The organism is Paraburkholderia sp. BL17N1, from assembly GCF_003634175.1.
GTDB lineage: Bacteria > Pseudomonadota > Gammaproteobacteria > Burkholderiales > Burkholderiaceae > Paraburkholderia.
Genome location: NZ_RBIW01000003.1, coordinates 346029 through 403250, shown reverse-complemented (window position 1 = coordinate 403250; position 57222 = coordinate 346029). Strand labels below are relative to the sequence as shown.

Here is a 57222-nt window from a genome sequence, read left to right as displayed (position 1 = left end):
GATCAGGAAATCCACCGGCTCGGTAAACAGCAGTGAGCGCATGTGCCACAGATCGCGTTTCGGATACACCTTGCAGCCGGCGCCGTAGGGCGACGCGTCGAACACCGCCTGCACCTTCGCAGCCCAGGTTTCGTTGCCGTTGGTCGCCAGAACGTGCGCCGGCTCGGCGCCGAGTTCCAGCAGGAACTGCGTGTAGCCCAGCATCTGGTCCGGGTCGCCGTAGAGCGCAAAACGCTTGCCGTGCAGGTGAGCCTGGCTGTCGGCCATCGCATCGACGAGCTGGCCTCGCTCCTTCTCCAGTTGCACCGGAATCGGCTTGCCGATCACGCGCGAGATTTCCATCAGGAACCGGTCGGTGCCCGCGACGCCAACCGGCGAGTTCAGCACCACCACTTCCTGGCCATGCTCGCCAATGAACTTGCTGGTCCTCTCGCAGCAGTATTCCTGGAACACGAAGGTCGCCTTGGCGTTCAACGCGCGCTCGACCTCCTCCTTGGTCGTGCCGCCTTCGTACATCCGGAACTCGCCGTCGGTCGGCGTATTCCACGTTTCGGATGGGTCGCAGATGATGTTCACCGTCACGCCGAACAGATCGAAGATGCGGCGAATTTCCTTCATGTTGCCGACCACGTAGCCGTCGAAGCCACCGATGAAGTTGACGCTGTCGTCGGGCACGCGCTCAAGCGGCGTCGCTGTGCCGGCCTTGCCGTCCCAGAAGTGCTTGAGGATGCCGAGGAGCGCGTTGTCGTAGCCGGTCACGTGGCTGCCGACGAAGGCCGGCGTGTGCGCGAACGGCACGTCATAGTCTTCCGGCACGCTGCCCTTCTGCTTGCTGTTCTTGATGAGCGCGTCGAGGTCATCGCCGATCACTTCCGCCATGCAGGTAGTGGAGACCGCGATCATGTCGGGCTTGTACAGGTTGTACGCATTTGCGAGGCCGTCGATCATGTTGTTCATGCCGCCGAACACCGCCGCGTCTTCGGTCATCGACGAGCTGACGCACGAGGTTGGCTCCTTGAAGTGACGCGAGAAGTGCGAGCGGTAAAACGCTACACAGCCCTGCGAGCCATGCACAAAACTGAGCGTCTTGTGAAAGCCGATGGCCACGTACACTGCGCCGAGCGGCTGGCAGGCCTTGGCCGGGTTGATGGTGAGCGAGTCGCGTGCAAAGTTCTTTTGCCGGTAGTCTTCGCTCTTGGTCCACTCGACGATCTGCTTGACCTGCTCGTCTGAATGGTTGAACTCGAAATTTTCCTTTTTCGCCTGGAAAATTTTCTGGTACTCGGGCTCACGGAACAGGAATTCCTGGTCGAGAATGTGGTCTGCGGATTGGGGCACGGGATGCTCCTGATATTCAATTCAATGGCCTGCCGGCCGCTGATCAGTCCGGTGATCGGTGCGGTGGCCGGCGCTTAGGGGGTTTTCTTCCAGGGCGCCTTGGCGAGCCCCCACACCGGGCTGGAAATAGCCATGTCCATGTCGCGCGCGAAAATGGCGTAGCCGTCGTAGCCGTGATATGGACCGGAATAGTCCCAGCTGTGCATCTGGCGAAACGGCACGCCCATCTTCTGGAACACGTACTTTTCCTTGATGCCGGAGCCGACCAGATCGGGCTGGACCTGTTCGACGAACCTCTCAAACTCGTAGCCGGTCACGTCGTCGTAAATCAGTGTGCCGTCCTTCACGTAGTGCGTGGTGCGCTGATAGTCGTCGCTGTGGCCGAATTCGTAGCCGGTGCCGACCACGTTCATGCCGAGGTCTTCGTAGGCGCCGATCACGTGGCGCGGACGCAGGCCGCCAACGAACAGCATTACGGTCTTGTCCTGCAGGCGCGCTCTGAACTTCGCGTTCACCGCATCGACCAGGGGACGATACTTGGCGATCACCCTCTCCGCGTTGGCTTTGATGGTGTCGTCGAAGTGGCTGGCGATCTCGCGCAGGCTCTTCTCGATCATCGACGGGCCGAAGAAGTTGTATTCCGTCCATGGAATGCCGTACTTCTCTTCCATGTGCCGGCTGATATAGTTCATCGAGCGGTAGCAATGCAGCAAATTGAGCTTGGCCTTGGGTGTATTCTCGAGCTCGGCGATCGAGCCGTCGCCCGACCATTGTGCGATCACACGCAGGCCGATCTCTTCGAGCAGAATCCGGCTCGACCAGGCATCGCCGCCGATGTTGTAATCGCCGATGATCGCAACATCATAAGGCGTCGAAACAAATTCGGGCCGCTTGTCCGGATCGGCCTTGTCGAATATCCAGTCTCGAATCGCATCGTTAGCCAGATGGTGGCCCAACGACTGGCTGACGCCGCGAAAACCTTCGCAGCGCACCGGCAAAATGGTGTGCCCTTCATACTGTGCACTCTTCTTCTTCGAGACGGCCTCGATGTCGTCGCCGATCAGGCCGATCGGGCATTCACTCTGGATCGAGATGCCCTTGTTCAGCGGAAACAGTTCCTGAATCTCGTCTATGATCTTGTCGAGCTTCTTGTCGCCGCCGAAGACGATGTCCTTTTCCTGGAAGTCCGACGTGAACTGCATCGTCACGAAGGTGTCGATACCGGTAGTGCCGATGTAGTAGTTGCGACGCGCGCCCCACGAGTACTGGCCGCAACCGACCGGACCATGACTGATGTGGATCATGTCCTTGATGGGCCCCCAGACCACGCCCTTCGAGCCGGCGTACGCGCAACCGCGAATCGTCATCACGCCCGGCAATGACTTGATGTTTGATTTCACGCCACAGTCGGGCTTGCCGTCCTCGAAGGTGCCCAAATGCTTGGCGCGCCGTTTGGCCATTTTCTCCGGATAGGCCGTCAGCACTTCATCGATCAAGGCCTTGTTCGCGGCCTTGCGCTCTTCAACTGTGACGCTCATGGGAATGCTCCATAGTGTGGGTATCAAGCCTGGCAGCGGGTAGCCGGCACGGCCCGGTTCATCGCGTGAAGAAGAACACCGTGCCGCGCGCAGCGGCGCTCGCTTAGGCGGTCAGTTCCGCTGCAGGCTTGCCTACTTGCGATTCGTCGATGGACGTCATGATTCCGTGCTCCATTAACAGGTCTTCCAGTTGATCCATTGTGATCGGCGTCGGGATCGTGCCGTTGCCCGCGTTGTTGTGCACCTTGGTGGCGAGCTGCCGATACTCTTCCGCCTGTTTGGATTCGGGCGCGAACTCGATCACCGTCATGCGCCGCAGCTCAGCGTGCTGCACGATGTTATCGCGCGGCACGAAGTGGATCAGCTTCGAGCCGAGCATCTTCGCCAGCGCTTCGGCGAGTTCGAGTTCCTTGTCGGTCTGACGCTCGTTGCACACGAGCCCGCCGATCCGCACACCGCCGCTGTTCGCGTACTTCAGAATGCCCTTTGAAATGTTGTTGGCCGCATACATGGCCATCATTTCGCCGGACATCACAATGTAGATTTCCTGCGCCTTGTTCTCACGAATCGGCATTGCGAAACCGCCGCACACCACGTCGCCGAGCACGTCGTACGACACGTAGTCCACGCCGTCATAGGCGCCGTTTTCTTCGAGGAAGTTGATCGACGTGATGACGCCACGGCCCGCGCAGCCGACGCCCGGTTCCGGGCCGCCGGACTCCACGCAACGGATGTTGCGGTAACCGATCTTCATCACGTCCTCGAGTTCGAGGTCCTCCACCGAGCCGGCTTCGGCCGCTAGCGACAGGATGGTGTCCTGCGCCTTTGCATGCAGGATCAGGCGGGTAGAGTCCGCCTTGGGATCGCAGCCGACGATCAGGATCTTCTGCCCGAGCTCAGTCAGGGCTGCCAGGGTGTTCTGCGAGGTGGTCGACTTGCCGATACCGCCTTTGCCGTAGAACGCGATTTGCCGAAGTTTAGACATTGCATTTCTCCATTCACGAAGAAGGGTTGAAACCAGGGTTGCGTAACCGCGACCATGTCAGCCTGTCGTGCCTGTATGGGTCTTCTTATATCGAGTCACGCATCGGCCGGACCTGTGTCCGCGCTGGACTCCAAATGCAGCTTCTGTGCCACATCACCAGCGGTACTGCGTCGCGTCCGCCCCGCCGCGCTGCGGCGGTTGGTTCGGGACTTTTGCGGACTCCTCCTGTGTCTTGTCGATTTCGCGACAAACCACGTGAACTTCGTCGCCAATGAAACCATTCGGCGCGTTTGTCGTGCGATTTCTGTCGCATTGGCCTGCGTGCAGCCGGACAATCGCCGGGTTGCCGCCTGGTTCGGTTATTGCTTTGATGGCATCATGGACACACCAACCACCCAACCTTCGCGACCCGTGCCGCGCGAGACGCACTTCGACCGTCTAGGCGGCGAGACCGACGTCAACCGCCTGGTCGACGCGTTCTATCGGCACATGGATACGCGGGCCGACGCGCAGCGCATTCGCGCGATGCATCACCCCGACCTGTCTTCGACGAAGGCCGTGCTGGTGCTGTATCTGTGCGAATGGCTCGGTGCCGACAAGCGATACTCGGCACAGCATGGCCAACCACGGCTGCGCACGCGTCATGCCGCATTCGCGATCGGCACCGCCGAACGGGATGCGTGGCTAGCTTGCATGCGCGCCGCGTTCGACGAGACAGGTGTCGATCCGGCGCTGCGCGACGAACTGATGCAGGCTTTTTTCAAAATCGCCGACCGGATGCGCAACACGCAGACGTGCCCCCCCTTCAACTCTGTTCAACCCGAGGATCTGTGATGACCGAAACGCTCGCCCACAAGGATATCGACGACACCGCGTTCGCCCGTCTCGAACATGAAGGCCGTCTGCTCAACCCGGTACTCAAGGGGCTGACGAACAAGTTCGGCCGGGTCGGCTTCCGCGGCGAACTCGCGCTGCGCTTTGCCCCGAAGCTCGCCGACGAAGCGCGGCCGCCGGAGCTGACCTGCGATCAGGTGATGGCATGTGCGACGATCGGCCATAAGCACTTGCCGTTCTTCGTCGGGTATCTGCTGAGCTTCGAGCATCTGAAGGACGTGGCCGAGGTGCTCAGCGACACGCTCTCGGCGGGTGGCAAGTACTTTCTTTTTTGCGACAACGTCGACCTGAGCAAGCGATATCAGGTGCCATACAAGGGCGCGATGTTCTATGTTCTGCCGATTCTCGAGTCCACCGTCTACAACGAGATGCTCGAACTGCTGTACCTCGAAAAGAACGAATTGAAGAAGAAGGACTCAGGCGGCAAGCTGGATGCGGTAGCGGACGCGGCCATCAAGTTCGACGTGACCTTCGACATGATCACCTACAGCGAAGGACTTGAATTGATGGGGCCGGTGCGCAACCCCAACGAGAACCGGCCCGTCTGAAGCGCGGATCCCAACGGCTGCCGCCCGTGCCGCTGCGCCAACCGATGTTCCCTTGCACCCGAAGGCGACCATGATCATGCATACCGACACTGCTTTCGTCGTCCGCGAACGCCTGGCCTCGCGCGTTGTCCGGAACGCCGATGCACAACTCGAAACAAACGTGCCTGCCGCACTTTCCACCTGGCTGGCGTACCACGGCTTCCCTGATCCGCATTCGCGCTGCGTGAACGGCGAAACCCCGTTGATGCGCGCCGCGCAGCATGGCGAGGACGCGGTGGTCGAAGCGTTGCTCGCATTCGGCGCACGCGCCGACGCGCTCGATGACGACGGCAACCATGCGCTCTGGTTCGCGTGCCTGCACGGCGGCCCCGCGACCATCCTGCGGCTGATCGACGCCGGCGCGCCGATCGACCATGTGAACGACGACGACATCACATGCCTGATGCATGCAGCCGCGAGCGGTCGCCTCGACGTCCTGCAGATGCTGCTTGCGCATGGGGCGAACGCAGAACTGTGCGCACCGGATGGCCGCAGCGCGCTCGCCATGGCAGCCGACCTCGGGTTGCAACTGCTGCGCACGGCCCGACAGATGGAAGGAGCGGGCACGCAACGTATCACTACAGCACCGGTCCTCCTCTGAGATGTGAGCCATCGGTCGACGAGCCCATCGGCAGCGAACCCGGTACGGCCGGCATCGTCGACAGGAGATCACAAGATGAATGGCCAACGCGTGTTTCCTCGCGACCGCGCCAGCATCGCCGCATGCAGGCGAGCCCGCACGCCATCGTCCTGCCATTCCCGCAACCTTCGCGAGCAGGTCATACCGCTACCGAAGTCCATCTCCGGCGGCAAGTCTTTCCACGGTATGCCGGTGAACAGCACGAACAGGATGCCATTCAATGCAGCAGCGCGTTCATCAACACGCGGGCGTCCGCCCCGGGGCGATACCCGTCGCTCTGGCAGCAAGGCTTCGAGCGTTGGCCATAACTCTTCGCCGATTCTTTGTCTTGTCATCCAACCTCAAACGTATACCCCTTGCTTTCGGATGATAGGCTTTGTTAGCGAGCCTTAAGAGGGACGTGCGTCGCGCGACCAGCGAAATCGGTCCACAGATCAGTCGAAAAATCGTATAGTTTGCAGCCTCGTGCGGTGTCGAAGTACCAACGTCACGAAAACCGCTGCACGACGATCCGTTCCGGAAGCATCGCTTCGAGCATTCGCTGAGCACCGACGAGCCCGTATAGAGGGAGACTCATGTCGACGTGATGCGCGGTGTGCTCCATGATGTGATGAAACAGCGCGCCAAAACGCCAGCGAAAGGTCAAGTGCACCGTCGTGGATACGAACGGATCCGAACGCCCCCATTTCGCGCGATCATCGTACCAGTGGATTTGCGGATGCGTGTGGTGCGCGTACACGACGAAACCGACCATCGCGCACCAGAACAGGAACGGCACCCCGAACCCGCATGCGATTGACGGGATCACCCCCCGCTGCGTCGCGCGAGCGATCCACGCGAGCGCGCCGATCCATAGCAGTGCGAACACCGATACCAGCGTGCAGTCACAGAAGAATACCGGGCGCCGCGTCGGCATTGCGGCACGCGACGGGAAAAACATCTTCGTCCACCAAATTTCGATCATGTAGTAGAGACCAGGCGCGCCGCCGCTGCGATAGATCCGTTCCAGTGCGCGCCGTGGCCCACTCAAGGCGCGATATTCTTGGATCGTCAGCGGTGCCCACACAAAATCGACGCCTCTCAGGTTCGTGTAGCCATGATGCACCACGTTGTGACCCACTTGCCACAGGCTATACGGCGTGAGCGACGGCAGGAAGGCGACCCGGCCCAGCCAGCGGTGGAGCGTGCGGTGCCGGGTCAGGCTCTCATGACATGCGTCGTGACCGATGACGAAGAGCCGTCCGATGACGAAGCCCGCCATGCATCCGAATACGGTCTTCAGCACGAACCCGTGCGCGAACACGCTCGCGGCGAGCGCACACAATAGTAAAACGTAGTCGAACACGAGCAGCAGAAGCGCGTAGGCGGTGCGGCGTTCGGCGAACGGCGTCAGCCACGAGCGGATGGCCTTGCGATGGGGCAATGGCTCATTGGCGGGAACAGGGTGATTCGGGCTGTTCATGAAGAAAGACCGGTAGAACGGTGCAGCACAACACTACGCATGCGGTCGACGGCTGCATGGCGTGTCCGCGATGATGTGACCAGACCGTTTCGCGCTGGCGGGGAGTCAGCGCGACATCATGTTCATGCTGACATTGTGCATCACCCAGATCGTGCCGAAGATCAGGAACAGCGCGGCGAGCGCGGTGTAGCATAACGCCAGCACGTTCCAGCGCTGGCCGCGCGACAGGTCGAGATGCAGGAACGTCACCAGTTGCACGACGATCTGCACGAACGCCAGCAACGCGAGCGCCATAATCGCGGAGCCGGACGGCAGCAACCGTTGCGCGACGATCGAGAATGAGCCAGCCGTCAGCAGCACGGCGAGCACGAAACCGGTGATATAACCGGCGACGTCACCACGCGAGGCGATCGTGGACGTCGAGTGTGAATGGACCATTTAGAGCATGCTCCCGAGATAGACAAACGAAAACACGCAGATCCACACGATGTCGAGGAAGTGCCAGAAGAGGCTCAAGCATGTCAGACTCGTGAGGTCGCGACCGGACAGTTCAGGCGAGCGGACGACCTGCACGACGAGCACGGCCATCCAGACGAGGCCGGCTGTCACGTGCAGGCCGTGGGTGCCAACCAGCGTGAAGAACGACGACAGGAAGGCGCTGCGACTGGGCCCAGCACCGTTGGCGACCAGGTGCGAGAACTCGCGCAGCTCGAACGCGAGGAACAGCGCGCCAAGCACGAACGTCACGAGGAGCCAGCCGATCACGGCACCACGCCCCTGGCGCTGCGCGCCGAGCACCGCGAAGCCGTAGGTGGTGCTGCTCAGCAGCAGCGCGCCGGTTTCAAGTGCGACACCCGGGATGTCGAACAGGTCCCGTCCGGACGCGCCACCCGCGAACTGGTGCGCCATTACGGCGAACACGGCGAACAGCGACGCGAACAGCATGCAGTCGGTCATCAGGTACAGCCAGAAGCCGAACACGGTGGGCGTTGGGCCGTGGTCAGCGCTCGACCTGCCGTGATGGACGAGTAATGCAGATTGCGTCATGGATCAGGTCTCCGCAGATTCGGGCAATTCAAAGTCGGCCGGGGTGGGTGCGCTGCCGCGTCGTGCTTCGATTTCGCGCACGCGCGAGGCCGGAATCACGTAGCCATGGTCGTCGCGGAAGCTACGCGCGATCAGCGCGGCGACGATCGCGACGAAGGCCAGCACGGCGAGCCACGTGATGTGCCAGACGCCGGCGAAGCCGAGCACGAGGCTGAATGCGCCGATCAGGAACCCGTCCGCGGTGTTCGACGGTAGGTGGATGTCCTCGTAATGCGCCAGTGCGGCATTTGCTGCGCCGCTCTCCTTCATGTGCGCGAACGCGTCGAGCTGGTGGACGACCGGTATGCGCGCGAAGTTGTAGACAGCGGGCGGCGACGCGGTGGCCCATTCGAGCGTGCGGCCGTTCCACGGGTCGCCCGTCAGGTCGCCGTATTCCGGCTCGTTGCGATGGATCACGCTCACGACGACCTGGGCGATCTGGTGCACGACACCGAGTGCGATCAGCACCACGCCGCATGCCGCGACGAACAGCCAGGGATGCCAGGTCGGATTGTCGTAGTGATTCAGGCGCCGGGTCATGCCCATGAAGCCGAGCACGTAGAGCGGCACGAACGACACGTAGAAGCCGACGAACCAGCACCAGAACGCCCGCTTGCCGAGCTTCTCGTTAAGCTTGAAGCCGAACGCCTTCGGGAACCAGTAATGGAAGCCTGCGAGATAGCCGAACACGACGCCGCCTATGATCGCGTTGTGAAAGTGCGCGATCAGGAACAGGCTGTTGTGCAGCACGAAGTCCACGCCCGGGATCGCCATCATCACGCCCGTCATGCCGCCGATCGTGAACGTGACCATGAAGCCGATCGTCCACAGCACGGGTGCGGTGAACTCGATGCGACCGCGGTACATCGTGAACAGCCAGTTGAAGATTTTCACGCCCGTGGGGATCGCGATGACCATCGTCATAATGCCGAAGAACGCGTTAACGTCCGCGCCGGAACCCATCGTGAAGAAGTGGTGCGCCCACACGAGGAATGCGAGCACCGTGATCGCGCACGACGCGTAGACCATCGTTCTGTAGCCAAACAGCGGTTTCTTCGCAAACGTCGCGATCACTTCCGAGTAGATGCCGAACGCGGGCAGCACGAGGATGTACACCTCCGGGTGGCCCCACGCCCAGATCAGGTTCAGGTACACCATCGCGTTGCCGCCGAGCTCATTTGTGAAAAAGTGCATGCCTGCGTAGCGGTCGAGGCCGAGCAGTGCGAGCGTCACGGTTAGGATCGGGAACGTTGCCATGATCAGCACGTTCGAGCACAGCGCGGTCCACGTGAACACCGGCATCTTCATCAGCGTCATGCCGGGCGCGCGCAGCTTGACGATCGTAACGAAGAAGTTGATCGCGGTAATCAGCGTGCCGACGCCGGAGAGCTGCAGACTCCAGATGTAGTAGTCGACCCCGACGCCGGGACTGAACTGCAGCTCCGACAGCGGTGGATACGCGAGCCAGCCTACCTGCGCGAACTCGCCGATCACGAGCGACAGATTGATCAGGATCGCGCTGATCGCCGTCATCCAGAAGCTCAGCGAATTCAGGAACGGGAAGGCGACGTCGCGCGCGCCGATCTGCAGCGGCACGACAAGATTGAAGAGGCCGACCATCAGCGCCATAGCCATGAAGAAAATCATGATGACACCGTGCGCGGTGAATATCTGGTCGTAGTGGTGCGGCGGCAGGTAACCGGGGCCGTGAAACGCGATCGCGAGCTGAAGCCGCATCATTACGGCGTCGACAAAACCGCGCATGAGCATCAGCACCGCGACGATGATGTACATGATGCCGATCTTCTTGTGATCGACGCTTGTCAGCCACTCGGTCCAGAGCCACTTCCAGCGGCAGAGCTTCGTGAGCGTGGCGATGACCGCCAGCACGATGAGCGCCATGAACGCGGCCGCGCCCATGATGATCGGCTGATCGAACGGAATCGCGCCGGGCGTGAGTTTTCCAAACATGGCTTACTCCGTGGTCTGTGTGCGACATGCGGCGTCGCGGAAGGCCGTGACGTTGCCGTTGTTGTATCGGGCAACGATGTTGCGGAACAGGTGCTGGTCGATCGATGAGAAGTAGCGTACCGACTGCTTCTCGCTCGGCTTCGCGACTTCGGCGTATTCGTCCATGCTCAGGCGGTCCGGCGAAGCCTTGACCTTCCGCACCCATGCGTCGAAGTCGGTGGGGCTCGTCGCAAGCGTGCGGAATTTCATGTCGGCGAATCCCTTGCCGCTGAAGTTGGCGGACATGCCTTCGAAATTTCCCGGTGCATCCGCGATCAGGTGCAGACGGGTCTGCATGCCGACCATTGCATACACCTGAGTGCCGAGTTGCGGGATGAAGAATGAGTTCATCACCGAGTCCGACGTGATCCGGAAATTCACCGGCGTATCGACTGGCACGGCGAGCTGGTTCACCGACGCAATGCCGAGGTCCGGGTAGATGAAGAGCCACTTCCAGTCGAGCGCGACCACCTCGACATCGATCGGCTTCACGCTCGACTGCAGCGGCCGGTACGGGTCGAGCTCATGCGTGGTGCGCCACGTCAGGATACCGAGGTACAGGATGATCAGGGTGGGGATCGTCCAGACGGCGATCTCGATCGCCGTCGAGTGCGCCCATTTGGGTGCATAGACCGCGTGACGGTTCGACGCACGGTAGCGCCACGCGAAGAACAACGTCAGCAGGATCACCGGGATCACGACGATCAGCATCGCCCACGTGGCGGTGGCGATCAGCGACTTCTCGGCCGCGCCCACGCTCCCTTTTGGATCAAGCACAGTCAGATCACATCCCGATAGACAGGCGCTCAATGTTGTGACGATGGCTATCGACCGTTTCCTTAAGGCTTTTCTGTCTATCATGGTAGTTAATCTGGGTTGTGGCAGCTTTGACCTGAAGCTCGCTTGACGCATGCGGCATCACACTCGCAGCGTCATGGTCCAACAACCTGCCAGCTTTGTGATTGATGCCGATCAAGGATGAACAAAGCGGCGGGGTGCGGTGCACTGACGCAGTGCGCGGGCTAAATCAGGCGATTGCCCATGTCTTCATGGCTGAACTGAAGCAGAGCCAGGCTGCGAGGGATGGCCTCGATCTGGCAATCGAGGGTCGCAACGGGGCACGTGGCGCGGAACGAAGGACAGACTTTACGGCGTCCGTGTGAACAGGGGAACACCTTGCTGACGGTGCGGTTTGCGGGTAATGCAACGCTCGCAGGATTCTCGATGCGCGGGACAATCTGATCCGGATCAGCGAATACGCACCCTGGCGTTGCTATTTCGGAGTTCGACGAACACGCCCCGTCGCGTTGTTTGCGCCAGCCACCGCCGTCGTGCCGCTAGATCAGTTTTGACCAGGACGCGCTCGAGGGTCGCTCCAGATAACCGTCGAACACCATGGCCACTGCGCGCACGAAGAACCGGCCTTTTGGGGCAATCGAGATGCCGTTTCCATCGATGCTCACCAGTCCCGCCTCCCGGTATGGTTCCAGGGCAGTAAGCTCACTTGAGAAATAGCGGACGAAGTCGATCTGATGCGCTAGCGAGATCGCCGCGAAATTCAGCGGCACGCTGCACATGAGCGTCATGATCACCTCCCGACGCAACGCATCGTCAGGCGATAGGGCAATTCCGCGTTCGACCGGCAGCCGGCTGGGTACCGGTCAATGCGGGTGAAGGCCAATAGTCCGGCCTCAAGGCTCCCGCTATCTCGACATTCCGACGCGTGACCCGATGTCGCATCTTGACTTCGGGCTCGGGACCTGTTGATCCTGCGCAAGGGCCACCCTGATTTGCGCGTCGACAATTCCCCGCATACGTCAACAAGGGCAAAGCGATGAAGCACATGATTAACGCCGTGATGATCGTGGCAAGCCTGTGCGCTACCGGTTTGTTCGAAGTACGGACATACGCGAATGACGTAAGCGCGAACGGAAGCACGATGGCAGGCGCGGTGCCGGCGGACGGGACCCACGCCGGTGACTTACTCGTGCGTTTGCGTGCCATCTCGATCGAGCCGGAAGTACACGCGAGCGGCACGTTGTCGTCGCTCGGCATGGGTGTCAATAACGCACTCGTGCCGGAGTTGAACCTGATCTATATGATCCGCGATGCGAACGGCGTCGAGCTGATTCTCGGTACCTCGCGGCAACACGTGACGTCTGGTCTTTGCGATCTGGGTGGCGTGAACGTGCTACCACCGACACTGCTGCAATATCACCTCAACCATGCTGGCATGATCCGACCGTATGTCGGCGCGGGGGTCAACTACACGTACTTCTACAACGACGGCCTGAGCGCGGGCCCAGAAGGCACCCGAGGTGTCACGCAGCAGCTTCGGTCCGGCGGTGCATGCTGGCGCCGACGTGCAGATCACGAAGACCGTCTTTCTCAACGCGGATATCAAGAAGATCTGAATGCACACGGATGCCCCGGTCGGCGGCAGTTCGTTGGGCCGACTGGACATCGACCCGCTAGTACTGGGGCCAGGCGTTGGGATGAAGTTCTAGCGAGCGCAGTGAGTGTTCCGTTCCGTTGTTAAGTGCGCACGCTGCTCGGACTGGGCGCCGATCCGGCTGTGCATTACCAAGACGACTTCACTGCCATCGACATGGCGGCCAGCCTCGACTGCCTGCAACTGCTGCGTCAAACCTGAGAACCCCGGCAATGGGCCCACATCACCATCTACAAAAACCCGGCTGCTCCGGCAATGCGCGCCAGAAAGCCCTGCTGCGCATGGCCGGCCACACGCTCGACGTGTGCAACCTACTGAGCTGGCCTTGGACCGCCGCACGCTGCAGGGCCTTCATGGCGCCGCGGCCGATCAGCGAGTGGTTCAAACGCGCGGCACCGCGCATCAAGTCGAGCGAAGTGGTGCCGGAAACGATCGACGCCAATGTAGCGCTGACGCTGTTGCTGGCCGAGCCGCTGCTGTTCCGCCGGTCGCTGATGCAATGCGACGAGCGCCGCATGGTCGGCTCCAATGCGGCCCTGGTGTACACCTGGATCGGGCTCGGCGCGCACGCACCGGCCCCGGACATGCTGCTCGAAGACTGCGCCGCAATGACAGACCACAGCTCGCACCAACGCGCGATCCGCTGCGCCCCATCCACCTGAAACGGAGATCGGATCACCATGCCCCTGTACGACTACCGCTGCGCGGCCTGCGGCCACGCATTCGAAACGCTGGTGCGCGCCGGCCACACGCCCGTCTGCCCGCAATGCGGCGGCACCGCGCTGGACAAGCAGGTCAGCGCGCCGGCCTCGCCCGGCAAGAGCCGCGCGATCATCTCCTTCGCGCGGCGTCAGGCGGCCCGCGAAGGGCACCTCAGCAACTATTCGCCGGCCGAGCGCTGCAAGCTGCTGCGCTAAGCCGAACGGGGAATCGCGCTGTCGATGCATGTGAACTTCGAGGGGCGCCTACCCGATGGCACTCAGACTCACCGTCGTCATGTGGCCGGCACGCTGGAACAGGCCACCGCCGACTGCCTGCCGGAACGCGCGAAGGGCATCTGCCGTATCTCGACGCTACCCGGATCCACGCCTTCGGTCAGGATCATCGCGGCCGTGCCGGCCTGCTCGATGATCGCCAGCCGCGCGCTGGTTTCGATAGCGGCGCTGCGGGTCGTGCCGGCACCGCCGCAGGATCGATGTCCGGACAGGCATGCATGAGACGCGAGTTCAATTCGAGCGCGATCGCACGTAGCAGCGCCGCGTCCGGCTGGTGCTCGTCAGGGAAGTTCTGACAACGCGCACGACGTGTTGTTGAACGCCAGCTCCGCGCTCAGCAGGGTCGGTGTGGCCGCGAGCGCGTCAGCAAGCAGCGCGGGCAGCGGCGGATCGAACCTGACATGCTCCGCCCCCAGCCGCTGCAGCAACGCGAGTACCGCCCGGCGGCCACGCAGCACGCGTGTCGCAGCGCTACTTCGTGTTTGCAGTTCAAGCCAGGCGCCGCGGTCACGCAGCATCAGCAACGCGCTGCTGGTCCGCACGCAGGCTGCCGGCAGCGCAGCACGACCAGACGCGCCGTCCCGCCTGCGATGCGGCGCGCCCCGGCATGCGTCTCAAGCGGCCCCTCGCGCCGCTGCGGTTCGCGGTTCGGGTCGGTGAGCCAAAGTGCATCGCCGGGGTCGTGCTGCCGCACGCTCGGCATACCCAGTTCGAGTTCGTCGAGCAGCGCGCCGATGCGCGGCTCGGCATCAGGCCAGAACCAGGCCGGACCTAGACCCAGCGTCTGACCGGTGGCTTAGCAATGTTGCGTCAGCACGGCCGCCCACGCGCTCGCGCGCTTCGATGACAACGACGGAAACGTCCTGAGCGTGCAGTGCGCGCGCCAGCGCGACGCCGCATAGACCCGCGCCGACGATGGCCACGTCGACCACCAGCGATTCGACCGCGGTCATCTCGCCGCTCAGACGAAGTCAGCAGTTCGATGGTCACCGGCTCTTCGGCCAGCACGACTTGACAGGCGAGGCGCGACTTGGAGCCGATGCCGACGAGCGTATCGAGCTTGTCGTTTTCGAGCCGCTGGATCTTCGGCAGGCTCTTGCGCCCTTCCTGTACGAACAGGCGGCACGATCCGCAGTCGGCCTTGCCGTTGCACTTGTGCTCGATGCTCTCGCCTGCGGCGAGCAGTGCCTGCAGCAGGGTCGCGCCGACGGCAACGTCGTAGGTCTTGCCCGAAGGCAGTACGGTCAATGTGGTCATGATGGCGATCTTGATAGAAGGCTACGGATAAAGAACGCTGGCTAGCGGCCACGCTTCACGCGGCCAGTGTGGGTTGCAAGGCATCCACCAACGCTTCGGCGAACCCGCCCAGCGGCATCGCGATGCACGTGATGCCCTGCTCTTCGAGAAAGCGCGCCTCCATACGCGTCGGTTCGTCGGGCAGCACGGCCCAGTGCATGTCGGAGGAGCGCTTCATGATCTGGCGCGCGAAGCTGCGTGTGAGCTGGTCGTCAAAACGGCAGCCCAGAAACAAAAAACTTCGACCGCGGCGCCACGCCTGCACGGCGGGCGGAATGGGCGTCTGGATATCGATCTCGGTCATGACTTCGACGAAGTCGCTGTCAGAGACCAGGTAGTTAGAGGCCGGCGCATGGCCGCCAATCGGCTTGTAGAGCAGCGCGCCCGAGGCCGGCACGGCATCCAGCAACGCGCCGTCTGCGCTATAGGCCGCGAACCAATGGCCGAAATGCTCGGCCTGCGACAGCCCCTGCAACTGCGCCCAGCCGCCCTGCGGCCGCGCCTGCGCCAGCGCGCAGGCGAAGGTGTCGTCGTACCAGCTGTCGACAACCAGCCCGGCGCCCATCGCCGCCAGCGCGCAATGCAGTGCCGACGGCGTCGACGTCATGGCGAAGGCCTCATTCATGACGCTCACCAGCGACTTGCGATGCTTGAAGTTTTCGATGAACTGCGCCGCCTGGGTCAGCCGGGTGCGGATCTTGTACAGCACGCTGACCTTGGCCGTGATGATTTCGGCGAGCGCGAGCGGCGTGGCAGGGGCGGCCGTATCGGGGCACAGCGCGAGCAGCGCCGGTCCCAGGTACGGAATGACGCCGCCCGCACACAGGCGTTCGGCGATGGTCTGGACTGAAACGGTCATGGAGTGCGGCTCACAGATAAATGGCAGCGCCGGCGCCCACGTTGGTCGCGGTGTCTTTCAGCGTCTTGACGATGTACTTGACCTGGTCGGTGTCGAGTAGCGTGTGCAGCGGCAGCGCCAGCGCGCGATCGCCGATGCGCTCGGTGTCGGGCAACAGGCCGCTCTTGCGGCCGATCGCATCGCCCGCGTTCAAGTAGTGGAACTGCTGATGCAGCGGATGGCTGTAGGCCACCGTCTCAATGCCGCAAGATTTCATGTCGTCGATCATCTGGGCGCGCGCGCTCTGCGTAAAACGTTTGCCCAAATGCACAACATAGAGCATCCTGTGCACTTCTTCGACGTCCTCTGCCAGGTAGGCCGGCTTGATCCCTTCGAAGCTTTGCATCTCTTCGTGATACCAGGTCTCGACCTGCTTTCGCTGCGCGAGGCGCGTGTCGAGTTCGGCCAGTTGCGCGAGACCGAGCGCGGCGGTCAGATCACTGATGCCCGCCTGCAGCGGCACCCACGAGCCGACCGAGACGGACGCGCGGTCCGTGACGCGCCGCTCGCGCAGATAGCGCAGTTCATGGACGAGTTCGTCATCGTCGGTGACGAGCATGCCGCCCGCTCCTGTGCACAGCGCGGACGGGCTGGAGAAGTCGAACACTGATACGTCGCCGAAACAGCCGACGTTGCGGCCCCGGTAGCGCGAGCCCAACGCCTCGGTACTGTCTTCGATCAGCCGCAAGCGCTGCGCGTCGGCCAGTTCGCGCAGCAGCGCCCACGCGGCCGGGTGGCCGTTGGTATTGCCGGCGAGGATCGCGCGCGTGCGAGGGCCGATCTTCTGCGCGGCTTTTTCGGCGCTCAGACAACCGCTCCAGTAGTCGATGTCGGCGAACACCGGCATGGCTCCCGCCAGCGTGATCGCCTGCGCCACCTGATGCCAGGTGTGCGACGCGCAGACCACCTCGTCTCCCGGGCCGATCCCCATCGCGCGCAACGCAATCCAGGTCGCGAGCGTGCCGCTCGCGACCGCGACCGCATACTCCCGGCCAACCCAGCCCGCAAACGCGCGCTCGAACGAATCAAGCATCGGCCCGTCGCTCCAACGCGAAGATTGCAGCACAGCGTTGACGAAATCGATCTCGCGCGCCGCGCAAGCCGGTTCGCTCAGCGCGATCTCATCGATTTCCATGCGCCCCGTCCTCGGTCAGGATCAACGCATCGGCCTCTTCAGGCCGCTGCGTGATGGACCTGCAATGCCCGGCCGACATCGCGAAATAGATACTGCGCACACCGAACCGAAGCGCTGCTATATCGTCGCGCATCACCGCTGCGCTGACATGCATTGTGAGCACCTCGGGATAACGTTCGTGCCATTGCGTGGCGGCGTCGCGTAGCGTCGGTGCCGTGCGGAGCAGGTCCGCCGCGAAGTCCAATTGCTCGGCGTTCAGGGTCATCTCACTCCTCCACGCCCGCAATGCGCCGCGCTTCGACCGTGATGGGCAGCGGCGTATCGTCGGCCATCGCGGGCAATTCGAGTTGCCAGCCGTTCGCGAGCGTGACGAGACCGCCCCACATCCCGGGCTGCGCCATCGCGACAATGGGCTCCTCCAGGTCCTTCTTTGGCACGTAGGCGCTCAGCGCGCCCTTGCTGTCCTTGCGGATCATGACTTTCATGGTTTCGGACTCCGGAGATTGATGACAGGTTCAAACCACGTTCAAGCGGGATGCGCTGCTTCCTCCAGCAGTGGACGAAGCAACGGCGGCAGATAGGCGAGCACGTACTCAATGTCCTGCGCCGTAGTGGTTTCGCGAGCGACAGACGCACCGCCGCCAGCGTCTCATCGCGCGGCACATCCATCGCGGCAAGCACGTGCGACGGCTCGCTGCCGCCAGACGAGCATGCCGAGCCTGACGACGCGGCAACGCCCGGCAGCTCGATGCGCTGCAACACGACCTCGGCAGGAACCTCGCCGAAACGCAGGTAGCTGGTGCCGGGCAGACGCGATGCCTGCGCCGAAAACACGTGGACGGCCGGCAGTGCGCACCGCAGCCCCTGCTCCAGTGCGTCACGCAGCGCGGCCACGCGCGCCGCTTCGCTCGCTACGTCGCTGATACGCTCGAGCGCCGCTGCAAAGCCGGCGATGGCCGGCAGGTTCTCGGTGCCGCCGCGTCGATGCCGTTCCTGGCTGCCCTGCACCTGCGGCACCAGCGTCACGCCGTGGCGCACGAGGAGCGTACCGATGCCCTTCGGCCCGCGCAGCTTGTGCGCCGACAGCGACACCGCATCGACCCCGCTCTGCGCGAAATGGAACGGCAGCCTGCCGGTGAACTGCGTCGCATCGACATGGAGGCGCGCGCCGGCCGAATGCACGAGATCGCGTACTTCGGCGACCGGCATCAATACGCCCGTCTCGTTGTTGGCCGCCATCAGCGATTCCACCCCGACGTCAGGTCCAATCAGCGCGGCGACACTGTCGAGGTCCAGCGTCCCGTCGGGCCGCACGGCGATGTAGTCGACCGCAACGCCGCGTGCAGCCAGCGCTCGCGCCAGCTTCAGGTGCGCTGCATGTTCGATCGCGCTGAATACGCCACAGTGCCGCCCCCCCGGCGGCGCCGCGTGCAGCCAGCACACGGCCAGGTGATTGGCTTCGGTGGCGCCGCTGGTGAAGATCAACTCTGCGGGCTTGCAACCGAGCGCTCGCGCGATCGTCGCGCGGGCCGCAGCGAGCGCGCCCTTCGCCTGCTGCCCGACGGCATGCTGCGACGACGCGTTGCCCCACGCATCCGTCAGGATGGACAGCATCGCCTGCGCCACGGCGGAGGCTGGCGGCATGGTCGCGTTGTGGTCGAGATAGATCATCGCCGGGCTCCGTTAGTTTGCTTCACGGCCAGAACACGCATTCGCGATCGATGCACAGCGTGTCCAGCAGCTCGGCCAGACCGGTGCTCTCATGCTGGGGCATCCATCGGTGCGACGCATGATCGCGCGCGCTCAGGTGCCACATACCGTCTTCATCGCGCGTGAGCCAGGCTATGTCGATCAGCCCGCCATTCGCGTCGACATTGCGGGAGCAGCACGGGCTCTCGACACGGAACCCCTGCCCATCGCGCAGCACGCGCGGCAGCACATAGTGGTAGCGGGTACGCTCGCGCAACGCTTGCTCGATCTGGCGCTGGGTCAGGTCGAACGGGCGGCTCGCGCGCAAACCGTCGCGCGCCGCCGCCGCTTCTGGCGCACTCGCCTGAACCGTCATGACATGGCTCCTTCTTCAGGTAGCAGGCCGGCGGGCGCGGGCGCAATTTCATTCCCCTTGCATCCGACGACACAGTTGCCGAAATCCACCAGATAGACTGGCTCGCCGCTCTCAACCACCTGGCCGACGTTGACGATTTCGCCGACCGTACCCGCCTCGGCCAGACAATTGTCCTGGCCGCGCTCCGGAAAGCTGCCGTCGTTGCACAGGTCATCCAGCGCGATCACGCGCATGCCCCACTGATAAGCAGGCTGAACCGGTTCGATACTCATGCTGACGGCTCCTGCGGTTGCGACGTTTCCGGCTGGACCCGCGTGCCGATCTTGTGCAGCGCTTCGGCCCGCTCGCCCAAGCCTTGCAGCACGTCGTCCGGCAGGTTGTCGAGCGTACATAGCTCTTTCGCGCGCATGCCGACACGGTGGCCGCTCTCGACGAAATCCACCGCGTAGATATAGAACTGCTGAAGGAAGGTGTCGATGCTGGTGACGTAGCCGATCTCGCCCTTGTTCACCAGCACTTCGCCGATGTCCTTGCCGTTGTACGTACCGTCGTTGCGGATAACCGAGCGTGCGATCACGCGCTCGTCGTAGTTGAAGCGCGGGGGAAACGCGACCTCAATCAGGTCGTCGTCGCGGTTGATGTCAGCCATGCTTCGCTCCTGCTGATCGTTGCGTTTGTCCGGTGGTCATCAGGTTCGCGACCTCGCCCGACTGCCGGCGCCGCCGCGCGAGCGCGCGCACCTCTTCGTCCGCGTCATTCACCAGCGACGCCACGATTTCGCCAGCGGCGCGCCGCGCGACTTCCCAGCGCACTCGCCAATCGGGATCGAACGCGAGGCGCGATAGCAGCGTCGCGGGCAGACGCTCAGCGACGATGCGGCGTACCTCGGCCTCGCTGTCGTCGGCAATACGCAGCAGCGCGGGCATCTCAAGACGCTCGGCCAGTCGCATCCGGACTACGCGATCAGGGTCGCCGATCATCTGCGGCAGCAGCGCGAGCGGCAGACGCTGCGCCACCCACTCGCGCACGCCGTAGTCGGAATCGCCCCGCATGCCGACCAATGCAGCAGGCGACACGCGCTGCGCCACGCGAATCCGCACCTCGCGATGCGGATCGTGGATCAGGCGCGCCAGTTGCGCCTGCGGCAATCGCAACGCGAGCTGCAGCCGGACCATCTCGTCCGGATCGCCGAGCAATGCAGGCAGACAAAACACATCGGCGTGACTCGCGGCGATTGCGCGCACCTCGAAGTACGGATGCGCAAGCTGCTCGTTGGCCAGTTCAGGATGCCAGTGAAAGAAGCGCTCGACGCGGCGCGCGTACGCATCCTGCATGCACGCGTGCCCTGGCCCGCAACCGTGCTCCGCCGGCAACTCGCGGAACCGCACGTAGCCGCAGCCGGTGCAGTCGAGCGGGCCGCCCTGCCAGTGGCGCGGTACAATGTCGCCGACTGGTACGCGCACGTTCTGTACGCTCATGGTTGCGTCCCCGTCCAGCCGCGCGTCGGATACGCACTCAGCGCATCCATTGCATCGTCGGACCCGGCGCCGGTCTCATGACGATCCAAGACATGCGAAAGCAGCGCGCCCCCCACCCGGTCTTCGGGATCGAGCCGGCGCAATTCGCGCAGTAGCATGCGCGCTTCTTCAAAGTCGCCGAGACGCGTGTTGAGGTACACGAGGCCCTTCAGTGTGAACAGATAAAAACGCGCGGCCGCGTCATAACGCGTGGTCACGTTCGCGGCCGCAAGCGGTTCCTCGCCGAAATCTGAGCCCAGCGCGGTGCGGGCGACCGCCAGCGCGTCTTCGCCGATCGCACGCGCCTGCGCCAATTTATGGCCGTAGAAGTAAAAGCGGTACAGCGCGATCAACGGCACCGGATGGCGCGGCGCGGCGGCGCGGGCGCGTTGCAACAGCGCGAGCGCCTCATCGGGGCGCTCGCGCAACCGACCCGCCTCGGCGATCAATGCATTGACGCCTGACGGCAAGCCGCCGCCAATCGCGCTCTGCGCAAACGCGGTCATTGCGTCGTCGAGGGCACGGTCGCCGGACTCCATCGCCATCGCTCCTCTTCAGGAAGTCTGACGCGGCAGCGGCGGCCGTCCGCGGCCAATCGCGCTGACATCGATGGTCGCCACGCCTGGCGGCGCCGAATCCGCACTGCTGCTGCAACCACAAGCGGCCTGGTTCGGATTGAAGAAGATCAAGCCGGACTGGGTTGGCGTGTCGGCGAAATCTATCGTTATGCCTTCGAGCATCAGCCGGCTCTCAGCCGGCAGGAATACGCGCAAGCCGTTGATGTCGAGTTCCTGTTCGCCTGGTTGTAGCGCCGGCTCGGCGGTGAATTCCGCGGTATGGCCGGAACAGCCGCCGGCGCTCACCACCAGACGAAAGCCGGCGCCAGCCGGCAGGCCCGAAAAGCCCACGATACGACGCATAAACTTCTCGGCGGCGCTCGTAACAGTTACGTTGGACAGCATGATGCGTAGTCTCCTGTTGGATGAATGGCCGGCCCGGCCACGAGCCAGACTCAAACCTGAACGATGCAGCCGTCCACGGGACACACCGCGACGCACTGCGGGTCGTCGAAGTGGCCTTCGCATTCGGTGCATTTCTTGGGGTCGATCGCGAACACGCCGCCTTTCTCGCTGATCGCGACATTGGGGCATTCCGGTTCGCAGGCCGAGCATCCCGTACAGGTGGACGCAATAATCTTCAGAGGCATGGAGGCTCTCCTGTTGTCCTGTCTGGAAGGGTGTGGGATATCACGCCGCTGAGGCTGACGAGGTGTAAGCGCCCTGGCGGATTGAAGCATCGCCGCGGTCCCGATGCACGATGGCGCCGCTGGCGATGCGACTGCGGTAGTCGTTGAACCAAGCAAGCAGCGCTTTTTCGATGAATTCGCCGACGTACTGATCGACCGGCTCGATGCCCGCTTGCGCCAGTTCGTCTTTCGGGCAGGCGCCGATCTTCGCGACCAGCACCGCGTGGCAGTCGTGGAGCGCGCGCACGACCGACGGTAGTTGCTCGTCGTCGCCATAACCGCCCCGGCAATACAGGTCCACCCGGCGATGGCCGCCGAACAGCGCTTCGGCTGCCGAGACCTCGAAGATCTGAAACTCCGCGACGTGGCCGAAGTGCTCGTTGACCCGGCCGCCGCCCTTCGTTGCGACCGCGACCAGCACCTTCATGTCGTCGGCGACGTCGATCTCGCGAGAGACAGCCAGCGCTTCTTGCTTCGCGTCGTGCTGCGCCTGACGCTCGGCTTCGACGCGCTGCTGGTATTCACGGCGGCGGTCGAGGTCGTAGACCACTTCCATCTGCTCGATCTTGTCGAGCGTGAATTCCTCGCTGCGGTCCTCGCCGAGCAGGCCAACCGCATCCGCGCGGCACTGGCGGCAATGACGCATCAGGTTGGCGCCGCCCATGCAGGCGTCCTGCACGGCCTTGAGTTCCTGCGCAGTCGGCCCGCGCTGGCCGCTCAGGCCAAAGTGAGTGCCGTGTTCGGGCTCCGAGATCAGCGGCATGATGTTATGCAGGAACGCGCCGCGTTTCTTCACCTCGCGGTTGACCTCGATCAGGTGCTCGTCGTTGATGCCGGGAATCAGCACCGAGTTGATCTTGGTCAGCACGCCGCGTGCGGTGAGCATCTCGAGACCCTTCATCTGCCGGTCATAAAGGATGCGGGCTGCTTCGTAACCGGTCACGCGCTTGTGCTCCCAGAAAATCCACGGATAGATTTTCTCGCCCACCGCCGGGTCGACCATGTTGATGGTAATTGTCACGTGGTCGATGTTGTACTTGCAGATTTCGTCCACAAGGTCGGGCAACGCCAAGCCATTGGTCGACAGGCACAGCTTGATGTCCGGCGCCTGTTCCTGCAGCATCCGGACCGTCTCGAAGGTCTTCTTCGGGCTCGCCAGCGAATCACCAGGACCGGCAATGCCAAGTACCGTCATCTGCGGAATCTCGCTTGCGATGGCCACGACCTTCTTCACTGCCTGTTGCGGCGTTAGCTTCTGAGAGACCACGCCGGGACGCGACTCGTTCGAGCAGTCGTATTTGCGGTTGCAGTAGTTGCACTGGACGTTGCAAGCCGGCGCCACCGCCACATGCATGCGCGCATAGTGATGATGGGCTTCTTCCGAGTAGCACGGGTGATTCTTGACCTTCTCCCAGATGTCCGGCGGCAAGTCGTCGAGACTGCCCGACGCGCCGCAACTGGCCTTACCCTCGCCACCGTGCGTGCCGCAGCCGCCACCGGTGGACGGGTCTTCGATCTTCACGCCGAGAGGTTTAATCTGCCCGATGCCGATATAAGCCGCTGCGGGCAAGTCGCTCGCATTTGAACTCGCTTGCATGGATATCTCCTCGCAACCGACGGCGGCCGCGCGCAAGCCATAAAGCCAGATCCATGCCACTCGACAAGCAAGCCAAGGATCAACGTGTTAGGGGATATTTCGCAGTTATGTATGATCCCGGCGCGCGACGTATCCCTCCAATTTCGTTGCGTCGTGTCGGTGTTGCGACAAATCTCACACGACCTGGAACGCATGTGCCGAACCAGCGAGATGGACCCGCACAAGCTGGGTAGGCGAAGCATTCTCTATCCTGGTCAGAACCGGTGAACCTCAATAGAGGATGTATGCAGCGCATAGCCTATCTGCCGGGGCGTGATCCCCAGGAAGCGCGCCGCCTTCGCCTGGGCCGAGCCGCTGCGCTCCGTCGACCAGATCAATCGTTCGCGTTAACCCTCCGGCTTCCCCGGCTTGCGATGTCGTGAACGTTCAGTCGTCCGCCGCCGGATCCAGATCAGTGGCAGCCTCAGTGGCCGGGCTGCCCACCAGACAGCCGGTGGCGACGCCATATCCGGATCATGATGCCCGTACGGCGGCTGCGACGACGGCACTTCAGCGATCGGCATTTCGCCCAGAGGCGCGGAACGAACCGCATCCTCGCGCTCGATGTAGTGCAGCACCTTCGTCAGATAATGGTCCTCCTGACACAGGAACTTGAAACGGTCGATCACGCCGTCACGCGTCATGGTCGCCTTGCATTCGACACAGTTCTCCAGTTCACGAACTTTGCCCGGCCAGTAGCATCTCATCAGCACCCGCATCGCTTCCGCGTCGAGGCGAATGGACTGCGCGTTTTCACGGTTGAAACGGGCACGAAGCTGTGCCTTGGCCGGAATATCTTCTCGCCGCTCACGCAGGGGCGGCAACTCGATACTGACCACGTTGATACAGTAGTAGAGATCCGAGCGCAACTCGCCGGCCGTCGCCATCCGTTCAAGGTTGCGATTGGTCGCGAGAATCAGACGCACATCCACCTTCACCGGCGTCATGCCGCCGACACGCTCGAACTCGCGCTCCTGCAGCACGCGCAACAGCTAGGCCGGAAACGACGGCGCGATATCGCCGATCTCGTCAAGGCACAGCGTACCGCCGCCAGTTCGAAGCGGCCCTTACTTGTGGCCCCTGCGCGCCGGTGAAGGCGCCTTTCCCGTCGCCGAACAGCTCGCTTTCCCGCAAGGACTCCATCAACGCCGCGCAATTGCCCGGACGAACGACTCGCTGCCACGCGGCGACAAGTCGTGGATCGCACGCGCGATGAATTCCTTGCCAGTGCCACTCTCGCCGTGCAGCAGCACGATGGTACGCGCGGGGGCGAGCTGGTGAATCTGTGCGAACACTGCCTGGATCGCCGCCGAGACACCGACTACCTGGTCGATCTGTTAAGCGGGCTTGATCACCTTCCGCATGCGCCTGACGTCATCCTGCATGCTATCGTGCGCCGCGCATACGCTGCGCTGGAGCGGCAACGTCTACCCCCATCAGGGTCGCGACAATCATCACCAGATGCAGGTCATCGACAAACAGCCGGCTTGCACCGGGGTTCACGCAATCGACAGCGAGCACGCCGAGAGTGCGCCGGTCGGTGTGGATCGGCGTCGCTAGCATGGCGATGCACGCCCCCGGTATCTGGTCCGCGCCACCCATGCGAACAGGAGCGACGGTTCATCATTCACGTTGGACACGATCACCCCGATGCCGCTCTTTCACGCGCGGCCGACGGTGCCTTCGCCGGGACGGAACTGAAGACGCTGCTGCTCGTCACGCGAAAGACCCGTAGCGCTCAGGCCGCCCAGTTGCCGGTCCGGTTCGGCCAGCACCACAAAGGCGCGCCGCCACTCCATGGTGCGCACAAGATAGTTCAGGGACTCGGGAAGGCTTTTGCCACATCGAGCGACGAAACCAGCGTCTTGCTCGCCTCGTAGACACCGTCCAGCGCTTGCCGGGCAACGGCCGCCTGCATGTTCACATTGACTTCCTCTTCGTGCGCTGCGCGCTTTCGATGTACCAGCGCAAAGCGCAAGATCAACGCAAAGACACGGCGTCTAAGGTAAGCCCATTTCTACGCCTGATGATTGAGCCATCGCGCATGTCAATCCCGCGTGCGCAACGACAAATCCGACAAAAAGGACGACGAAAATCCGGGCTCGTCGCGCGCATCGACACAAAAACAACAGCGAAACAACACCGGACCGGCTGAACGAGGCCACTAGAGCGTGAAAATCCACTGGCATGGAAGTTGCGCTGAAGGTCGCACTACCCCCGCTTTCAGGAGCCTGCAATGTCGGATTTCCAACGCGTCAGCACCGGCCTTCATCCACGCGGCGCCGACCCCGTGTATCGGGATCATGCCACCACCACGGCGGTCGATCCGCGCGTGATCAGACGCATGCTCCTTACCTGATCGAGATGTACGGCAATCCTGCCAGCCGTTCGCATGCCTATGGCTGGGTCGCCGAAGAAGCGGTTGAACTGGCCCTCGAACAGGCCAGTTCGCTCGTGAACGCGGACCCGCGCGAGATTGTCTGGACCTCCGAAGCGACGGAATCGAACAACCTCGCGACAAAGGTGCCGCGCACTTTCATCGCGCCAAAGGCAATCCCCTGGTGACGCTCACGACCGAGCACCAGTCGGTGCTTGGCGCGATGCCCGAACTTGATCGCGAAGGCTTCGAGGTCACAGTGTTGCCGGTGCAGGAAAGCGGCCACGTGGACATCGCTGCAAACGGCGCGCTCTGCCGCGCCCGGGGCATCCTGCTGCACGTGGATGCCCCGGGCGCCGGCAAGTGCCGGTCGATCTGATGTCTTTCCCGGCTCACAAGATCTACGGCCCCAACGGCATCGGCGCGCTATATGTGGGGCTCCGGCCGCGCGTGCGGATCGCGTGCCAAATGCACAGCGGCGTCCACGAGCGCGGCATGCGCTCCGGGACGTTGTGCACGCATCAGTTCGTCGAGGAACTGGCATCGCCGCCGATCGCGATCCACTGCTCGATTCTCGCCGAGGACGCGATCAAGGCGGCCGTGTCCGACTTTCGCCCGCGCCAGACGCTTCGAGGCGCAGTAGCCAACGACCTGCAACTCGCCGAGCAACCGACCTGCTCATCCAACCCGAAGTGAGTCCATTCAAGCCTGAGAGGAACCTCCATGGAAACGCTCGCCCAACCGGCTTCCGCCACACCCGGCGTCATGCCGGGCCTGCTCGAATTCACGCCTCAGGCCGCTGCGAAAGTGGCCTCGCTGATCGAGGAAGAAGGCAATCCCAACCTGAAGCTGCGGTTGTACGTGTCCGGCAGCGGCTGCTCGGGCTTCCAGTACGGCTTCGCGTTCGACGACCAGGTGGTGGACGACGACATGCAGACCGTCACGGACGGCGTCACGCTGCTGGTCGATTCGATGAGCCAGCAATACCTGTTCGGCGCGCGCGTCGACTACGAAGACGGCCTGGAAGGTTCGCGCTTCGTCATTCACAACCCCAATGCGCAGAGCAACTGTGGCTGCGGCAGTTCGTTTTCCGTGTAAGACAATCATGACAATCTCACTGACTGGCGCCTCCTGACGACGAGGAGAACAACCAGTTCGACAGTGCATGGGGTCTTGACGTGCAATCGCGTCTCGCGTGCTGCGTGAAGCTGCGCGACGCCGACCTGACGATCGAACCGCCGTGACATACGCGCGACCTCGCGCGTGAGCACTGGGGGCAAGCGTCCTTAGCGCTGTGCGGCCTCTTCAAGCGCCATGGCGGTCATCGCCGCGAGCGCATAGCCGCGCTCATAGCCGCTGCCTCTGTTTATCTTCCGGCATCGTCGTTCCTATGGATAGCCAATCCCTACAGCGTTTGCATCGCACCCATGGCGTCCGCACGTCCTGGCTGACCACGCACATCGCGTCGTCCATCGCTTTTTGCAGCGCCGTGTTCCTCGCTACACCTAGCTGTTCGAAACAGGACATTCGCGACAGGTCTTCGTTGGGACCGCTTCATCACAGCGCCAGCGAACGCCGGGAAGCCCCGCGGCAAGCGGCTATTCGCAGTAACCGTGCATGGCACAGTACTTGCGATGGGTATGATCAAATGCCTAAAGGACCACTTCCCGTGTCGAATCCGATCATCAACGACACCACACTGCGCGACGGCGAACAGACCGCTGGCGTCGCATTCACGGTTGCCGAAAAATGCGCGATTGCCGAGGCGCTGTCAAGCGCCGGGGTACCCGAACTGGAAATCGGTATCCCCGCAACGGGTGCCGAGGAAATCGATTGCATCCGGACCATCGTCGCGCTGAATCTCGACGCCGATCTGATGGTCTGGGGCCGTCTCACCGACGCGGACCTGGCGTCGGCCTTGTGCTGCAATCCCGACATCATTCACCTGTCGATTCCCGTCTCCGATATCCACCTTCAACACAAGTTGCGCCAGCCGCGCTCATGGGTGCTCGCGCAGGTGAATCGCGTGATCAGCGCCGCCGTCAAAAGCGGCCGCAAGGTTTCGCTGGGCGCGGAGGATGCCTCGCGCGCGGACCCCTCGTTCCTCGACGACGTGGCGCGGCACGCGCAACAGTGCGGTGCGCAACGCATCCGCTTTGCGGACACGCTCGGCGTCCTCGATCCTTTTTCGACCTATGAAGCGATTGCGCGATTGCACGACGCGGTCGATCTGGAAATCGAAATCCACGCGCACAACGACCTCGGGCTCGCGACCGCGAACACCCTTGCCGCACTGCGCGCCGGCGCAACCCACTCCAACACCACCGTCAATGGTCTCGGCGAACGCGCCGGAAATGCCGCGCTGGAGGAGATCGTGATGGGCGTGCGCCATATCATGGGTCGCAACACCGGCGTCGACACGACCGCGCTATTGAGCATCTCTCGGCTTGTCGAACGGGCTTCAGGACGCCCGGTCGCGCTGAACAAAAGCATTGTCGGCGCCGGCGTATTCACGCACGAGTCCGGCATCCACACAGACGGGCTCGCGAAGAATGCATCGACCTACGAGAGCTTCGATCCCGCCGAACTCGGTCGCGAACGCTCGGTCGTGCTCGGCAAGCATTCGGGTTCGCAAAGCGTGCGCCAGGCTTATGACGCGCTCGGCCTGCCCGTCAGTGAAAAGCTGCTCGTGCTGCTGCTGCCCCGTATCCGGCACCATGCCACCCAGCACAAGCAAGCGCCCAGCGCCGCCGACCTGTATCGCTTCCTGATCGAGTTGCGCTACACCGTCGGAGAATTGTCATGAACGGCGCTGTGGTCCGCTTCACGAAGTGCGTCGCGCAACCCGATCAGTCTGGCACGACGCCGCCGTGCGCCACCAGCGACGCCTGCGACAAGTACTTCGCCGAGCCGACGTTCTGTCCGCATCTATCCTCATCCGCTTGCAAGGAGTAAACGCTATGAAAAGCTTTGTCCAGCAACTCAAGGCGCTGTCCTCAGCCGAGGACTTCCTGCAGTTCTTCGGCATTCCGTTCGACCAGAAGATCGTCAACGTGAGTCGGCTACACATCCTCAAGCGCTTCTTTCAGTACATCCAGCAACAGGACGCGCTGCCGGAAAGCGACGAAGGCGCGCTGTTCGCGTCATATCACGCGCTGCTGCTCAAGGCTTACGGCGACTTCGTCACCTCCACGCCGGCGCAGGAAAAAGTGTTCAAGGTGTTCCGGGACACAAACGGGCGGCAGCACGTTTCACTCGACAGTCTGCGCGCGTCGCTGCCCGCGCGCACCCTTGCCTGACAGGTGGAGCAAGACCATGCACATCGTTAAGACCATGCACATTGTCGTCTGCATCAAGCAGGTCCCGGACTCCACGCAGATCCGCGTTCATCCGGTCACCAACACGATCATGCGCCAAGGTGTTCCGGCGATCGTCAACCCGTATGACCTGTTTTCACTCGAAGAGGCGCTGCGGCTGAAGGACCGCTTCGGCGGCAAGGTCACGTTACTTTGCATGGGCCCGCCGCAGGCCGAGGAAGCGCTGCGCAAGTGCATCAGCTTCGGCGCGGACGACGCCGTGCTGCTCACCGACCGCGCATTCGCTGGCGCGGATACGCTCGCTACGTCGTACGCGCTGGCAGCGGGTATCCAGCAGATCGCGAAGGAGCAGGCGGTGGACATCGTGTTCACTGGCAAGCAGACGATCGACGGCGACACCGCGCAAGTCGGCCCCGGTATCGCCAAACGCCTCGGGCTGCAATTGCTGACCTACGTGTCGCGCATCGTCGAGACCGCTCTCGATGCGCGCACGATCACCGTCGAGCGCCGCGCCGAGGGCGGCGTGCACGTGCTCAGGACCGCGCTGCCGTGCCTGATCACAATGCTGGAGAACACCAACGAACTGCGTTTTGCGACGCTGCCCGCGATGATTCATGCGGCCGGCTATCCGGTGCACAAATGGAACTGCGAACAGGCCGGCATCGAAGACCTCAGCAAGATCGGTCTGAAGGGCTCGCCGACAGTGGTCAGCAAAGTCTTTGGACCGACGCCGCGCAGCGAGAAAGCGGAGATGCTCGACCTCGACGCATCGAGTCTTTGCGACGTGTTGGTGAACCTGCTGCAAAAGATCTTCACGCGCCATCCTACTTTGGAAGCTGACCTGCTGATGAAGGAGGGGTCATGAACGCACCCGCCGCCCCCGCGAAGAAACCCGCCGGCCGCGCAGGACGCATCCTCGAACTGCCGGAACACCTGAAGGCCTACAAAGGCGTCTGGGTCTTTATCGAGCACGACCGTGGACACGTGCACAGCGTCTCGTGGGAACTGCTCGGTGAAGCGCGCAAACTGGCCGACACGCTCGGCAGCCGAGTGGGCATCGCGGTGCTCGGCGGCGCGAATGAACCGCTCGAACAGTTTGCCGCAGAAGCCTTCACTTACGGCGCGGACGATGCGTACATCGTCCACGACCCGGTCTTGCAAGGCTATCGCAACGAGCCGTTCACGAAAGGGCTCACCGACCTCGTCCACCAGCATCAGCCCGAGATCCTGCTGCTGGGCGCGACGTCGATGGGCCGTGACCTTGCCGGCTCCGTAGCAACGACCCTGCTGACCGGGCTGACCGCCGATTGCACTGAACTCAACATCGATCCTGCGTCGCGGGCGCTGGCGGCGACGCGCCCCACCTTCGGCGGCTCGCTGCTGTGCACGATCATGACGCTCGCGTACCGTCCACAGATGGCGACGGTGCGCCCGCGCGTGATGCCGATGCCGCTGCGCGACGCCGAACGCACCGGCAACATCGTCCCGGGAACGCTGGGGATGATCGAGACGGATATCGTCACGAGGCTGCTCGACTTTATCCCGGATGCGAGCAGCAACCGGATCAACCTGCCCTATGCCGATGTGATTGTGAGCGGCGGCAAGGGGTTGAAGAGCCCGGAGAACTTCCAGCTGGCGTTCGAACTGGCGAACGTGCTCGGCGGCGAAGTGGGTGCGACCCGGCCATGTGTGCAGGCCGGCTGGGTCGAGGGGGAGCGCCAGGTGGGACAGACCGGCAAGACGGTACGGCCCAAGCTCTACATTGCCGCCGGCATATCCGGCGCGATCCAGCACCGCGTGGGCATGGAAAGCGCAGACGTGATCGTGGCGATCAACACCGACCCGAACGCACCCATCTTCGATTTCGCACACTACGGGATTGTCGGCAATGCGTTGCAAGTGTTGCCCGCGCTGAAGCAGGCTTTTGTGGAGCATTTGACCCGGCGCCGCAAGCAGGCTGCCTGAGGAGAATCACGATGAGAAAACCATCACAGTTCGATGTGATCGTGGTCGGCGCCGGTCCGTCCGGCAACGCTGCCGCTTACACGATGGCCAAGGCAGGTCTGGAAGTGCTGCAGATCGAGCGCGGCGAATATCCGGGCAGCAAGAATGTTCAGGGCGCGATCCTGTACGCCAAAGCGCTCGAAGAGATCATCCCGGACTTCCGCGACGATGCGCCGCTGGAGCGCCACATCATCGAGCAGCGAATGTGGATGCTCGACGACACGTCGTTTGTCGGTACACATGTGCGCAGCGAGGATTACAACAAGCCGCCCTATAACCGCTACACGATCATCCGCGCGCAGTTCGACAAGTGGTTTTCATCGAAAGTGCGCGAAGCCGGCGCACTGCTGCTCTGCGAGACCACGGTGAAGGAACTGATCATTGACGGCGACCTGGTGGTCGGCGTGCAGTGCGACCGCGAGCACGGCGATGTCTATGCCGACGTGGTGGTGCTCGCCGACGGCGTGAATTCGACGCTCGCGCGCAAGGCGGGCTTTCATGGAGAGATCGGGGCCGGCAACGTTGCGCTCGCCGTCAAGGAGATTCTCTTCATGCCCGAGGAGACGATCCGCCAGCGCTTCAACGTCGGCGAGGACGACGGCGTCGTGATCGAGATGGTCGGCAGGATCACCGACGGCATGATGGGCACTGGCTTCCTCTATACCAACAAGGAATCGCTCACCATAGGCGTGGGCTGTATGCTGAGCGACTTCAAGAAAAACCCCAACCGCACGAGCCCCTATGTGCTCCTCGAAAAGATGAAGCGGCACCCGTCGATCGCACCGCTGATTGCGGGCGGCGAGATGAAGGAGTATTGCGCGCATCTGATTCCCGAAGGCGGTTTTCACGCAATCCCGCAGGTCTACGGCCACGGCTGGATGATCGTTGGCGATTCAGGCGGTTTCGTGAACGCCGCGCACCGAGAAGGATCGAATCTTGCCATGACCTCAGGACGCCTCGCCGCCGAAACGGTGATCCACGCGAAAGCCGCGGGCCAAGGCTACCGCGCCGGCACGCTCAAGGCCTACAAGGCCGCGCTCGATCAGAGCTTCGTGATGAAAGACCTGCACAAGTACCGCGACATGCCGGCCGTGCTGCACCAGAATCCGCAGTTCTTCACGACCTACCCCGACCTCATGGCGCGCGCCGCGCGCACGATGCTCACGGTCGACGGTAAGGACAAGAAAAGCAAGGAGCGCGAGATTTTTTCGAGCTTCCGCAAAGCCCGTTCGCTTTCCGGCATCGTGGGTGACGCCTACAAACTCCTGAGGGCCTTCCGATGAGCACCCTACCCGTCAACGTAGAGGAAAAGCTGTTCCAGAACCGTTACCGCGTCGATGCAGGACGGCCGCACGTCCACATCAAGGATGCCGACGTCTGCCGGAGCGAATGCAGCGAGAAGAGTTGCACCTTCGTCTGCCCGGCCTCGTGCTACAAGGCCGAAGGCAACGGCGCGGTGACGCTGATCACCGACGGCTGCCTCGAATGCGGCAGTTGCCGCATCCTCTGTACCGACCACCAGAATATCGAGTGGGACTACCCGCGCGGTGGTCACGGCATCCTGTTCAAGTTCGGTTGACGAACATCGTCATGGCCAGACCAGAACGACATGTGTTTGCTTGCACCCAGAACCGCCCGCCGCAGCATCCGCGCGTCGTCTGCGCAGGCCGCAAGGGCTCGACCGCGCTGCTGAAGGCATTCTGGGCGGAACAGCAGAAACGCCAGGCGCCCGATACCGTCGCGATCACGTATTCGGGCTGTCTCGGCCCGTGCGATCAGGGCACGAACGTGCTCATCTATCCCGACGCGGTGCTCTACAGCGGCGTGACGATGGCCGACGTGGAGAAAATCTTCACGCGTCAACTCGAAGGCCGCGAACCGGTGCGGCGCCTCATCGAAGGCCTGCATGGCGCGCCGGCCGAGCAGATCGACGCAGTCCTGTGGAGCGTCACACTGACCTCTCCGCGAAGCCTTGCCGCCTACTATCTGCTCAACAAATTCCATGCCGGACGCCGCGAACTCGATGAGGCAGAGCACGCGGCCCATCTGGGACTAAAAGCAGCTGCGCATGCCGCCGGGTTGAATGAGGATTGGCAGATGGTACAAGCCGGCGACGCGAACTTCCACGCGCCCGATCCCGCCCGGTCCCGCCCGCTTCTGGCTGTTCACGCTAAAGGCGCTCGCCTTCATCGGCCTGCGGCGCGGCGAACGCGAAACCGCAACACAGTTGATCACACAACTACGACAGCTCGATCCGGCGGGCCACCTCGGCTTCGGCGTAGTGGAAGCGTTGCTGCAACGGTCCGTCTGAGGAGAAGCACGATGTCCAAACAGCCCGCCATCGCATCGTTGGCCGACGACAATCTGGCAGCCGGCGGCGTGGCAGCAGTCGACCGTGCGCTGACCCTGCTGGCTGCCTTCGGCAACGGCACGCACGTGCTGTCATTGAGCGCGCTCGCGGAACGCACGCGTCTGTACAAGAGCACCGTGCTGCGCCTGCTCGCGTCGCTGGAACATGCGCATCTCGTGGTGCGCCGCGCCGATGGCTGCTACGTGCTGGGGTCCGGCGTCGCAAGGCTGCATGCCGTCTATGCGCAATCGTCCTCCAGCGAGTCGCTGGTGATACCCGTGCTGCAGGAACTGGTGGCCGCAACCCGTGAAAGCGCCGCGTTTCACGTACGTCAAGGTGCGCAACGGCTATGCCTGTATCGCGTCGACTCGCCACAGCCTGTGCGAGATCACATCCGCGCGGGCGAGCTACTGCCGCTGGATCGTGGCACAGGAGGCCGGGTGTTGCAAGCCTACTGCCACGAGGGCGACGAGGCACTCGGTCAGCAGATCCGCCGCCAGCAGGTCATCGCGCTAGCAGGAGACCGCGATCCGCAATTGGCAGGTATCGCCGCGCCGGTGTTCGGCCCGTCCGGGCAACTCGCCGGTGTCATTACGCTGACCATGCCCCGCGAGAGACTGGACTCCGCTTGGGCAGAGATAGTGAGGAATTCTGGGCGAACTCTCACACGATACCTTGGCGGAATCAAGCCGGGCGAGGCAGACGGGTAGTGATGCGTGAGGAACGAACTTGGGTTGTTACTCGCTTTTACTGAATGTCTTAATGTTGGCCATTGCGGCCAGCCGCGCTCGATCCCAACTTCGACTCAACGAATGTCAGTACATGGACACCCTCAGTTTGCCAAGTTTTCAATCGGTGATGATGGGTAGGTAGATTGCAACCATAGATTCGGACTTTCAATGTGGCTGTGCCGCTGTGCCTGACGGGTTTCGCTTGATCGGTTCCCCGTCGCTTTCGCACACTCGACGGTGCTCGGACATTCCCGGGCCTTGCCGACCACGCTCTAACCTGTCGTGCCATCACGTCATGATTACCTAAGCAATCGGTCGACTCTTCTCGTGTTGTCAGCGTTTTGTCCTTCTATTAGCCGGGCTGACTACGCAACCGCAGCGGCAGATGTATCTTCTGCCCGGAACTCCCGGTCATCTGCCCACAGCGCCCAGACGGCGCGCGATCTTGTTGGCGTGCGACAGAGTCGCCTCGCTGATATGACCCCGGGCGCGCCTCCAGAAATTCAACGCGATCGAACACCACCGCTTGCGTCGCTGACCGCATCCCGTGTGAGCTGATGGTCGAGCGCGACATGGCCGACGCACCGGCGATGACAGCGCAGCGTTCGCACCACCTTAGTCGAGATACCGACTGGGCCGCTTCCGATCGTGATCATGCCAAGGTCCGCGCCAAACCCTGGCTTGACTTGTCTGAGCTATTCGCATTAGTCGCGATGTCGCGGCCCCGACACGCCGCAAGTCCGACAGTGCTTTCAGAAACGCTTGATCTCGACACCGTATTTCCTCAGCGCGTAGCCAATCTGGCGAGGCGTCAGTCCAAGCAGCCGCGCCGCCCTTGCCTGCACCCAGCCGGATCTTTCCATGGCGGCGATGAGACGCTCGCGGTTGGTCATCTTCGCACCACTTCCGAGAGCTGCACCGCTAGGCACTAGCGGAGCCCGCTCGCTGCCGACAGGCGGGACCGCAACTGCGCCCGGCGTAGCAGCCTCAGCCGGGGGCGTACCCGGCTTCACTTGCACTGGTACGATCGGCCCGGGCTGCAGCGCCATCTCGTCCGATCCGCTCTTCCACAGCATCGCGGACAGACACTGGCCGTGGCAGCAGGCAAAGTCGTTTCTCACGATAGCCGGTCCCGGCGCCAGGGTCGCGCTCCGCTGCACGCAATTCTCGAGCTCGCGGACATTGCCGGGAAAACCGCAGTTCATCAACACTTCAATCGCGCTCGCATCGAAGGTCAGCGTACGGCCGTTCTCGCTGTTGAAATTCTTGAGAAACTCAACGGCGAGGAGAGGAATATCACTGCGCCTTTCACGCAACGGCGGCAGCAGCAAGGGAACCACGCTGAGGCGATAATAAAGGTCGGCGCGGAACTCGTTCCTTGCCACCGCGTCTTCCAGGTTCTTATTCGTGGCGGCAACCACGCGAACATCGACCTTGATGGTCTGGTTGCTGCCGACGCGCTCGAATTCTTGCTCCTGCAGGACGCGCAGCAGCTTTGCCTGGAACGAGGCCGAAATCTCGCCGATCTCGTCCAGAAACAGCGTCCCCTTGTCGGCGAGCTCGAAGCGCCCCTTGCGCGAATTGAAGGCGCTGGTAAAGGCACCCTTCTCATGACCGAACAATTCGGATTCCAGCACCGTCTCAGGGAGCGCCGCGCAATTGAGCTTGATGAAGGCCCGCTTGGCTCGCGGCGACAGCTCGTGAAGGGCCTTGGCGACCAGCTCCTTCCCGGTACCGGATTCGCCGCGCAACAGAACTGTGCTGTTCGATTTGGCTACCACCGCGATCTTCTCAAGCAGGCCGCGCAGCGCCGGACTGTCGCCAATGATCCCCTCGACCTGAAACTTCTTACGCTCCTGCGCAGGGTACTTGAGCTCGGACAATTGTCTTTGCAGCCCGTCCCTCCCCGCCATCAGTCGCTCGCGGTCGCTCTTGAATAAGCGATGCAGCTTCACCGTCTGCCCCACCAGGTTGGCGATCATAGTAAGCAGCCGCACGTCGCAATCGAGCCGGAAGTTCGACCCATTGTCCGGGATGCGGTCGATGGTCAGTGTGCCCACGACCTTCGCGTCGATGCGAATAGGAACGCCGATGAACGACACTCGCATGTTGTCGGAAGCACCGAGCACGCCCATGTCGGCGGCACTGAAGCCCGAATGCCCCACTACGTTCTCGGCGACGAGCGGCCTGTCCGTCGACATGATCTGGTCAATTGCCTTCTGCGGCAGGCGCATCCGGTAGCGCTCATCGCTGCCTTCGCTCCAGCCGGCGCCAACGGTAATGTCCGGTACGCCATCATCGTCGAAGAGAGAGACGATGCCGAGCCGCATCTGCACAAACGATTGCAGGAGATCGACGACGTTGGCCAACATGACTTCGAGCCGGCAGGGGGCGGTAAGTACCTTCGATATCTCCAAGATGCCGGTAAGCGCGCTCTCGTACCACTGCACAATAGGGACCGCGTGGTCCGTCTCGGACTTTGAGCTAGGCCTTTCGCGTACGGAAGCGATATGCAGCATGACGACGTCTCCGTTGTTGTGACCATCCTCTCTGTCACCTTGTTCGGATTTACGAGTATTGTGTTGCATATCATCCTCGATCTCGCGCCCTTCACGGGCTGACTTCAAGAGATAACGCCTTTTCATGGCAGGACGGTGAAACTATAGTGCCTTGATTTACTTATTTTCTCCTTTTGCGATCTCGCCGCGCAGATTCCGCCGGGAACGCGAGTTCCATTGATGTCGCTCAAAACAACTGCGATTTGTCTACTCCGGTGCAGCCGACTACAGGTGTCGTCCATCATTGATTGCTGCCTCAGTCTGATGCGCTATACCGATGACTTTGTGATCACCGGTCACTCGAAAGAGTTGCTGGAAGACGAGCTCAAGCCACTGGTCGAGGTCTTTCTGTAGGAGCGCGGACTGACGCTCTCCCCGGAAAGGACCAGGATCACGTACATCTCGCAAGGGTTCGACTTCCTCGGGCAGAACATTCGAAAATATCCAACGGCAAGCTACTCATGAAGTCACCAAAAAGAATGTTCAAGCGTTTCTGACGAAAGTGCGCACAGTCATCAAGGACAATGCATCGGCCAAACAGGTCAATCTAATCGGCCTGCTCAACCGGATCATCGATGGCTGGTCGAACTATCGTCGATACGTGGTCTCGAAAGAAGTCTACAGCGCAGTCGACACTGCCATCTGGCAGGCGTTGTGGAAGTGGTGCTGCCGGCGGCATCCGTGCAAGGGCGCACGATGGATCAGAGCGCGATACTTCCATCATGAAGGAGCGGCACTGGGTATTGGACGCGATACTGGTGGACTAACGGCAGAAGGGAACCCAGGACGATTGAGGCTACGCAAAGCATTCGTCGTGTGGACGGAGGATCGAGTGCGCGGGCCAATCTCGTCATGGTCCATCCCGTCTGCCACCAACAGATCCATCGTCGTGGTCTAACAGTAACGAACCGCCTCCCAATCGGGGGCTTTGAAAGGCTTGAGCCGTCTGTATTAAAGGGACATGCACGGTCCTGAGGGGGTCGCTATGCAGCAAATTCGTAGCGGCTACCCGACACGGCGTCAAGAGGTCTCGCAACCACGGCGAAACAAGGACTGATCGTCGGCGCACGGGCGTTCGCAGGCAACCCATACGACGGCCACACGCTGGCGGAGCAACTCGAACAGAGCTCCATTCTGTTGCAGGATCTGCCGGGTATGCCGCAACCGAAGGCCGTGCTGGTCGATCTCGGGGTTCGGGGCGTCAATACCGAAACATCATCAGTATGACTTATTCATCGCGGCAAACGGAAGACCCTGATCAGCACGCAGCGACGTTGGCTCAAGCGACGGCACGCGATCGAACCGGTCATCGGCCATGTGAAGGACGACCACGGCATGCGGCGTTGCTGGCTCTCTTAAGAAACACACCCCAAGTGTCTGATTGGGAATGAGTTCTTCAGACGGGTTGCGGTTGTTCTGTGGCGACGAGCTTCATGCCGAGCTTCTGGGCGCACTGGGATAACTGCCGAAGAACACGTTCGCGGCAGCGCTCTTCGTAGTAGTCCTGCCCTTGATCGGTGTATTTCCTCGCCCTTGGTAAGCATTGTGTAGATGAGTCGCGCGAGCTTGTGGGCGACATCGGTAATGGCCTTCGGTTTGTCCATACGCGAACACATCCGCCTGAAGTACGCGCCCAGTGCCGACTGGCTGGTGCGCAATGCCGTAGCGGCCAGACGCAGGGCCTGGGCCGCGCGGTTAGCGCAGCGCATGGTCTTGCCACTCATCACTTTGCCTCCGGTTATCCGGGTTCCTGGGCACAGCCCCAGCCAGCTCGCGAAGTGTGCCGCCGAGGGAAAGCGTGACATGTCGGCGCCAATCTCCGAGATGACAGCCAGCGCCGTCGTGACGTCGATGCCGTCAATGCGCGTGAGGTCCACGCCGCACATCCTGAACAACTGCGTACGCAGGTCAAACTTCGGCGCGTTGCGTGTCCGGCCGGCCGCGCTGCTTGCCCCTGGCAGGTTCACCCTCATGAGTTTGCAGGCGTTGCAACTGTCGCTGGATCTCGCGGTCGCCCTCGGCCAGTTGCGAACCGATGAAGTCGAACGCGTCCACCGCCTGCCTGAGCGCGAACAGGTGCTCGGCACGCCAGGTGCCTTGCAGGCTCTTAGCTATCTCCTCGACGCTGGCAGGGATACGCGCATCCTTCATGCCCGCGAGCGCATGGCCATCCCGCTCGCCGGCCACAATGGCGCGCAGGATCTTCTGGCCCGTCACACCGACTAAGTCGGAGATGACGTTGGCGAGTTGGACGTTCATCTGGGTCAGCGCCTTCTGCATATGCTGGACGTGGCGCGACTGGCTGCGCAACAGCATCCCACGTTGGCGCCACAGCGAGCGCAGCACACAGACCTGGTCGGCCGGGCGAAATGCCCCGCGCAGCAAACCGTACGTCATGAGCTGCTGGATCCATTGACAATCCAGCACATCGGACTTGCGCCCCGAGACGTTCCTGACGTGACGCGCATTGATCAGCATGACCGTGAAACCACGCGACTCCAGCAGTTCGAACACGGTCCAGTACACGCCGGTCGATTCCATCGCGATGGTGTCGATCCGGCAGGCCTTGAGCCAGTCGGCCATGGCGTTGAGGTCTGCCGTGAAACTGGCAAATTCGCGCACCGGCTCATCGTCCCGATCCGGCGGGACAGCCACAAAGTGGGACGCGCTGCCAATGTCGATGCCGGCGGCATTGGGATGGGGGATCGACAATGCTGCCGCCCGGGACTTGCGCGGCTTCAGGCTGACTGCAGGGTTGCGTTGGGCCAAGGCTTGCTCCATCTTCAGTTGCGGGAATGGCGCTGCATCGGGTACGTCGTTAGCTCACTCTCTTAAACGGGATATCAGCACAGCAGCTTACGCCGTCACGCCGATTCACCAATATCGATGACGTCACCCAGGACCACGCTCAAAGACGGGCATTACGCACCATTGCCTCACCGGTCTTCCGCAGCGCCGCATTCGACTTTGCCACACCGAAGCCACCCTTTGTTTCTTCGGCGCGATTTGCGGCAGCGGGCCGATTATTTCGCTCAAAGGGCAAAGCGGCGATGCGCTACACGCGGTACTGTGCGCTGCCGGTTACAACCTGCGCTGGTTGCTGCGCGCCGTCGTCCGTCTCGGCCGGGGGCCTGGATTTTTTATCCTCGCGGTGCTGCATGGGCTCGCCAATGTCACGCTGCAGCCGAGCGATTGTTCGGCACAACCGCTTTCGATGGGCTGATTCCTGTTCGCCGACAGGCGCACCCTTGGCTTGGCTCGCTACCGCAAACTGAATTTTTTCAGGATCGACTATCTACCCGCACTATGTCTTTGATTCGTGGATAGAGCGATGGCGGCGTCACCGCGCGCAGCAGGGGCCCGGCTTGAGGTAGAGATACTGGCGCACATCAGCGCTCCCGCGAGAGTTATGGGGCCGAACGCCTGCAAGGCACCTCGTAGCGCATGGCTTGCACGTCGGCGTATCCGATAAAGAGACTGCGTCGCAAGCAGGGGGTTGCGTTGCAACCAGAAACGCAAATTCAAGGCAACAACCGGATTGACACATGGCTTGCCGTTCGCGCCGAACCTGCTCGATCAGGCGTTTGCCGTCACCGCGCCGAATCAGGCCTGGTGTGGTGATATCCGTTATGTCGCCACAAAACCCTCGAAACCCCACAGATCCATGCCGCAAAAGCCTTGCTGAAAGATCCCATTTCCTAACCTGGGTGGATTGGTCTTCGCGTGGTCTCACGCGGAGCAACCATGCGTGACGCCTCCTGCAATATTATCTCCCGCATCCAGTTGCTTGCCGGATCACTGCTGTGAAGGGCAGACCATTGGACGGCCTCGGTGAATGCGGGCAGTGGCAGCGGAAGTTCGACGATCCGCAGAGGCATCGTTTTTTCGAAATGCTTGGCCAGCCTGAAGGGCATCGTCCCTATACGGTCAGTGTTTATTAGCATAGGCGGGATCATGCTAAAGCTCTGCACGATGACCTCGTTCCGTCTCTTGAGACCGTGCTCAAGCAAAAACCACTCGTCGATGGAGGGCCGCCGCGTACGTCCGAACCTGACCGAAACGTGCCCCATCGACATGTATCTCTCGAATGTAAGCTGCCCTGATAGCTGCTTGTTCGTGCGGCAGCCTACGCACACGAGTCTCTCCTCGAACAGCTTCGCTTTAGGATGCGCGCTCGACATGAACAATTCCGGCAAGATAAGAAAATCGGCTTCGCCGCGCCGGAGAACCTCATCGGGGTCATCGGCAAGTGGTAGCAATTCGAAGCCGACGGCGGGAGCTTCCCGTGCAATACGCTCCACGATCTTTCGAAAAAATACGACTGCCATGAAATCGGAAAGGATGATCCTGAAGCGGCGATCCGATTTGGCCGGGTTGAAGACGTCCCGGGAAATAACGGAGAGCTGGATGTGCACCAGAGCCTCGCGGATTGGAGCAGCGAGCCCTTCAGCACGCGGTGTGGGGACAAGTTCCCGGCCCCTCATCGTAAACAGTTCATCGCAGAAATAGGCGCGTAGCCGGGCGACGGCCGCGCTCATGGCCGGCTGGCTCAGGTTGATGCTGCGTGCCGCCGCGGTGAGGTTACGCTCGGTCATCAGAGCATCGAGCGCGACGAGGAGATTTAGATCGAGGCCCTTGAAACGCATGATCCCAACTTATCCATAGTGTGGATGTGTTCCATCAAAACAATCGATTTCACGAATTGTACAGTATGGAGGATAGTGTTCCTGGTACATCCGATTGAGTTTCGTCAACCTGCTGGCGCCTTCGTGGTGCCGGGTAGCGGAAGAAGTGTGTCGTAGAACTGAGCGAAGCCGAGGAAATGACATTGCAGCAGTTGTCGATCAATCACATGCATCGGGGCACGCGAGCGCGGCCCTGTCGCTGCTCGGAGACAGGATCAAGCGCAAGCTTACCGCTGAGCAACTCGGCGTGAGCGGGCAGTCCGTCTGCGACTGGCTCACGCATGGCGCAACAGCGGCGTGGACGGCCCGACGGGCGGCCATATCGGTGGGAACATGAAGCACCACTGACGACGCTTCATCACCTGCACGAAGGAAACGCCGATGCCGAACTCGCTGAACTTTCTCGGCGGATACGGCACCAAATTTCAAGTCAATTTCTCGTGGACGCTCTCATGAATACTGTAGCAAAACGTCGGGCCGGAGAAATGGAATTTAGGCATATCAAAATGGTTGTCGATCTTTGCCCTGACTCCGAGAAAAATCCTCAGGCGTACGCCGAGCATCAACCGAGGCGCATGTCCAATGCGGCCACGGCCTTCGGCGGCATGGACAAGCTGGATCGCGCCGACACGACGCAACAAGCGTCTGGCAGGTCGCGTAGGCGCTTACTACCGGCAAAACTTCGCATAGTTCTCCAAACCCTTTCTATATCGGCCGCTTACCTTCGTACAGTTGAGCCACCGCTCGACTTCGCCTTGGCTTCGCGACGAATCGCGAGCAGCCGATTGCAGGTGCCAAATGCATCAGGGACCCGGCCAAATGGATCTCGTGTCAGTCGCAGTCAGATCGTGCGGAAGATGCGGGGGAAGTCTTTGGTAGATCTGGTGCGAAAGGCACGCGCACTCGATGTAATCTCCGTCGTGGATGCGGTTCGATCGGCCTGTGAAGCGTTGACGGAAATGCTCTTTTCTTCGGGCTTCATCCCAGAACTGTTCCAGAATGCAGATGATTTCATGAAATCGAACCGCTTTCTCAGAAAGTCGTTCGCGTGCGTCAGGTCCACCCTCAAAGGCCGGACGGCGCATAGGGGGCAGTCGTGAATTTGGCCGTGTCCACAGCTGAAGGACCTCTCTCCATGCGCTCTCAGGTGCGGTGGAGGCTGGCTTGGGAAAACGAGTTGCGACTCGCCGACCACATCGAACTGTCCGAGTTCTTCCGACAGACCTACGGACCGACAGGGGCGTTTAATGCAAAACCATTCGAAGGCAATCACAGTTGGGCTGGTGCGAGGCCAGAGGTCCGTGCAATCGGCTACGACGCGCGCGGCGTAGCGGCTCATATCGGCGCACTGCGTCGTTTCATCAAGGTTGGCGCAGTCGATCTACTAGTGGCCGAACTAGGATTGTACGCGGTACGTCCAGATCTTGAGGGACTCGGAATCCCTCATTTAATGCGCGTGATGTATCCCGTGTTGCAGGAACTTGGGGTTCCATTCGGCTTCGGCACAGTTCGACACGCGTTGCGGCAACATATTGCAAGGCTGCTCGGCCGACACGGTCTGGCGACTATTGTGTCTGGAGTTCGCGTCAGGTCGACCCTGCGAGAAGTGCATCTCGACAAGCCGCCCACGCGCATCGAGGACGTACTCATTGTCGTCTTGCCGATTGGACGGTCAATGAGAGACTGGCCGGCCGGAACGCTAATTGATCGGAACGGGCCAGAGCTGTGAGGCACTGCTTATTCGAAGCGCGTAGCGAGTGCGCTGACATCTCCGGACGTCGCAGCGTTTATTTGACGTTTGACGACGGCCCTAATCCGCTTTGCACACCGGACATCCTCGATGTGCTGGCGGAACACCGGGTGCCGGCGACTTTCTGCGTCATCGGCGCGTACGCAGCGAGTCAGCCGAAGCTGATCCAGCGAATGATCGCAGAAGGGCACGAGGTCGCAAACCACACGATGACTCATCCGGACCTGTCCAGATGCGAACCCACCGAAGTACAACAGGAAATACTAACGGCAAGCAGGGTCATCAGGATGGCGAGCCCCCAGGCTCCGCTGCGGTATATGCGTGCCCCGTATGGCATGTGGACCGAAGCAGTGCTCACTACGTCAGCGAGCGCTGGTCTGGCGCCCCTCCACTGGTCGGTAGACCCGCGAGACTGGTCCCGTCCCGGCGTGGACGCGATTGTCAGCGCAGTGCTGGCCTCTGTCCAGCCTGGCGCAATTGTACTCTTGCACGACGGATGCCCTCCCGATGAGTTGGGACGATGCACTCACGCTGGTCTGCGCGAGCAGACCCTCATGGCGCTTTCCCTCATGATTCCAGCATTGCATGACCGGGGGTTTGCAATCCGATCGCTTCCTCAACCTCAGCGGACGAACCAGACACCCTATGAACATGCTTGCCGCAACTAGCGCTGTCTCGTTTTATGCGCTGCTCTCGACTGTCTATAAAAGCACGCAGGCGCTTTATGCTCAGCCGACAAACGTGTCATCGCTGTCGGACGGCTTGGTCGACTCCGACGCTCTGCCGGACGTGGACGTCATCGTGCCGTGCTTTAACGAGCAACCGCGCACGCTCTCGGCGTGCCTGGAGTCCATTGCAAACCAGGACTACGCCGGAAAACTGCGGGTCTATGTGGTCGACGACGGCTCTGGCAATCTCGACGCCGTGAGGCCGGTATACGATGCGTACACACGCGACCCGAGATTCAACCTCATTACGCTCCCCCAAAATATGGGAAAGCGCAAGGCACAAATCGCCGCAATACGCGCTTCATCCGGGGAACTGGTACTCAACGTCGACTCGGACACGACGCTGGCGCCCGATGTCGTCAAGAAGCTCGTATTGAGAATGCGAGACACGACGATAGGCGCCGCCATGGGTCAGTTGACCGCCAGCAACCGCAATGATACCTGGTTGACCCGTCTGATCGATATGGAGTACTGGTTGGCTTGCAACGAAGAGCGCGCCGCACAGGCTCGCTTCGGCGCTGTTATGTGTTGCTGCGGTCCGTGTACCATATACCGACGGTCCGCGCTCCTTCTGCTGCTAGATCAGTACGAGACGCAACTTTTTTGCGGGAAACCGAGCGACTTCGGCGAGGACCGCCATCTCACGATTCTCATGCTGACGGCAGGTTATCGGACCGAGTACGTTCCGGACGCCATTGCGGCGACAGTCGTTCCGGACAGTCTGGGGGCGTATCTGCGCCAACAACTGCGCTGGGCGCGCAGTACCTATCGGGACACGTTGCTTTCGCTGCGCCTGCTGCCCTGTCTCGATCGCTACCTTACGCTGGAGGTGATCGGACTGAATCTGGGCTCGCTATTTCTCGCCTTATCGCTTCTAGCGGGGCTCGCGCAGCTTGCATTGACAGCGACAGTGCCGTGGTGGACTGCCCTGATAATCGCATCATTGACCATGATCCGCTGTAGCGTGGCATCGGTTCGCGCTCGCCAGATTCGATTTCTTGGCTTTTCTCTTCACACACCCATTAACCTCTTTCTCTTGCCCCCGCTGAAAGCCCATGCGCTGGGTACATTGAGCAATAGCGATTGGCTGTCACGGAGCGTTGCTGCCAACCTACCACATGGGGGTGGAAACAGGCCGTCACCGGAAACCCGAAGGCGGGACCGAACGCTACAGAATTTTCGGTAATTGCGGCGGCGCTTCGCAGAGCAGATCTTACGCGCGGCCCTTCGACGTTGGTGGTGGCATATGACGGCGTTTGTAGCGACGAGTGATCGTGCACACTACTTATCTTAGATGCTATGGGAGGGCCGTGTCAGTCGTATCCATTTTGCGTGCTCCTTTGCCGAAATGGGTCTGGAAAAGCCGTTTTACTCCAGCGGGCTTACTTCCACCGCCCTCCCATAGCATCTAGAAATGATCGTGCTTTCCGTTGAAAATCTAGCGGTTGGTTTCTAAAATCCCTTACCGACTAACGATTCGTGCATCCGTCGATTCCGCCAAGATTGTGGAGCTACTGAGCCTTACTGCAAGCAGCTCGGCACTCGCCCACCGCCAGATTTTGCACAGACAGGAAGATTCCCCTGTGAAAACTTTGCCGCGCGGCAAAGCGTTCGTACCGCATCTGCATATAAACGTCTCAATTAGGAGTGCTGTATGGATGAACGACATCATTTCTTAATGACACCAGGCCCGTTGGCCTTGAGCGACGAAGTGACGGCACAGATGCAATTCGATATGGGCTCGCGCGACCGGAGCTTCAAAAACATCGCGGCTTCGGTGCGTAAACTGATGATCGAGCTGATCGACGGGAATGACACACATTCGGTCGTCCCAATCCAGGGCAGCGGTTCCTACGGTATGGGGGCTGCGCTGGCTACCTTCATCTGTCCGTCTGATTGGCCGCTCGTCTGCATCAACGGAATTTATGGCGAGCAGATACTGAAAATACTGGAGCTGCGACGCGTGCAGGCCGTCAGCATGAAGGCGCCGAGCGATCAACCGCTCTCGGCCGCCGACATCGCCGCGCATCTGGATCAGGACCGCACGATCACGCAGGCTCTGATGCAAATAGACGGTCTGGTGGAGGTTTTTACTATAGAAAGGATACCTCATCAAGAAGACAGGACGGCCTCCCAAACTGCGGGCGCAGCGGTACCTTTGAGGCCAAGATTCGCGAGGCTGAATTGGCCCTTGGGAATACGATGGACCAATTCAATACCTGAGAGAGTAATCGCTGCGTTCCTGAAACGTTTGAAGCCGAGCATGACTTTTGTCCGGGACTCGATGTTGCCATGGTCCTGCTCGACCAAATTATTGAGATATTTCGAGGATCGGACGTTTGTGTCATCGGGCAGCAAGCCATCGACCTTCATCTCGCGCACGGCGCGGTGCAAGGCTGCACAACCATCAAGCGTGATGGTATTCGGTCGCTGGCCTTGATGTTCGATTGCCTTGCTGAAAAAGGCTTTTGCCGCCTTCACGTCGCGCTTGGCGCCGAGCATGAAGTCTACTGTCTGGCCCACCCGATCCACCACTCGATAAAGATAGACCAACTTGCCGCGCAGCTTGAGGTAAGTCTCGTCGACACGCCGCGACTGCCCTGTGGGCCTGCCAAAGCGGTTCGACCGTTTTACGAACTCCGGCGCAAAGCGCCGCACCCGGCGCAGGATCGTCGTGTGCGCCAGCGACAGACCCCGTTCCGCCATCATCTCGACCAGTTCGCGCAGGCTAGGCTTGTAGCGCAGGTACCAGCGAACACACAGAATGATCACGTCGCGGTCAAAGTGACAGCCTGCGGCCAGTTCGTCAAGGCTCTTCAGCTTGCTCATCGTCGGTTCTCAATTTGTTCAGCCTGACACCTTAATCGATTCGCCCCCGCGCTATTTGCACCAGAGCCGTTTCTGTCACCAAGGACTCCATCACTCGCCATGCAGATCGTTGAATATGTCGGCCTTGATACGTCACGAGTGAGCGCACAGTACGAAAAAGTACGTGCCGCGCTCGAGCGCGATGACTTTCGGCAAGCCCAAGTCAAAAAGCTGAGCAATCTTACGCACGGGCATTTCTATCGCGCAAAATTGGATTATGCGAATCGCCTGCTGTTCACGTTGATCCGGCACGGCGATCACGTTTGCGCGCTGATGCTCGAAGTCATTGAACATCACGCCTATGAGAAATCCCACTTCCTGCGGGGCGTCGCGATCGACGAGGACCGGATTCCCGATGTCGATGCGCTTACGTCTGATGGCGCGACGCCGGTGCGCTACCTACACCCAGAGTGCCGGGAAATCCATCTGCTGGGCAATATCCTGTCGTTCGATGATACGCAGGATGCCATCTATCGCGAACCTGTGCCGCTGACCATATCCGGCAGCGCCGGCAGCGGCAAGACTGCACTGGCGCTGGAAAAACTCAAGCAGGTCGATGGGAATGTGCTGTACGTTACCCAATCGGCCTATCTGGCCCAGAACGCTCGCGACCTGTACTACAGCCACGGCTTTGGGCATCCCCGCCAGGACGCGACGTTCCTGTCGTATCGCGAATTTGTCGAGAGTGTGCGCGTTCCGCCTGGACGGGAAGTTGGCTGGCGTGAGTTCGCCTCGTGGTTCACGCGGCAATTGCCATTCAGAGGACTTGACGCTCACCAGAGCTTCGAGGAAATCCGTGGAGTCATCGGCGCCGACGCTAACGGGGCACTCCGGCGGGAGCAGTATCTTGAGCTGGGGGTAAGTCAGTCGATCTTCCCGGCCGATGAGCGCAATCGTCTCTACGACCTGTTCGAGCGTTACCAGGCATGGCTCGTCGAGGCGAACCTGTATGATCTGAATCTGGTTGCCCACGTATGGCGGGCGTTGGCGAGCGCATGCTACGACTTCGTCGTCGTCGACGAGGTTCAGGATCTGACCGACGCGCAACTCGCGCTGATTCTGGCGACCCTGAAAAATCCGGATCAGTACATGCTATGCGGGGATGCGAACCAGATCGTGCATCCGAATTTCTTTTCGTGGAGCAAGGTCAAAACCCTGTTCTGGCGCGATGAAACGCTCGCCCTGCGCCAGCAGTTAAAGATCCTGCAGACCAGTTTTCGCAACGCCCACGAGGTCACACGGATTGCGAACACGCTGCTGAAAATCAAGCAGCGCCGCTTTGGCTCCGTCGATCGCGAAAGCAACTTCCTGGTCATGCCGGTTGGCGACGAGGCCGGATCCGTAAGCCTGATTGCGGGCAGCGGTTCCGGCACGAAAGTGCTCAACGACAGGACGCGTCAATCGACGCGCTTCGCGGTGCTGGTCATGCGCGATGAGGACAAGGCGCAAGCGCGCACGCATTTCCAGACTCCGCTGATTTTCTCGATCCACGAAGCCAAAGGCCTCGGATATGAAAACATCATTCTCTACCGTTTCATCTCCGGGCATCCCGCGCAGTTCGACGCGATCGCGCAGGGCGTCACCGCGAACGATCTGATGGATGACAACCTGGAGAACCGTCGCGCCCGGGATAAGACCGACCGGTCGCTGGAGGTCTACAAGTTCTATGTCAACGCGCTCTACGTGGCGCTCACCCGCGCGACAACCCATGTATATCTGATCGAGTCGGACCTCGGGCATCCGCTGCTGCAGTTGCTGGGACTGCAGCAACGTGTTGAGGGCATTGATGCGAAGACGCAGACCTCGACCCGCGAAGACTGGCAAAAGGAAGCGCGCAGGCTGGAGCTGCAGGGCAAGCATGAACAGGCTGAAGCAATTCGCGAACTGGTTTGCCAGCAACCAGCGGTCCCTTGGCGCGTATTTGATGAGGCGTGGTTGCGTGACACGATGGATCGGGTGTTTCGCCAGCCCGCGTCGGGCAGCAGATCCAGGCAGCAGCTGCTCGAATATGCGTGCAGCTACGATGAGCCGATTCTGGTTAGATGGCTTGCGACGCGGGTGCGTTTCGACGCCGCACGACATCTTGAACAGCAGCGCGCTACGCTTGGGCGCAAACATCTGTCGGCGTATTTTTCCGCGTGCTCCAGGGAGGTCCTGCAGCACTGCGACCGCTATGGCGTGGACCATCGCACCCCGATGAACCAGACCCCGCTGATGGCGGCGGCCGCCGCCGGTAACGTGGCGCTCGTTGAGAGCCTGCTTGAGCGCGGCGCGAACCCCGAAGCGACCGATCACCTCGGACGTAACGCGCTGCACTGGGCATTGCTCGAGGCGTTTCGCGATGCCCGGCTCGCGCGCGGGCCGTTTGCAGCACTGTATGAGCGGATTGCACCGCCATCCATTGACCTGATGAGCGGTGAACGCCTGGTTCGCATCGATCGGCACCTGTCCGAATACCTGCTGGTGCAGACACTCTGGGCGCTCTTCAAGTCCCGTTTTGCAGTGCCAGGTGGGCGTGCACGTGGGGGATTTGAGGCCGCATCGATCCTGGACGCGTGGCGCGATCTGCCGGACCACATCCTGGCTCCAGAACGCAAACACCGCGAGTACCTGTCCGGGCTGTTGTCGCGTAATGAAATAACGCGCGACTATTCCTACAACCGCCATCTTTTCACCCGTCTCACGCAAGGGTGGTATCAGTTCAACCCGGCGTTGGCAGTACGGTGCCGGGATGCATCCGGTGAGTCGTGGGTCCCCCTCTATGAAGCGCTGAATGTGCGACTGATCGCGGAAAGCGCCGATCCACGGTACCTGAGCCACATTAACGCGCTCATGGAAAAGGCACATCTCGCTCCACTGTCGCCGCCAATCGTCGCATCTGGGGGTCGCGAGGTGCCAAAGGCGCTTCCCTCACCGGTACGCCCCCTGGCGTCGCACGCCGGATTTTCGGTGGGCGATATAGTCAGCTTTACTGACAAGGCGCTGCACACCCGCACCGGCACAATCGTACGGCTTAACCAGAAGACAGCGGCCATCACTTGCGCTGACTCTGAAGGGCATTGGCGAGTCTCCTACCTTTTGCTACGACGGAGCACGGCATAGGGATGTGGTACAAGCCAGATTTCGCGCGCTACAGCAAGAAGCCCTTCGGCGCGCGTCAAGCAATTGTCGCCTCACTCGTGCAGCGGCGTTGTCACGTTCGCGCGCTGGTCAGCTAAGATGACGTGATGAAAAAGACGAAATCGCTCTACCCTGGCCATCGATTTCCGGCATCAGTCATCAGCCACGCGGTTCGGAGGTATTTCCGCTTTCAACTCAGCCTTCGCGACATCGAGGAGCTACTGTTCGAGCGCGGGGTGGTTGTCAGCCATGAATCGATCCGGTGGTGGACGGACAAGTTCGGCGCCAGTTTTGCGCATCAGGTCAGGACTGCCAGTCGCAAACCGGGCAGCACATGGCATCTCGACGAAATGTTCGTGACGCTGCGCGGCGAGCCCTGGCTGCTGTGGCGTGCAGTCGATGAGCACGGCATTGAACTCGACATCCTGCTTCAGAAGCGCCGCGACAACGCCGCTGCCAAACGCTTCTTCAAACGGGTGTTGGCGGCCTGTCCTGCGGCGCCGAAGAAAATCGTCACCGACCAGTTGCGCAGCTACCCGGCCGCGAAAACGGAGATCCCTGAGCTAGCGAATGTGAAGCACGTTTTCGTCAAGGCCTGCGCGCGCGTGAACAACCGCGCTGAAAACAGTCATCAACCCACGCGTGAATGCGAGCGCCGGATGCGAGGTTTTCGCTTGCCCGAACGCACGCAGTCATTCCTGTCGTGCTTCGGTCCGATCCGCCAACACTTCGCTCAAGCGTCATCTGCTGAGCGCCTCGCTCTATCGCAAACAGCTCGCCGCGCGATTTGAAGCATGGCGTCTCTTCACCGGCATTGCCCAAGCTCCGACCACCGTGTTCTGAGACACGACTGTCCTGGCCGATATCTCGTCATGGAGTCAGCAACGTGACAGCGCCGTCGCAACCCCACCTCGGCACATTGATGTCGTTCGGTCCTGGGGACCCTGAAGCGCGCCCACTTCTCCGGAGGGAGGGCGGCGTCCATTCCATCTCGACCTGTTCATGGCCAAATTGCTTTGTTAGCCTAATTATTTCGAGTACGCAGCAAGCGAACAGGTTCGACATTCCATCCGCTAGCGGATGGAACCGATCGAGCCACCTCCAGCGCGGCCGAATTGTCCGGAACGTAACATTCGCGACACGAACAATCGGACGATGCACCGCCATAACCCGACATTGTGCCGGTCGACATCCCGCAAATTGTGCCCCGACTGTAGATGCTCGCTTGGCACAACGCTTGCAATCCATCGGCGACAACTCAAGAGACCTGACATGCTCAATCCGATCATCAATGACACAACGCTTCGCGACGGCGAGCAGACCGCTGGCGTCGCATTTCGCACTGAGGAAAAATGCGCAATCGCCGCCGTACTGTCGCAGGCCGGCGTGGCCGAACTCGAAATCGGAATTCCTGCCATGGGTGAGGACGAAATGGCGTGCATCGCTGCAATCGTCGACCTGAACCTCGACGCTCGCCTGATGGTTTGGGGGCGCCTCACCGACGAGGATCTCACCGCGGCATTGCGTTGTGATGCCGATATCGTTCATCTCTCGGTTCCCGTTTCGGATATTCATTTGCAACACAAGCTGCGGCAGTCGCGCAGTTGGGTACTGGCGCAGATCGCACGCGTCGTCGGCGAGGCAGCGAAAAACCATCCCAGAATTTCCTTGGGCATGGAAGACGCCTCGCGCGCGGATCCCTCATTTCTCGTAGAAGTGGCTCAATGCGCGCAGCAGCACGGCGCCCAGCGCGTGCGCTTTGCCGACACTGTCGGTATCCTGGACCCCTTTAAGACCTTCTACGCCATTGCAGCGCTACGCGTTGCCGTCGATCTGGAGATCGAAATACATGCGCACGACGACCTCGGGCTCGCCACAGCCAACACACTAGCCGCCCTTGGGGCCGGCGCGACCCATGCGAGCACCACCGTCAACGGGTTGGGTGAGCGCGCCGGCAACGCAGCGCTGGAAGAAGTCGTGATGGGCGCACGGCACCTGCTGCGACGAGAAACTGGCGTCGACACCAGAGCGCTGCCCGACATTTCGTCGTTAGTCGAACAAGCCTCAGGCCGCGCAGTTTCCTTCAACAAGAGCATCATCGGTAGGAACATCTTTACTCACGAGTCGGGCATTCACACCGACGGCCTCGCGAAGCACCCCACGACCTACGAGGGATTCGATCCGGCAGAGCTCGGCCGGCAACGGTCGACGATACTCGGGAAACATTCTGGATCTCAAAGTGTGCGTGAGGCCTACGACGCACTAGGCGTGAGGGTGTCGGAGCGGCTCATCCCGCTCCTGCTTGCGCGCATCCGCTCTTTCGCCACGCAGTACAAGCAGGCGCCGAATGCAACCGATTTGCGCCGCTTCCTGACCCAAGCCTGCGGCATACGGGTCAAAGTGCCGTAGTGTGGTTATGCCCACGCTTGTCGAGCTGGTGGGGCGGACTGCGGAACTGGCTATGCCGAGCCGGACTATGTGGAGGATGACTACTGGGAGCAGACGCTGGCGATCCGCCTGACGCAGCGCTCGACGACCCGGGACTGTTAAGAAGCCTTAACAAAATGATATTAGGGGCTGTTAAGGAATCGCTGATTAATAGGCCATCCCGCGAGGTTGTCGGCGGCGATGGGTCGGAATTTCCGGATGCCGAAATGAAGCGTTGGCAATTCTGGTGAGTTTGACCCGAGGATGCGCCTCATTTCTCGCACTTTTCACACGCGTGACGGACTGCTCCCATGAACCGACCGCAACCGGTTTCGCGCGATCGCCAGGTTCGCCAGGGCGAACAGACTGAACAGTTGCGCCATGTTCTTGGCCAGTCCCTTGTAGCGCGCGCACCTTGCGATGACGGAACAGGTTCTTGACGATATGAGACGGATGCCCGACCCGTGCGCGAATCTGCGCCTTCGTTCGCTCGACCTGGATCACCAGATCCTTCAGCGGACACCTCAGCGATGACGGCCGGGCCTGATAAATCAGTGTTTCCCTAATCCGGCCAATTGCCCAGCCAATTCTGTTTTTTTGTGCAAGATTAGTGTGCGATATCAGTAATCGTGAAAATAATGTTAATAAATTTGATCCGGATTTTTCATTGACATTCGTCAAAGTTCGCCCGCCGGCTTCTTGATCTCGCACCAAATCTCCGACTGGACGCTTGCGTTAGGATCAAGACTGTTCGGCGCAACTATTCTGCGGATGTCGACGCATCGAAAGATCGCCCCTTCGACGCAACCCACGGCACGACGTAGATCAGTTGGGAAAACGTAGCGGCATGGTGGCGCGTTCTCTGCCGAGTGCGCCGTCTTCTGGCAAACAGAGTTGCAGCGAGCGAAAGAGGAAGCGCTGCAGTGCGGTTGCTGCGGACGTGCGGTCGTTCGACTTCGCGTGGCTGAATAGACCGAATTCAGCCACAGGCGGCATCGGCAGCCCGACAGCACGCGGATCGATCACGTGCATAGTATCGCGGCGCACGTGCCAGTCGAGCAGTAAAGCAATGCCGAGTCCGGCCTCAACGGCCGACTGGATCGCCGACAGGCTCGTGCTCGTGCAGGCAACGCGCCACACGATGCCGGCGTCAAGCAACGTCGCAAAGAAGTTCTCCTGCCATCTACATGCTCCGCCGAATGCGATGATTGGTAGGGGGCCATCACGCAGGTCGGCATTGCGGGAACGTGCGGCGGCCCAGCGAAGCGGTTGCCGCCAGGTAACGAGCGGCTCCGCGTGGATCAGCGCAGGATCGCCGATCGCGAAATCAAGTGTGTTGCTTGCGAGCCGCTGCGATAACGCCGGGCTCGCATCAACGACTATCTCCAACGAGACATCGGGAAACGATGCTGAGAATTGCCGCAATGCATGGCGAAGGTGACTCATTGCGATGTCTTCCAGAATGCCCACCCTCACCGTACCCGAGACGTCACCGACAGTCAGTGCGGAACGGGCCGCGAGGCCAATTTCAAGCACCTTGTGTGCATACGGCAGTAGCAGGCTGCCCGCCGAGGTCGGCTTCACGCCGCGCGGTGAACGTTCGAGCAGGCGTTGGCCGACTTCGTCTTCGAGACGCCGAAGGGCCATGCTCACGGCAGCCTGGGTGCGATGAAGAGCCACCGCAGCATTGCTCACGCTGCCGGCCTCTATCACCGTAACGAACGTACGCAGCAGCGTGCTGTCGAGATCGCGAATCATCAATTCCCCTCATGCAAACATAAAGATTATCAGGTTATACCACGCATACAGCCGCGGTTAATATCCTTCCGTCACTCACGCAGAGAGCATAGATGAAGAGGAATTGAACGGACAGCAAACCGGATACGCGTTGCTGAAAGCGTCCGTGACATTCGTGCGTGCTACCGCGCCGATGTCCACCGTCGCATTCATATGCGCGATCCAATGAAGTACAGTACCGTTACCCGCGACGATGGCATACGGCACGATTAGCACAACTTGGCTACCACACCGCTTTGCGGTGTTAGAGCTCGTGGCCATGGTCCAGCCCCCTCTCGAGAAGGAGTTTCCATGTGGTGGCACACGAGAAGATCGAACCAGCTAGCTTCAGTCGACAAAAAACATTCGAGGCGAGAGCGTTCCGCAACGTTTGGCACGAATCCACTGGCAAAAGCCAAGCTGATCAAAAATCGTCTAGGAGCGCCCGACAGTACGCCCTGTCACCGCACAGCGACTGCAACGCGGCTTAGCCCCCACTGCAGGGGAATTCTCAGACTCTCCAAGGGACATCATTGCTTATTGTAAAGGCAGCTGTACCCCTGGTTCGTCCGGCTCAGGCATAAACAGTAACCGGTGCGCCCTGTTTTTTTTCGATCTGGATGGTTATATGAATACAAGCAACGATCGAGCACGTCTTGAGCGAGTCGCTCAAGACGCAGTCGCCCAGATGTTCGCTACTTCGCCGGAGACCGCCGCCTTCCATCGTGGCGATTGGATCGACAGTGAATACTATCGCCGCCACCTCATCGAAACAGTGTTGCGAATCCGCCTTAACAACGAGGTCGACGCGTTCGCGCTGTACAAAATCGGCTTCAAGGACAACACGCTCGCGCAAATTCTCGCGCAATACCTTGCAGAAGAATATGGGCATGAGGGGCTATTTCTGCGTGACATCGAGAAATTCAGCCTGTCTGCAGCCGAGATCGACTGCACCGCACCTTTCCACAGCACCGACAAGCTGATTGGCTATCTTTATTTGAGCATTAGCCGCGACGGTCCGCTGTCGACAATGGTTTGGAACTGGTTTGTCGAATGGTATTCGGATCGCTATAACAAAATCATCACCGAAGCAGGAGCGCGCGCGTTCGGGCACGATCTCGTGAAGCGTTCGCTCGACCACATTCAGCACGACGGATCTCACGGTCACGATGATGTGATGTGGGTCGGTCTGCAGCGGGCAATCGACGGCTGGGGCGGAATCAAACAGGCTGAGACCTATTTGCGCCACTTCGTCGAACTGCTCCACGAGTACTTCGACGAGCTACTTGTGGCGACCACGCCCCGACGCGAAACTGTTGCTATATAAGGAACGTCCCCATGACCGCCATCATAGTGATTGAACCGGCGTCGTCCGGCACGGCGCTTGTCGCCGCCGCTGCGCGCCTTGGTGTCGCTGCGCACGTGTTTTCCGCCGAGCGCGTCGTGCCGCGTGACCTACGGGCGGCCGTCACGTCGTTCACGGTGGTGGACACTGCTTCGTCGAGCGCCGTCGCAGCCGCCGCATGCGCCATTGGCGCCGATGGAATCGTACCTGGGTTCGAATACTCAGTCGATGTAGCGGCGGAAGCGGCCGCTCGGCTCGGTCTCCCGCATCTGCCGCTCGAAGCGGCAGCGCTCACTCGCGACAAGTACCGCAGCCGATCACACCTCGCAATTGCGGGACTGGCGGGGCCCCGATTCGCCCGAATCGCAGATCGCCGTGACATCGTGACAGCCGCCTCGCAGGTCGGCTTTCCAGCCGTTGTTAAGCCTGTGGACGGCTGCGGTAGCCAGCACGCGACGCGCGTCAACTCTCTTGTCGAGCTGCAGCTCGCGGTCGAGCGCGCCATGCGCCACGGCGTTGTAGATATGGGCCGCGAAATTGGCCACGTGTTGCTACTTGAGCAATATGTCGAGGGTCCGGAGTACAGCATCGAAGGTTACGTCGGCCGACATGGGCCGCGCGTGCTTGCGGTGGCAGAAAAGCTGCTGAGTGCCGAGCCGTATTTCGTCGAGATGGGGCACATTGTCGAAGCAGCGTTGGCGCCAGAGCATCGTACAGCGCTGGTCGCTTACGTCGAGAAGGTCGCCGCGAAAATCGGCCTCAACCTCGGCGTTTTCCATGCAGAGGCGCGCATGACGCGCGACGGCCCCGTGCTCATCGAGATCGCCGCACGGCTCGGAGGTGATCGGATCTACCGGCTGGTTGAACTCAGCAAGTCCATCTCCTTGCCAGAAGTGATGATACGCAGTCATCTCGGCGACACCGATCCAGCGCCCCTCTGTGATGCAAGGCATGCGACGTGCGTGAGCGGTGTGCAGTTCTTCACGCCCGTAACTGGGCGCTTCGCCGGCGCCGCTGCGGTCGAACGCGTGCGCGCGACGCCCGGCTTCGAAGAGGTCGAGGTTCTTTCGCACATCGGCGGTACAGTCCTAAAACTGACGGACTTTCGCGCCCGCGTCGGACATGTGCTGTTTACGGCCGCAGATCGCCCGACGCTCGATTTGCGCCTCGCCGAAGCGCTGAAAGCGCTAAAATTCGATCACGCCGATAACGGTAGCTGAAAAATTTTCGCGACATGAGAATCAACTGATCCTCCGAGGGTAATCGCATAGTCGTGCTCAACCGTTGGTCCGACGAGTTCGCTGCTTAATATCACAACATCGATGATGCCGTCACGCTGCGCGCGGGACTGGACGCCAATCGGCGCCGTCGCCCCCAATCCGGAGCGCGAGTCAGTCGTCACGATG

At 61.3% G+C, this 57222-nt stretch carries 50 protein-coding genes and 15 pseudogenes (1 of these 65 cut by a window edge); 31 read left to right on the top strand and 34 right to left on the bottom strand.

Annotated elements, in window-relative coordinates:
• The 3 genes from nifK to nifH form a co-directional block, all read right to left on the bottom strand.
• On the bottom strand, window positions 1-1338 hold the 5' portion of the coding sequence (gene nifK / locus B0G82_RS37705; protein ID WP_105512107.1) for a nitrogenase molybdenum-iron protein subunit beta. The gene continues 222 nt to the left of window position 1, outside the view; the window shows 1338 of its 1560 coding nt (coding positions 1-1338); it begins with the start codon at window positions 1336-1338; its stop codon lies beyond the left edge, outside the window.
• Between the two features lie 74 nt (window positions 1339-1412).
• On the bottom strand, window positions 1413-2876 hold the full coding sequence (gene nifD, locus B0G82_RS37700; RefSeq protein WP_121311322.1) for a nitrogenase molybdenum-iron protein alpha chain: 1464 nt from the start codon (window positions 2874-2876) through the stop codon (window positions 1413-1415).
• A gap of 103 nt (window positions 2877-2979) precedes the next feature.
• On the bottom strand, window positions 2980-3861 hold the full coding sequence (gene nifH / locus B0G82_RS37695; RefSeq protein WP_018423167.1) for a nitrogenase iron protein: 882 nt from the start codon (window positions 3859-3861) through the stop codon (window positions 2980-2982).
• A 378-nt stretch (window positions 3862-4239) separates the two neighbouring features.
• Here nifH and B0G82_RS37690 point away from each other — a divergent pair, with 378 nt between their 5' ends.
• The 3 genes from B0G82_RS37690 (at window position 4240) to B0G82_RS37680 (ending at window position 5943) form a co-directional block, all read left to right on the top strand.
• Window positions 4240-4695 carry a group II truncated hemoglobin gene (locus tag B0G82_RS37690; protein ID WP_105512109.1) on the top strand — a complete coding sequence of 152 codons (456 nt, stop codon included), beginning with the start codon at window positions 4240-4242 and terminating at the stop codon, window positions 4693-4695.
• A complete protein-coding gene (locus B0G82_RS37685; RefSeq protein WP_121311321.1) occupies window positions 4695-5303 on the top strand; it encodes a hypothetical protein in 609 nt (202 codons plus the stop codon). The genes B0G82_RS37690 and B0G82_RS37685 overlap by 1 nt, the downstream gene beginning before the upstream one ends.
• A 76-nt stretch (window positions 5304-5379) precedes the next feature.
• Window positions 5380-5943 carry an ankyrin repeat domain-containing protein gene (locus tag B0G82_RS37680; protein ID WP_121311545.1) on the top strand — a complete coding sequence of 188 codons (564 nt, stop codon included), beginning with the start codon at window positions 5380-5382 and terminating at the stop codon, window positions 5941-5943.
• Window positions 5944-6068: 125 nt separating this feature from the next.
• Here the strand turns inward: B0G82_RS37680 and B0G82_RS37675 are convergent.
• The 7 genes and pseudogenes from B0G82_RS37675 to B0G82_RS37640 all read right to left on the bottom strand — a co-directional run.
• Window positions 6069-6317, bottom strand: a pseudogene (locus tag B0G82_RS37675) (transposase); the annotation flags it as partial.
• Between the two features lie 44 nt (window positions 6318-6361).
• Window positions 6362-7444: pseudogene (locus tag B0G82_RS37670) on the bottom strand (fatty acid desaturase).
• 105 nt (window positions 7445-7549) lie between these two features.
• Window positions 7550-7882, bottom strand: coding sequence for a cytochrome o ubiquinol oxidase subunit IV (gene cyoD / locus B0G82_RS37665; protein WP_116140835.1), 333 nt, complete (start codon window positions 7880-7882; stop codon window positions 7550-7552).
• Entirely contained in the window at window positions 7883-8491 is a 609-nt protein-coding gene (gene cyoC / locus B0G82_RS37660) for a cytochrome o ubiquinol oxidase subunit III (protein ID WP_116117454.1), read from the bottom strand. It lies immediately after the preceding gene.
• Between the two features lie 3 nt (window positions 8492-8494).
• Window positions 8495-10501: a cytochrome o ubiquinol oxidase subunit I gene (gene cyoB, locus B0G82_RS37655; protein ID WP_121311320.1), complete on the bottom strand. Its 2007-nt coding sequence runs from the start codon at window positions 10499-10501 to the stop codon at window positions 8495-8497.
• A gap of 3 nt (window positions 10502-10504) precedes the next feature.
• Complete coding sequence (cyoA, locus tag B0G82_RS37650; RefSeq protein WP_164862356.1) at window positions 10505-11401, bottom strand: ubiquinol oxidase subunit II; 897 nt, start codon at window positions 11399-11401, stop codon at window positions 10505-10507.
• 476 nt (window positions 11402-11877) lie between these two features.
• A pseudogene (locus tag B0G82_RS37640) lies at window positions 11878-12189 on the bottom strand (oxygen-independent coproporphyrinogen III oxidase); the annotation flags it as partial.
• 290 nt (window positions 12190-12479) lie between these two features.
• Between B0G82_RS37640 and B0G82_RS37635 the strand changes: the two are divergent.
• The 4 genes and pseudogenes from B0G82_RS37635 to B0G82_RS37620 all read left to right on the top strand — a co-directional run bounded on the left by B0G82_RS37635 (window position 12480) and on the right by B0G82_RS37620 (window position 14209).
• Window positions 12480-13047: pseudogene (locus tag B0G82_RS37635) on the top strand (OmpW family outer membrane protein).
• Window positions 13048-13204: 157 nt separating this feature from the next.
• On the top strand, window positions 13205-13654 hold the full coding sequence (locus B0G82_RS37630; RefSeq protein ID WP_116140829.1) for a hypothetical protein: 450 nt from the start codon (window positions 13205-13207) through the stop codon (window positions 13652-13654).
• 18 nt (window positions 13655-13672) lie between these two features.
• Window positions 13673-13909 carry a zinc ribbon domain-containing protein gene (locus B0G82_RS37625; RefSeq protein ID WP_105512117.1) on the top strand — a complete coding sequence of 79 codons (237 nt, stop codon included), beginning with the start codon at window positions 13673-13675 and terminating at the stop codon, window positions 13907-13909.
• Window positions 13910-13933: 24 nt separating this feature from the next.
• A complete protein-coding gene (locus tag B0G82_RS37620) occupies window positions 13934-14209 on the top strand; it encodes a hypothetical protein (protein WP_132373999.1) in 276 nt (91 codons plus the stop codon).
• Window positions 14210-14268: 59 nt separating this feature from the next.
• Here B0G82_RS37620 and B0G82_RS37615 read toward each other — a convergent pair whose 3' ends face one another.
• The 17 genes and pseudogenes from B0G82_RS37615 to B0G82_RS37530 form a co-directional block, all read right to left on the bottom strand.
• On the bottom strand, window positions 14269-14511 hold the full coding sequence (locus B0G82_RS37615) for a hypothetical protein (RefSeq protein ID WP_128592674.1): 243 nt from the start codon (window positions 14509-14511) through the stop codon (window positions 14269-14271).
• Between the two features lie 225 nt (window positions 14512-14736).
• Complete coding sequence (locus B0G82_RS40900; protein WP_116117460.1) at window positions 14737-14940, bottom strand: FAD-dependent oxidoreductase; 204 nt, start codon at window positions 14938-14940, stop codon at window positions 14737-14739.
• Between the two features lie 16 nt (window positions 14941-14956).
• A pseudogene (locus tag B0G82_RS37600) lies at window positions 14957-15244 on the bottom strand (2Fe-2S iron-sulfur cluster-binding protein); the annotation flags it as partial.
• 55 nt (window positions 15245-15299) lie between these two features.
• The gene (locus B0G82_RS37595; RefSeq protein WP_121311318.1) at window positions 15300-16142 is read right to left on the bottom strand and encodes an SIR2 family protein; all 843 of its coding nucleotides are present in this window, start codon (window positions 16140-16142) and stop codon (window positions 15300-15302) included.
• Between the two features lie 10 nt (window positions 16143-16152).
• On the bottom strand, window positions 16153-17316 hold the full coding sequence (locus tag B0G82_RS37590) for a DegT/DnrJ/EryC1/StrS family aminotransferase (RefSeq protein WP_116140819.1): 1164 nt from the start codon (window positions 17314-17316) through the stop codon (window positions 16153-16155).
• Complete coding sequence (locus B0G82_RS37585; protein ID WP_116140817.1) at window positions 17303-17581, bottom strand: hypothetical protein; 279 nt, start codon at window positions 17579-17581, stop codon at window positions 17303-17305. The genes B0G82_RS37590 and B0G82_RS37585 overlap by 14 nt, the downstream gene beginning before the upstream one ends.
• A 1-nt stretch (window position 17582) precedes the next feature.
• Window positions 17583-17801 carry a putative nitrogen fixation protein NifT gene (gene nifT, locus B0G82_RS37580; protein ID WP_007177241.1) on the bottom strand — a complete coding sequence of 73 codons (219 nt, stop codon included), beginning with the start codon at window positions 17799-17801 and terminating at the stop codon, window positions 17583-17585.
• A 41-nt stretch (window positions 17802-17842) separates the two neighbouring features.
• Window positions 17843-18987 (bottom strand): annotated as a pseudogene (locus B0G82_RS37575) (cysteine desulfurase family protein).
• Window positions 18988-19009: 22 nt separating this feature from the next.
• Window positions 19010-19381, bottom strand: coding sequence for a hypothetical protein (locus tag B0G82_RS37570; protein WP_121311317.1), 372 nt, complete (start codon window positions 19379-19381; stop codon window positions 19010-19012).
• Window positions 19378-19653, bottom strand: a complete 276-nt coding sequence (locus tag B0G82_RS37565; protein WP_121311316.1) for a nitrogen fixation protein NifZ — start codon at window positions 19651-19653, stop codon at window positions 19378-19380. Before B0G82_RS37565 ends, B0G82_RS37570 begins: the two co-directional genes overlap by 4 nt.
• Window positions 19650-20030, bottom strand: coding sequence for a nitrogen fixation protein NifZ (locus B0G82_RS37560; RefSeq protein ID WP_121311315.1), 381 nt, complete (start codon window positions 20028-20030; stop codon window positions 19650-19652). Before B0G82_RS37560 ends, B0G82_RS37565 begins: the two co-directional genes overlap by 4 nt.
• Window positions 20023-20859 carry a 4Fe4S-binding leucine-rich repeat protein gene (locus B0G82_RS37555; protein ID WP_116140811.1) on the bottom strand — a complete coding sequence of 279 codons (837 nt, stop codon included), beginning with the start codon at window positions 20857-20859 and terminating at the stop codon, window positions 20023-20025. Before B0G82_RS37555 ends, B0G82_RS37560 begins: the two co-directional genes overlap by 8 nt.
• Window positions 20856-21437 (bottom strand): hypothetical protein, encoded by a 582-nt coding sequence (locus tag B0G82_RS37550; RefSeq protein WP_121311314.1) that lies wholly within the window; start codon window positions 21435-21437, stop codon window positions 20856-20858. Before B0G82_RS37550 ends, B0G82_RS37555 begins: the two co-directional genes overlap by 4 nt.
• 15 nt (window positions 21438-21452) lie before the next feature.
• The gene (locus B0G82_RS37545; RefSeq protein WP_121311313.1) at window positions 21453-21860 is read right to left on the bottom strand and encodes an iron-sulfur cluster assembly accessory protein; all 408 of its coding nucleotides are present in this window, start codon (window positions 21858-21860) and stop codon (window positions 21453-21455) included.
• Between the two features lie 50 nt (window positions 21861-21910).
• Complete coding sequence (locus tag B0G82_RS37540) at window positions 21911-22105, bottom strand: 4Fe-4S binding protein (protein ID WP_026226294.1); 195 nt, start codon at window positions 22103-22105, stop codon at window positions 21911-21913.
• Window positions 22106-22145: 40 nt separating this feature from the next.
• The gene (nifB, locus tag B0G82_RS37535; protein WP_121311312.1) at window positions 22146-23741 is read right to left on the bottom strand and encodes a nitrogenase cofactor biosynthesis protein NifB; all 1596 of its coding nucleotides are present in this window, start codon (window positions 23739-23741) and stop codon (window positions 22146-22148) included.
• A 254-nt stretch (window positions 23742-23995) separates the two neighbouring features.
• Window positions 23996-25698, bottom strand: a pseudogene (locus B0G82_RS37530) (sigma 54-interacting transcriptional regulator).
• Window positions 25699-26016: 318 nt separating this feature from the next.
• On the opposite strand from B0G82_RS37530, the pseudogene B0G82_RS40895 reads away from it, so the two are divergent.
• The 11 genes and pseudogenes from B0G82_RS40895 to B0G82_RS37475 form a co-directional block, all read left to right on the top strand.
• Window positions 26017-26688: pseudogene (locus tag B0G82_RS40895) on the top strand (aminotransferase class V-fold PLP-dependent enzyme); the annotation flags it as partial.
• Window positions 26689-26880: 192 nt separating this feature from the next.
• Window positions 26881-27255 carry an iron-sulfur cluster insertion protein ErpA gene (erpA, locus tag B0G82_RS37520; RefSeq protein WP_121311311.1) on the top strand — a complete coding sequence of 125 codons (375 nt, stop codon included), beginning with the start codon at window positions 26881-26883 and terminating at the stop codon, window positions 27253-27255.
• Between the two features lie 23 nt (window positions 27256-27278).
• A pseudogene (locus B0G82_RS40890) lies at window positions 27279-27401 on the top strand (2Fe-2S ferredoxin); the annotation flags it as partial.
• Window positions 27402-27826: 425 nt separating this feature from the next.
• Complete coding sequence (gene nifV, locus B0G82_RS37510) at window positions 27827-28963, top strand: homocitrate synthase (protein WP_121311310.1); 1137 nt, start codon at window positions 27827-27829, stop codon at window positions 28961-28963.
• On the top strand, window positions 28960-29112 hold the full coding sequence (locus tag B0G82_RS40325) for a hypothetical protein (protein ID WP_164862329.1): 153 nt from the start codon (window positions 28960-28962) through the stop codon (window positions 29110-29112). The genes nifV (B0G82_RS37510) and B0G82_RS40325 overlap by 4 nt, the downstream gene beginning before the upstream one ends.
• Window positions 29113-29117: 5 nt before the next feature.
• A complete protein-coding gene (gene nifW / locus B0G82_RS37505) occupies window positions 29118-29456 on the top strand; it encodes a nitrogenase stabilizing/protective protein NifW (protein WP_105512130.1) in 339 nt (112 codons plus the stop codon).
• A 34-nt stretch (window positions 29457-29490) separates the two neighbouring features.
• Window positions 29491-30339, top strand: coding sequence for an electron transfer flavoprotein subunit beta/FixA family protein (locus tag B0G82_RS37500; RefSeq protein ID WP_105512141.1), 849 nt, complete (start codon window positions 29491-29493; stop codon window positions 30337-30339).
• Window positions 30336-31439: an electron transfer flavoprotein subunit alpha/FixB family protein gene (locus tag B0G82_RS37495; protein WP_116140802.1), complete on the top strand. Its 1104-nt coding sequence runs from the start codon at window positions 30336-30338 to the stop codon at window positions 31437-31439. Before B0G82_RS37500 ends, B0G82_RS37495 begins: the two co-directional genes overlap by 4 nt.
• Window positions 31440-31450: 11 nt before the next feature.
• Window positions 31451-32761, top strand: coding sequence for an FAD-dependent monooxygenase (locus tag B0G82_RS37490; protein ID WP_121311309.1), 1311 nt, complete (start codon window positions 31451-31453; stop codon window positions 32759-32761).
• Window positions 32758-33057 carry a ferredoxin family protein gene (locus B0G82_RS37485; RefSeq protein WP_105512133.1) on the top strand — a complete coding sequence of 100 codons (300 nt, stop codon included), beginning with the start codon at window positions 32758-32760 and terminating at the stop codon, window positions 33055-33057. Before B0G82_RS37490 ends, B0G82_RS37485 begins: the two co-directional genes overlap by 4 nt.
• A gap of 743 nt (window positions 33058-33800) precedes the next feature.
• Window positions 33801-34538 carry a helix-turn-helix domain-containing protein gene (locus tag B0G82_RS37475; RefSeq protein ID WP_105512134.1) on the top strand — a complete coding sequence of 246 codons (738 nt, stop codon included), beginning with the start codon at window positions 33801-33803 and terminating at the stop codon, window positions 34536-34538.
• Between the two features lie 773 nt (window positions 34539-35311).
• On the opposite strand, the gene nifA is transcribed toward B0G82_RS37475, so the two are convergent.
• Window positions 35312-37186 (bottom strand): nif-specific transcriptional activator NifA, encoded by a 1875-nt coding sequence (gene nifA / locus B0G82_RS37470; protein WP_241975114.1) that lies wholly within the window; start codon window positions 37184-37186, stop codon window positions 35312-35314.
• A gap of 162 nt (window positions 37187-37348) precedes the next feature.
• On the opposite strand from nifA, the gene B0G82_RS41170 reads away from it, so the two are divergent.
• Entirely contained in the window at window positions 37349-37471 is a 123-nt protein-coding gene (locus tag B0G82_RS41170) for a hypothetical protein (protein WP_258875522.1), read from the top strand.
• A 675-nt stretch (window positions 37472-38146) separates the two neighbouring features.
• Window positions 38147-38470, top strand: a pseudogene (locus B0G82_RS40885) (IS5/IS1182 family transposase); the annotation flags it as partial.
• A gap of 43 nt (window positions 38471-38513) precedes the next feature.
• Here the strand turns inward: B0G82_RS40885 and B0G82_RS37460 are convergent.
• Window positions 38514-39898, bottom strand: a pseudogene (locus B0G82_RS37460) (IS110 family transposase).
• Between the two features lie 250 nt (window positions 39899-40148).
• Here B0G82_RS37460 and B0G82_RS40880 point away from each other — a divergent pair.
• Window positions 40149-40340, top strand: a pseudogene (locus B0G82_RS40880) (hypothetical protein); the annotation flags it as partial.
• Between the two features lie 245 nt (window positions 40341-40585).
• Window positions 40586-40757 (top strand): annotated as a pseudogene (locus B0G82_RS40875) (IS3 family transposase); the annotation flags it as partial.
• Window positions 40758-40815: 58 nt separating this feature from the next.
• Here B0G82_RS40875 and B0G82_RS37455 read toward each other — a convergent pair.
• Window positions 40816-41763: a LysR family transcriptional regulator gene (locus B0G82_RS37455; RefSeq protein WP_121311307.1), complete on the bottom strand. Its 948-nt coding sequence runs from the start codon at window positions 41761-41763 to the stop codon at window positions 40816-40818.
• Between the two features lie 491 nt (window positions 41764-42254).
• Here B0G82_RS37455 and B0G82_RS37450 point away from each other — a divergent pair, with 491 nt between their 5' ends.
• From B0G82_RS37450 to nodC, 4 genes are read left to right on the top strand one after another with little or no spacing between them, the layout of a single operon-like run.
• The gene (locus tag B0G82_RS37450; protein WP_134466660.1) at window positions 42255-42902 is read left to right on the top strand and encodes a hypothetical protein; all 648 of its coding nucleotides are present in this window, start codon (window positions 42255-42257) and stop codon (window positions 42900-42902) included.
• A 35-nt stretch (window positions 42903-42937) separates the two neighbouring features.
• On the top strand, window positions 42938-43531 hold the full coding sequence (locus B0G82_RS37445) for a NodA family N-acyltransferase (protein ID WP_121311305.1): 594 nt from the start codon (window positions 42938-42940) through the stop codon (window positions 43529-43531).
• A complete protein-coding gene (gene nodB / locus B0G82_RS37440) occupies window positions 43528-44220 on the top strand; it encodes a chitooligosaccharide deacetylase NodB (RefSeq protein ID WP_116140793.1) in 693 nt (230 codons plus the stop codon). Before B0G82_RS37445 ends, nodB begins: the two co-directional genes overlap by 4 nt.
• Window positions 44198-45466 (top strand): chitooligosaccharide synthase NodC, encoded by a 1269-nt coding sequence (gene nodC, locus B0G82_RS37435; protein WP_121311304.1) that lies wholly within the window; start codon window positions 44198-44200, stop codon window positions 45464-45466. Before nodB ends, nodC begins: the two co-directional genes overlap by 23 nt.
• Window positions 45467-45955: 489 nt before the next feature.
• Here nodC and B0G82_RS39895 read toward each other — a convergent pair whose 3' ends face one another.
• Window positions 45956-46348, bottom strand: a complete 393-nt coding sequence (locus B0G82_RS39895; RefSeq protein ID WP_158608228.1) for a hypothetical protein — start codon at window positions 46346-46348, stop codon at window positions 45956-45958.
• A gap of 44 nt (window positions 46349-46392) precedes the next feature.
• Window positions 46393-47109, bottom strand: coding sequence for an IS6 family transposase (locus tag B0G82_RS37425; protein ID WP_121311303.1), 717 nt, complete (start codon window positions 47107-47109; stop codon window positions 46393-46395).
• 99 nt (window positions 47110-47208) lie between these two features.
• Between B0G82_RS37425 and B0G82_RS37420 the strand changes: the two genes are divergently transcribed.
• From B0G82_RS37420 to nifV (B0G82_RS37410), 3 genes and pseudogenes are all read left to right on the top strand, one after another.
• A complete protein-coding gene (locus tag B0G82_RS37420) occupies window positions 47209-50250 on the top strand; it encodes an ankyrin repeat domain-containing protein (RefSeq protein ID WP_241975113.1) in 3042 nt (1013 codons plus the stop codon).
• Between the two features lie 125 nt (window positions 50251-50375).
• A pseudogene (locus B0G82_RS37415) lies at window positions 50376-51111 on the top strand (IS6 family transposase).
• A 429-nt stretch (window positions 51112-51540) separates the two neighbouring features.
• Entirely contained in the window at window positions 51541-52677 is a 1137-nt protein-coding gene (gene nifV, locus B0G82_RS37410) for a homocitrate synthase (RefSeq protein WP_121311302.1), read from the top strand.
• Window positions 52678-52982: 305 nt separating this feature from the next.
• Here the strand turns inward: nifV (B0G82_RS37410) and B0G82_RS37405 are convergent.
• Window positions 52983-53214 (bottom strand): annotated as a pseudogene (locus B0G82_RS37405) (IS5/IS1182 family transposase); the annotation flags it as partial.
• Between the two features lie 306 nt (window positions 53215-53520).
• Entirely contained in the window at window positions 53521-54453 is a 933-nt protein-coding gene (locus B0G82_RS37400; protein ID WP_105512312.1) for a LysR family transcriptional regulator, read from the bottom strand.
• Window positions 54454-55099: 646 nt separating this feature from the next.
• Here B0G82_RS37400 and B0G82_RS37395 point away from each other — a divergent pair.
• The gene (locus tag B0G82_RS37395; protein ID WP_121311301.1) at window positions 55100-55798 is read left to right on the top strand and encodes a hypothetical protein; all 699 of its coding nucleotides are present in this window, start codon (window positions 55100-55102) and stop codon (window positions 55796-55798) included.
• Between the two features lie 95 nt (window positions 55799-55893).
• Window positions 55894-57036, top strand: coding sequence for an ATP-grasp domain-containing protein (locus B0G82_RS37390; protein WP_241975112.1), 1143 nt, complete (start codon window positions 55894-55896; stop codon window positions 57034-57036).
• Window positions 57037-57222: the final 186 nt, after the last annotated feature.

Coding starts and splice junctions, on each gene's coding strand:
- B0G82_RS37420 (WP_241975113.1), top strand. CDS start 47,209: ATGCAGATCGTTGAATATGTCGGCCTTGATACGTCACGAGTGAGCGCA.
- nifD (WP_121311322.1), bottom strand. CDS start 2,876: ATGAGCGTCACAGTTGAAGAGCGCAAGGCCGCGAACAAGGCCTTGATC.
- B0G82_RS37475 (WP_105512134.1), top strand. CDS start 33,801: ATGTCCAAACAGCCCGCCATCGCATCGTTGGCCGACGACAATCTGGCA.
- erpA (WP_121311311.1), top strand. CDS start 26,881: ATGGAAACGCTCGCCCAACCGGCTTCCGCCACACCCGGCGTCATGCCG.
- B0G82_RS37550 (WP_121311314.1), bottom strand. CDS start 21,437: ATGGAGTCCGGCGACCGTGCCCTCGACGACGCAATGACCGCGTTTGCG.
- B0G82_RS37425 (WP_121311303.1), bottom strand. CDS start 47,109: ATGAGCAAGCTGAAGAGCCTTGACGAACTGGCCGCAGGCTGTCACTTT.
- B0G82_RS40900 (WP_116117460.1), bottom strand. CDS start 14,940: ATGACCGCGGTCGAATCGCTGGTGGTCGACGTGGCCATCGTCGGCGCG.
- B0G82_RS37485 (WP_105512133.1), top strand. CDS start 32,758: ATGAGCACCCTACCCGTCAACGTAGAGGAAAAGCTGTTCCAGAACCGT.
- B0G82_RS37450 (WP_134466660.1), top strand. CDS start 42,255: ATGAATACTGTAGCAAAACGTCGGGCCGGAGAAATGGAATTTAGGCAT.
- B0G82_RS37625 (WP_105512117.1), top strand. CDS start 13,673: ATGCCCCTGTACGACTACCGCTGCGCGGCCTGCGGCCACGCATTCGAA.
- B0G82_RS40325 (WP_164862329.1), top strand. CDS start 28,960: ATGAACGGCGCTGTGGTCCGCTTCACGAAGTGCGTCGCGCAACCCGAT.
- B0G82_RS37455 (WP_121311307.1), bottom strand. CDS start 41,763: ATGCGTTTCAAGGGCCTCGATCTAAATCTCCTCGTCGCGCTCGATGCT.
- B0G82_RS37560 (WP_121311315.1), bottom strand. CDS start 20,030: ATGGCTGACATCAACCGCGACGACGACCTGATTGAGGTCGCGTTTCCC.
- B0G82_RS37680 (WP_121311545.1), top strand. CDS start 5,380: ATGCATACCGACACTGCTTTCGTCGTCCGCGAACGCCTGGCCTCGCGC.
- cyoC (WP_116117454.1), bottom strand. CDS start 8,491: ATGACGCAATCTGCATTACTCGTCCATCACGGCAGGTCGAGCGCTGAC.
- B0G82_RS37490 (WP_121311309.1), top strand. CDS start 31,451: ATGAGAAAACCATCACAGTTCGATGTGATCGTGGTCGGCGCCGGTCCG.
- nifB (WP_121311312.1), bottom strand. CDS start 23,741: ATGCAAGCGAGTTCAAATGCGAGCGACTTGCCCGCAGCGGCTTATATC.
- nodC (WP_121311304.1), top strand. CDS start 44,198: ATGAACATGCTTGCCGCAACTAGCGCTGTCTCGTTTTATGCGCTGCTC.
- nifH (WP_018423167.1), bottom strand. CDS start 3,861: ATGTCTAAACTTCGGCAAATCGCGTTCTACGGCAAAGGCGGTATCGGC.
- B0G82_RS37570 (WP_121311317.1), bottom strand. CDS start 19,381: ATGACGGTTCAGGCGAGTGCGCCAGAAGCGGCGGCGGCGCGCGACGGT.
- B0G82_RS37555 (WP_116140811.1), bottom strand. CDS start 20,859: ATGAGCGTACAGAACGTGCGCGTACCAGTCGGCGACATTGTACCGCGC.
- B0G82_RS37495 (WP_116140802.1), top strand. CDS start 30,336: ATGAACGCACCCGCCGCCCCCGCGAAGAAACCCGCCGGCCGCGCAGGA.
- B0G82_RS37685 (WP_121311321.1), top strand. CDS start 4,695: ATGACCGAAACGCTCGCCCACAAGGATATCGACGACACCGCGTTCGCC.
- B0G82_RS37565 (WP_121311316.1), bottom strand. CDS start 19,653: ATGAGTATCGAACCGGTTCAGCCTGCTTATCAGTGGGGCATGCGCGTG.
- B0G82_RS37630 (WP_116140829.1), top strand. CDS start 13,205: ATGGGCCCACATCACCATCTACAAAAACCCGGCTGCTCCGGCAATGCG.
- B0G82_RS37400 (WP_105512312.1), bottom strand. CDS start 54,453: ATGATTCGCGATCTCGACAGCACGCTGCTGCGTACGTTCGTTACGGTG.
- B0G82_RS37395 (WP_121311301.1), top strand. CDS start 55,100: ATGAATACAAGCAACGATCGAGCACGTCTTGAGCGAGTCGCTCAAGAC.
- nifT (WP_007177241.1), bottom strand. CDS start 17,801: ATGAAAGTCATGATCCGCAAGGACAGCAAGGGCGCGCTGAGCGCCTAC.
- B0G82_RS37500 (WP_105512141.1), top strand. CDS start 29,491: ATGCACATTGTCGTCTGCATCAAGCAGGTCCCGGACTCCACGCAGATC.
- B0G82_RS37585 (WP_116140817.1), bottom strand. CDS start 17,581: ATGACCCTGAACGCCGAGCAATTGGACTTCGCGGCGGACCTGCTCCGC.
- cyoB (WP_121311320.1), bottom strand. CDS start 10,501: ATGTTTGGAAAACTCACGCCCGGCGCGATTCCGTTCGATCAGCCGATC.
- B0G82_RS37595 (WP_121311318.1), bottom strand. CDS start 16,142: ATGACCGTTTCAGTCCAGACCATCGCCGAACGCCTGTGTGCGGGCGGC.
- B0G82_RS37545 (WP_121311313.1), bottom strand. CDS start 21,860: ATGCTGTCCAACGTAACTGTTACGAGCGCCGCCGAGAAGTTTATGCGT.
- B0G82_RS37445 (WP_121311305.1), top strand. CDS start 42,938: ATGCGCTCTCAGGTGCGGTGGAGGCTGGCTTGGGAAAACGAGTTGCGA.
- nifV (WP_121311302.1), top strand. CDS start 51,541: ATGCTCAATCCGATCATCAATGACACAACGCTTCGCGACGGCGAGCAG.
- nifW (WP_105512130.1), top strand. CDS start 29,118: ATGAAAAGCTTTGTCCAGCAACTCAAGGCGCTGTCCTCAGCCGAGGAC.
- B0G82_RS37620 (WP_132373999.1), top strand. CDS start 13,934: ATGCATGTGAACTTCGAGGGGCGCCTACCCGATGGCACTCAGACTCAC.
- B0G82_RS37690 (WP_105512109.1), top strand. CDS start 4,240: ATGGACACACCAACCACCCAACCTTCGCGACCCGTGCCGCGCGAGACG.
- cyoA (WP_164862356.1), bottom strand. CDS start 11,401: ATGATAGACAGAAAAGCCTTAAGGAAACGGTCGATAGCCATCGTCACA.
- B0G82_RS37590 (WP_116140819.1), bottom strand. CDS start 17,316: ATGGAAATCGATGAGATCGCGCTGAGCGAACCGGCTTGCGCGGCGCGC.
- B0G82_RS37540 (WP_026226294.1), bottom strand. CDS start 22,105: ATGCCTCTGAAGATTATTGCGTCCACCTGTACGGGATGCTCGGCCTGC.
- cyoD (WP_116140835.1), bottom strand. CDS start 7,882: ATGGTCCATTCACACTCGACGTCCACGATCGCCTCGCGTGGTGACGTC.